Below are 41,071 nucleotides of genomic sequence, written 5' to 3'. Positions count from 1 at the left end.
CGGACGGGCGGGATCAGGCCAGGCCGAGCTCGCCCTCGAACGCGCCGGCCTCGAGGCGCTGCTTGATCGCGCCGAGGAAGCGGGCGGCGTCGGCGCCGTCCACGATCCGGTGGTCGTAGGAGAGCGCCAGGTAGATCATCGAGCGCGGCGCGATGACCTCACCGAGGTTCGGGTCGTTGATCACCACGGCCCGCTTCACGACCGCACCCGTGCCGAGGATGCCGGAGTTCGGCTGGAAGATGATCGGGGTGTCGAACAGGGCACCCACGCTGCCGGTGTTGGTCAGCGTGAACGTGGCCCCGGCCAGCTCGTCCGGCGTCACCTTGTTGTTGCGGGTGCGGTCGGCCAGGTCGGCGATCTTCCGGGCCATGCCGGCCAGGTTGAGGTCACCGGCGTCACGCACGGTCGCCACCAGCAGGCCGCGCTCGGTGTCGACCGCGATGCCCAGGTGCTCGGCCGCCGGGTAGGTGACAGTGCCCTCGTCCATGTTGAGCACCGAGTTGAGCTGCGGGTACTGCTGCAGGGCCTCGACGGCGGCGACCGCGAAGAACGGCAGGAACGTCAGCTTCACGCCGTGCCGGGCCTGGAAGTCGTTCTTGGCCCGCTGGCGCAGCTGCGCGATCTTCGTGACGTCGACCTCGATGACCTGCGTCAGCTGGGCCGCGACCTGCAGCGACTCCACCATCCGCTGGGCGATCACCTTGCGCAGGCGGGTCAGCTTCTCGGTGCGCCCGCGCAGCGGCGAGGGCTGCGCCGGAGCCTTCGGAGCGGCCGCGGCCGCCGGGGCGGCGGCGGGTGCGGCGGCCGGCGCCGGAGCGGCGGCGGCGGCCTTCTTGGCCTCGGCCGCGTCGAGGATGTCCTGCTTGCGGATCCGGCCACCGACCCCGGTGCCCTCGACGCTGCCCAGGTCGATGCCGTGCTCGGCGGCGAGCTTGCGCACCAGCGGCGTCACGTAGGCGCCCTGGCCGTTGTCGGCCGCGGTGCCGGAGCTCTCCGGGGCCCGCGACGAGGCCGGAGCGGGCGCGGAGGCGGGCGCGGCGTCCTGCGGCGGCGTCGACTCGACGGCGGCGCGGGCCGGCTCCTCGCTCTCCTCGGCCGGCGGGTTCTGCGGCTGGGCCGCCTGGGGCTCGGGCTTCGGCTCGGACTTGGGCTCCGGCTCGGGCGCCTCGGCCTTCGGCGCGGGCTGCGAGGGCTCGGACTTCGCCGGCGCGGAGTCGGCCGAACCGATCACGCCGAGCTCGCCGCCCACCTCGACGGTGGCGTCCTCGTCCGCGGTGATCGAGAGCAACGTGCCGGCGACCGGCGACGGGATCTCGGTGTCGACCTTGTCGGTGGAGACCTCGAGCAGCGGCTCGTCCACCGCCACGGAGTCGCCCACCTGCTTGAGCCAGCGGGTGACCGTGCCCTCGGTGACCGACTCGCCCAGCGCGGGCATCTTCACCGAAGTGCCTTCGCCGCCACCGCTCGGCGCGGCCTCGGCCTGCGGCGCGGGCGCGTCCTCGTCGGCGTCGGTGGACGGGGCCTCGGCGACCGGAGCCTCCTCGGGCTCCTCGGCGGCGGGCTCCTCAGCCGGGGCCGGCGCGCTGGACCCGGCGTCCTCACCGGCGTCACCGATGACGCCGAGCTCGCCGCCGACCTCGACGGTGGCGTCCTCGTCGGCGGTGATCGAGAGCAGGGTGCCGGCGACCGGCGACGGGATCTCGGTGTCGACCTTGTCGGTGGAGACCTCGAGCAGCGGCTCGTCGACGGCGACCGTGTCACCGACCTGCTTGAGCCAACGGGTCACGGTGCCCTCGGTGACCGACTCGCCGAGTGCGGGCATCGATACGGAAGTCGGCATGGTCTGTGCGGCTCCTCAAACTATTTGATCGTTGGCACGGGTGCGTCACCCGTGTACGTGCAATGGCTTCCCCGCAAGCGCGAGGTGAGCCTCACCGAGCGCTTCGGACTGAGTGGGATGTGGATGCAGGAGCGGCGCGACATCCTCGGGAAATGCCTCCCAGTTGTAGATCAGCTGGGCCTCGGCGACCAGTTCACCCATCCGGCTGCCGACCAGATGGACACCGAGAACCGGACCGTCCTTGGCGCGCAACACGGTTACCGCGCCGGAGGCCCGCAGAATCGTAGCCTTGCCGTTGCCGGCGAGGTCGTACTGGACTTCGTCGATGTCGTACCCCCGGGCGCGGGCTTCAGCCGTGGTCAACCCGACCGAGGCCACCTCCGGCTCGGAGTACGTCACGCGGGGCACGCCCGCGTAGTCGATCGGCACCACCGGAAGGCCGGCCACCCGCTCGGCCACCAGGATGCCCTCGGCGAACCCGACGTGCGCGAGCTGCGGGGTGGCGATCAGGTCGCCGACCGCGGAGATCGTCGGCACGCTCGTCGAGCACAGCGGGTCGACGACGACGTGGCCGCGCTCCAGCGGAACGCCGACCTCCTCGTAGCCCAGGCCGGCCGAGACCGGCGCGCGGCCCACCGCGACCAGCAGCACGTCGGCGTCGAGCACGGAGTCGTCGGAGAGCTGCACCCGCACCCCGGCGCCGGTGTGCTCGACCGACGCGAACCGCACCCCGGTGCGGAAGCCGATGCCCCGGCGGCGGAACGCCCGCTCGAGCCGGGCGGAGGAGGTCTCCTCCTCGGCCGGCAGCAGCCGGGGGAGCGCCTCGACGATCGTCACGTCGACGCCGAGCGAGCGCCAGGCGCTGGCGAACTCCACCCCGATCACGCCGCCGCCGAGCACCACCGCGCGGGCGGGCAGCTGCTCGAGCCGGAGCGCGTGGTCGCTGGTGAGCACGCGGGTGCCGTCGATCGTCAGGCCCGGGAGCGTGCTCGGCGCCGAACCGGTGGCCAGCACGACGTGCCGGCCCTCGAACGTCTCGCCGTCGACCTCGACCGTCGTCGGCGAGGTCAGGCGGCCGCGGCCGGTGACCACGGTGACGCCGCGGCCGTTCACCAGGCCGGTGAGGCCGCGGTACATCTTGTTCACCACGCCGTCCTGGTAGGCCAGCACGGCGGCGAGGTCGATGCCGCCGAACTCGGCCCGCACCCCGAAGCGCGCGGCCTCGCGGGTGGTGTCGGCCACCTCGCCGGCGTGCAGGAGGGCCTTGGTGGGGATGCAGCCGCGGTGCAGGCAGGTGCCGCCGAGCTTGTCCTGCTCGATCAGCACCACCGACAGGCCCAGCTCGGCGGCCCGGAGCGCGCAGGAGTAACCGCCGCTGCCCCCGCCGAGGACGACGAGGTCGTGCGCTGGCCCTCCGCCCACCATTTCTCCCGTGGCTCCCGAGCTTTTGACTCTTGGCCCCAATCCTGTCACTACGCGATACCGACCCGCTCCTCGGGGCGCGTTACCTCCGCAGGTCGTGCGGGTTAACTACACTCGAGGGCCAGGGAGGTGCCCCCGTGAGTTTCTTACGACGGAAGAAAACCCGGCCGGGGACGCCGCGCGGTGCGCAGCGTGAGGACATCGCGCACCTGGAGGAGTTCGCCAGGACCCGGCGCGGGGTGGAGGCGTACGTCGAACCGCAGACCAACGTGACCGCGATGACGGTGATCCTCATCGCGACCGACGGTGAGTGGACCCGGCGGCGCATCGGCAGCCCGGACGACGCCCGCAAACTGGGCCAACGCCTGAGCATGCCGGTCTACGACGTGGCCGCCACCGGCTATCCGGCGCGCATGCGCGAGTGGTCGCGTAAGAGGGCGGCCCGCCCAGAACAAGCCTGACCGGCGCGCGCGAGGTCTTGAGTATCACTTGTACGCGGCGACCTCGCGCGCGACTGCCGGGCCTGCCCTGGGCGGGCTCCAGGTTCCAGCCGAGCGCTCACCCGTTCCGGGCGATGTCCTCGACGACCTCGACGAGGGTGCGGAGGGGGACTCCGGTGGCGCCCTTCGGGGTGTAGCCGTGCGGGGTCTTCGTGTTGTACGACGGGCCCGCGATGTCGATGTGCGCCCACTCGATCCCGTCCGGCACGAACCGGGACAGGAACGAGCCGCCCTGGAGCATGTGACCGGCCCGGTCGAACCCGGCGTTGATCTGCGTCACGTCGGCGATCGCCGAGTCCATCCCCGAGCGCACCTCGTCGGGCAGCGGCATCGGCCACATCGGCTCGCCGGTGCGCGCTCCGGCGTCCTTGATGCGCGCCAGCAGCTCGGTGGAGCCCATCAGCCCGGAGATCCGCTCGCCGAGCGACACGACCTGACCACCGGTGAGTGTCGAGGTCTCCAGCAGGTAGTCCGGCTCGTCCTCGACGGCACGCGTGATCGCGTCGGCCAGGATCATGCGGCCCTCGGCGTCGGTGTTGAGCACTTCGACCTTCTTGCCGCCGTACATCGTCACGACGTCACCGGGCCGGTACGCCGACCCGGAGGGCATGTTCTCGGCCATCGGCACGTACGCGGTGACCTTCACGGCCGGCTGCAGCCGCGCGATCGCGGTCATCGCGGCCACCACGCACGCCGCACCGGACATGTCGCTCTTCATGTCCTGCATGTTCTGCGCCGGCTTGATCGAGATGCCGCCGGTGTCGAACGTGATGCCCTTGCCGACCAGCGCGACGTGCTTGTCGTACGCGGCGGGCGTGTACGAGATGCGGACGAGCTGCGGACCCGCCTCCGAGCCCAGCCCGACGGCGAGGATGCCGCCGTACCCGCCGGCCTTCAGCGCGTCGGTGTCGAGGACCTCGACCTCCAGGTCGGCGTCGGCCGCCGCCTCGGCCGCCTGCGCGGCGAACGCCGGCGGACGCAGGTCGTTGGGCGGGGTGTTGATCCAGTTCCGGGCCGTGCGGACCGCGTCGGCGACGGCCTTGACCCGGTCGGTCTCGCCCTGCAGCTCGATCTCGCCGCGCCCGGTCGCGTCCGCCAGCAGCACGATCTCGCGGACCGGCGGACGGTAGCTCGGCGGGAGCTCGCTCTTGTAGCCGACGAAGTCGTACGCGCCGAGCACGGCGCCCTCGAGCACCGGCCGGGTGAGCGACGGGTCGCTGTCGACGAGAGCCAGCCCCACCCGCTCGGCGCCGGTGAGCGCGCGGATCGCCGCGCCGGCCGCGCGCCGGTAGTTCTCGTGCGGGTCGGTGGCGCCGGGCTTCGGCTCGACCGGGCCGAGCCCGACCGCGGCCACGACCGGTGCGGTGGTGGCGCCGAGCGTCGCGACCTTCACGACCTCGCCGGCGACGCCGTTCGCGCCCAGGCGCGCGAGCACGTCGAGCAGGCGTCCGCCGAGCGCGGCGTCGACGGCCGCCGCCCCGGGGCCGAGACTCAGCTGCTCGCCGTCGCGATGGACGCCGATGACCACGGCGTCGACCTCGGCGTCGACGGCGCCGGCGGCGGACACGGTCAGGACAGCTGCCTCGGTGGGTCGCGTCATTCTCGCTCGCTCCTGGGTCCAGGTTGGGTGCCCCGCGATGCTACGGCGCGACACCCGGGCCGACTGCGATCGACCCTGACGGTACGTTCGCCAGCATGACCAGCAGCGACCCGAGTAGCCATCTCGCCGCGCCCGAATCGTCCCTGCGCCGCTCGCCGTTGCACGACCGGCACGTCGCGCTCGGCGCCAAGTTCGCCGAGTTCGGCGGCTGGGAGATGCCGCTCCAGTACTCCGGCGTCATCGACGAGCACACGGCGGTGCGTACCGGCGTGGGCGTGTTCGACGTCTCGCACCTCGGCAAGGCGCTCGTCGCCGGGCCGGGCGCCGCGGACTTCGTGAACGCGACCCTCAGCAACGACCTGGGACGGATCGGACCGGGCAAAGCGCAGTACACGCTCTGCTGCGACGAGTCCGGTGGCGTCGTCGACGACCTGATCGCGTACTACTTCGCCGACGACCGGGTGTTCCTGGTGCCGAACGCGGCGAACACCGGCGAGGTCGTCCGGCGGCTGACCGCCGCGGCGCCGAGCACCGTCCAGGTCACCGACCAGCACGCCGACTACGCCGTGCTCGCGGTGCAGGGCCCCCGCTCGGCCGAGCTGCTGGCGGCGATCGGGCTGCCGGCCGACCACGACTACATGGGGTTCGTCGAGGCCGAGCACGAGGGCGTGCCGGTGATCGTCTGCCGCACCGGCTACACCGGTGAACACGGGTACGAGCTGCTGCCGAAGGCGGAGTTCGCCGAACCGCTGTGGGACGCCCTGCTCGGCGCGGGGGAGGCGCTGGGTGTGCGCCCCGCCGGGCTGGGCGCGCGGGACACGCTCCGCACCGAGATGGGGTACCCGCTGCACGGGCAGGACCTGTCGCTGGAGATCAGCCCGCTGCAGGCCCGCAGCGGCTGGGCGGTCGGCTGGAAGAAGCCGGCGTTCTGGGGCCGCGACGCCCTGGTGGCGGAGAAGGAAGCCGGGCCGGCGCGTCGGCTGGCCGGCGTGGAGTCGCTCGACCGGGGGATCCCGCGCGTCGGAATGGCCGTGCTCGACGCCGACGGCGCCCGGATCGGCACCGTGACGAGTGGCACGTTCTCGCCGACCCGGAAAGTGGGGATCGGGCTCGCCCTGCTCGACACCGCCGCCGGGGTGGCGGTGGGCGACGAGGTGACGATGGACGTGCGTGGGCGCCGCTCGCGGGTGCGGGTGGTGGATCCGCCGTTCGTGCCGTCGCACGTGAGGTGACCTGGGGTGTTCGAATGCTCACGTTCGCGGGCGCGATGATGTGTGTTCGCTGGGGGATCATCGGGTAGGTCGTCTGGGGCCGCGTCGGACGTGCGTGCCGACGTAGCCTGAATCTCCGAGACCACCGACCTCGACCTGTCGAAGGCGCATGACTGAGCCGAACATTCCCGCCCGTCCCGATCCACTCAGCCGTGAGAACGCTCCGGACGTGAGCTCCGCGTCCGCGTCGTCGTCCTCGTCGACTCCCGGCGGGGCCAGACGCGGTGACGCGGAGCCGTCGGCGGCGTCGGGCGCTCCCGCGCTCGAGGAGCCGACGACCCGGGGGATCGACTCGCTCGACCTCCCGCCGTTGCCGCCGCTCGCGTCGTCGGACTCGGCGCCGGTGGGGCACTCGCTGAAGACGCCCGGTGCGGCGTCTCCGGCGGCGACCCCCACGGCCGACGAGCCGCTCCCGAGCGCCGCTCCCTCGGCGAAGCCCGTCTCCCCGGCGAAGCCCGCATCCGAGGATCCGGCCCCCGCGACGCCGCCGACCGGAGCGAAACCGGCGCCGCTTCCCGGCGTGCGCACCGGGAACGGTGTCCGGCCGGGCACGGTCGGGTCGGCGTCGGTGCCGGCCTTCGGCGACTCGGGGTTCCGCGCCGCGGCCGCCGCCTCCACCGGCGGCGCCCTCTCGACGGGCTACCGCACCTACCCGGCGCACACGACCCCCACGACCACCGGGCGTCCGACGCCCGCGTCCGAGGTCCCGCCGGCGCTCCGCGGCCCGGAGAAACCCGACGAGGGCGACACGAAGGACGAGAAGAAGGGCTTCCTCGGCATCTCCGGGGGCCAGGTCATCGCCGGTGCGATGGCGGCGTCCACCTCGGCCGTCGCGGCCTCGTACCTCGGCGTGGCCGGCACCGTGCTCGGCGCCGGGCTCGGCAGCGTCATCGCGACCGTGAGCACCGCCGTCTACCAGAAGTCGATCCAGCGCTCGAGCAAAGTGCTGCAGACCGTCGTCACGACGTCGGTCGGCGGCCAGCAGGTGCCGGTCGACGAGGTCCTGCACGAGGGCCGGGACTCCTCGACGGTCGCGCCCGACCCGAGCCTGCCCGGCGTCGAACAGGTCGGGCGCGGCCTCCCGGACCCCAACCGTGCCGAGACCCACGTGATGGGTGCGGTCCCCGACGAAGCGACCCGCCCGTTCGGCGTCCCGCCGCTGCAGCCGGGGCCGCTCTACGGCTCGGCCTCGGTGCCGCCACCGTCCCGGCCGGGTGACTCCGGCACCGTCTACGGCGGCCCGGCCTGGTACTCCGAGCTGCCGTGGAAACGCATCGCGCTGACCAGCGCCGCTCTGTTCGTCCTGGTGATGGGCGTCATCACCACGATCGAGGTGATCGAGGGACGCACCGTGGCCGACGCCGTGAACGGTCGGCAGGGTGACGGCACCACGCTCAACCACGTGGTCACCGGCGGCGGTGACAACACTGCGCCGACGACCTCGCCCACCCCGTCGGAGAGCGGGAGCCCCTCCGAGAGCGCGACCACGAGCGAGTCGCCGAGCGAGTCGGTCTCGCCGTCGACCGAGGGCAGCGAATCGCCGAGCGGCGAGCCGTCCGCCCCGTCGGACCCGACCCAGTCGGAGGCTCCGAACGACGACCAGTCGTCGCCGGAGCCGAACCCGATCCAGACCCAGGGCACCGACCAGTCGTCCCCGGCGCCGGTCGCGCCGATGACCGACGCGGCCACGACCGTCCCCAGCGCCAGTCCGCTGGTCTGACCACCGCGGAAGCGCCCGCCCGGTTCGTCCGGGCGGGCGTTCAGCGTGTCAGGGGCAGGGACACCGACCAGGGCTGGATCACCAGCACCACCAGCGCGGCGGTGGTGGCCACCTCGCAGGCGGCGCCGAGTACGTCGCCGGTGACGCCGCCGAAACGGCGGACGCAGTGGCGGACGAGCGCCCAGGCGACCACGAGCCCGGCCACCACGGCGAGCGGGCCGCGCCAGAGCGTGGGACCGCCGACGCCGGTCGCGACGGCCGCGGTGACGACCACGACGCCGGTCGTCAGCGCCAGCGCGACCGGCGAGACCGTGCCGGCCACGAGCGCCCCGAGCCCGTTCGGCCGGGCCGGCGGAACACCGGCGCGGCAGGCCCAGGTGACCGCGGCGCGGCCGGTCGCCGAGCCCACCGCCGGGAGCAGGAGCAGCGGCAGCACCGCGCGGGCGTCGGTGACCGCAGCCAGGCACGCCACCTGGGCGACGCCGACGAGGATCAGCGTGACCACGCCGAACGGGCCGATGTCGGGGGCCTTCATGATCGCGAGCGCGCGCTGCGGTTCGCCGTAGGAGCCGAGCCCGTCGGCGGTGTCGGCGAGCCCGTCGAGGTGCAGGCCGCGGGTGGCGAGCGCCAGCGTGCCGACGCCGAGCACGCCCGCCGCGAGCGGAGGGATGCCGACGAGCGTCGCGATCAGCAGGACGACGCCGGCGGTGAGGCCCACGGACGCGCCGACCAGCGGCGCGAGGAGCATCGCGCGGCCCGCGGTGCCCCGGTCCATCCGGCCGGCCCGGACCGGGACGACGGTGAGCAGTGAGAACGCGAGCCGTCCGGCGTCACCCACCGTGTTCGGCGACGTCGGGTGCGCGGGTGCCGGCGTCGTACCCGCCGACCCCACCGATCTCGTCGCCCGGATCGACCGTCACCTCGACCTCCTCCGGGCTCTCCACCACCGGCTGCGGGGCGGCCCGGACGAGCTCCATCGCGGCGGTGAGCACCGGCAGCGCGAGCAGCGCGCCGGTGCCGTCGCCGAGGCGGACCCCGAGGTTCACGGCCGGCTCGAGCCCCAGGAAGGAGAACGCCTGCTTCTCCCCGGCGCGGCCGGACGCGTGCGGCGCGCACCACCAGCGCGGCGCCTCGAACGCGAGTGCGCGTGCGACCAGCGCGGCAGCCGCCACCCCGACCCCGTCGAGCAGCGCCGGTGTGCGCCGCGCCGCGGTGCGAACCAGGAACCCGGCCGCGGCGGCCAGATCGGCGCCGCCGCCGATCGCGAGCAGGCGCCGGGTGGCGAGGGTGGCCGCGGCCTGGGAGACCCGGCGCATGCCGTCGCGGATCGCGGCGCAGCGTTCGATCCAGAGCGCGTCGGGCATGTGCGCGTCGTAACCGAGCGCGCGGACCGGCTCCACCACGCACAGCGAACCGATGACGACGGTGGCCGGCACCAGCGCCGATTCGGTGAGGACGACCGGGATCACCAGGTCGGCGCCGGAGTCGATCTCCTCGTCGGCCACCCGGGCGCCGAGGTCGAGCGCGGCGTCGACCTCGGCGGGCGTCAGCGGGTCCTCGCGGTTCAGCGCCGGGCTGCCGTTGCGTACCCGGCGGGCCGAGACGTCGCCGGGCAGCCGATCGCCGGCCAGCCCGGCGTCGACCAGGCGGACCGAGACGTCGGCGCGGTGGGCCAGCAGCGCCAGCGCGCCCTCGCCGGCCAGCAACGCCCTGGCCTCGGCCGCGCCGTCGGTGACGCCGTGGTCGGCGGCGAAGGCGACCAGGCGGATCCGGCGGAACGGCGTCTCCACCGACCGCACCGACCCCACCCAGTGCGCGAGGCCGGACAGTTGGCCGGTGGCCGTGCCCCACCCGGCCAGCCGGGCCTGGGCCGCCTCACCGGCGGCCCAGTCGGGCGCCACGGGCGTGAGGCTCTCCAGCAACGAAGATTCCGGCGGTGGCGCGCCGTCGGCGTCCGGATCAGTCACGTCAGGAGGCTATCCGCCCCGTCCGGCAACCGGAGTGCCCGCCCGGCCACGATCAGCACCGCGTGTTCGCAGAGCGCGGCCAGCCGCTGGTTCAGCGTGCCCTGCGCGTCGACGAAAACGCGCCCGGAGCGGGTGGCCGGCACGATCGTCCACCCCACCTCCGGGCTGACCAGCACCAGCTCGGCCGGGCACGCGGCGACGGCGGAGAGCAGCGCGGAGACGTCGGGGGCGATCGCGCCCCACGGGTCGTCCGCATCCCACGCCGACGCCGCGTCGAACGCGCCGACCAGCCAACTGCCGACGTCGTCGACGAGCGCCGCCGCGCCGGGCGGCAGCGCGGCCAGCGCGGCGGGCAGCGCGGCCGGGCCGCCGCCCACCTCCACGGTCACCCACGAACCCGAACGGCGTTCCCGGTGCGCGCGGACGCGGGCCGCCCAGTCGGCGTCGCCGGGCCGGTCCGGAGCGGTCGCCAGGTAGCTCACCGGCCCGGCGACGCGCGCGGCCAGGCGTTCGGCCCACGCGGACTTACCGGAACGGATCCCTCCCAGTACCAGCGTGCGCATCGAGGAGTCCTTGTAGGTTCGGGGAATGACATGGCAGTGGCGGTACGCGGGCAGCAGTGACCAGGGTCAGGTCTCCGAGGAGTTCCCCAGCCAGTCCGACGCCGAGAGCTGGCTCGGCGAACAGTGGCGTGAGCTCCTGGCCACCGGCGTCGACGAGGTCACCCTCGAAGAGAACGGCCGCGTCGAGTACGCGATGCCCTTGACGGCCGAGTAGCGCTCAGGGCCGGGTACGGGGGGAGCGGGTCAGGCCCGGGTCCCGCTCCACCACCGGGTCGAGGGCGTCGTCGATCGCCTTCAGGAGGTCGGCGTCGAGCCGGACACCGGACGCCGCGACGTTCTCGGTGACCTGCTCGGGCCGGGAAGCGCCGATGATCGCCGCGGACACGTTCGGGTTCTGCAGCACCCAGGCCACCGCCAGCTGGGCCGGGGTCAGCCCGGCCTGGTCGGCCAGCGGCGCCAGCTGCTGCACGCGGGTCAGCACGTCGTCGCGGAGGAAACGCTTGACGAAGTCCGCGCCGCCCTTCTCGTCGGTCGCCCGCGAGCCGGCCGGTGCCGGCTGACCCGGCTTGTACTTGCCGGTGAGCACGCCCTGCGCGATCGGTGAGAACACGATCTGACCGAGACCGGCCTCCACGCTGGCCGGGATGACCTCGGTCTCGATGACCCGCCAGAGCATGCTGTACTGCGGCTGGTTGGAGACCAGCGGGACACGCAGCTCCCGGGCCAGGTCGGCGGCGCGGGCGATCTCCTCGGCGCGCCACTCGGAGACACCGATGTAGAGCGCCTTGCCCGCCCGCACGACGTCGGCGAACGCCAGCATCGTCTCCTCGAGCGGGGTCTCGTAGTCGTACCGGTGGGCCTGGTACAGGTCCACGTAGTCGGTCTTCAGGCGGCGCAGTGACCCGTCGATGCCCTCGAAGATGTGCTTGCGGGAGAGCCCGCGCGCGTTGCGGCCCCGGCCGACCGGGAAGTAGACCTTCGTGAACAGCTCGTAGTCCGCGCGCCGCACGCCCTCCAGCGCCGCGGCGAGCACCGTCTCGGCGCGGGTACCGGCGTACACGTCCGCCGTGTCGAACGTCGTCACGCCCGCGTCGAGCGCGGTGCGGACGCACGCGATCGCGGCGTCCTGCTCGACCTGCGAGCCGTGGGTGATCCAGTTGCCGTAGGCGATCTCGGAGATGTAGAGCCCGGAACGACCGAGTGTGCGGAATTCCATGAACCCGACCGTAGTACTACTCTGGACGTTCGCCGGCCGGCGGCGGGCACCGATCGGGGTGCGCGGCGTGGTGGCTCATCCGAGCACATCACCCGAGGGGAGCCAGCTGCGGTGCCGGCGTTCGTCGCCCTGATCAGGGCCGGTTTTCGACGTCATTCCACGTATCGGCGGGCCATGCTCGCGTCCGCGTTCACGAACTCGGTCTTCGGGTTCCTCAAGACCTACGTGCTGCTGGCCGTGGCCGCCAACGGCGCCGTCGCCGGGTACGACGCCGCGGCGCTCGCGATGTTCGCGTGGGCCGGCCAGGGGCTGATCGGCGTCGTCCAGGTGTTCCAGTGGAACGAGTTGGCCGACCGCATCCGCACCGGTGACATCGTCGCCGACCTGCTGCGTCCGGTGGATCCGCTGGTGTCGTTCCTCGCGGTGGACCTCGGCCGCGCGCTCCACGCGCTGGCCGTGCGGCTCACCGTGCCGCTCGCGGTCGGTGCCCTCTTCTTCCCGCTGCGCTGGCCGGAGCACCCGATCACCTGGCTCGCCGTGGTGGCCTCGGTGGTGTTCGCCACCGTGACGAGCTTCGCGACCCGCTACCTGATCAACCTGCTGGCGTTCTGGTGGCTGGACGCCCGTGGGCCGGGCACGTTGTGGCTGGTCGGCGGCACGTTGTTCACCGGGTTGGCGGTGCCGATCCCGTTCTTCCCGGAGTGGGCGCAGGCCGTGCTGTGGTGCACGCCGTTCCCGTGGATGCTGCAGGCACCGCTGGACGTGCTGCTGGAGCGGGGCAGCGCGGTCACGCTCGTCGCCGGTGGTGCCCTCGCCGCCGGGCTGACGCTCGCGGCGGCGGCGTCGGCTCAGCGGGTGGCCGTGCGCCGGCTGGTGGTGCAGGGTGGCTGAGAACGCGTACGCCAAGCTGCTGGCCGCCCAGATCCGCGGTCAGCTGCAGTACCGGCTCTCGTTCACGTTCGACCTGGTCCTCAACGCCGGGATCACGACGATCGACGTGCTGGTGCTGCTCGCCGTGTTCCGGGTGACGCCGAGCCTGGCCGGGTTCGGCATCGGCGCGGTGCTGCTCATGACCGGCCTGGCCCAGCTGGCGTTCCAACTCGCGGACGTCGCCGTCGGCAACCTCGAGCGGGTGCCGCAGTACCTGCGCACCGGGCTGCTCGACGCGGTCCTGCTCCGGCCGCTCTCCACGTTCGGGCAGCTGGTCGTGCTCGACTTCTCGATCCGGCGGGCCGGCCGGATCGTGCAGGGACTGTGCACCTACGGGGTCGCGCTCCGGGTGGCCGACATCGAGTGGACGCCGGCGCGCGTGCTGCTCGCGGCCGTCGCCCCGCTCGCCGGAGCGGTCAGTTACGCAGCGATCTTCACGGCCGGCGCCGCGACGATGTTCTGGCTGGTGGACGGAGGAGAAGTGGTGAACGCGGTGACGTACGGAGGCCGCGATTTCGCGAGCTATCCGACCGCGATGTACGGCGCGTGGTTCGGCAAGCTGTTCGGGTTCGCGCTCGGGCTGGCCTCGGTCGGGTACCTGCCCGCGCTCGCGCTGCTGGGGCGCACCGACCCGCTGGGCACCCCGGCCTGGTCGCACTGGGCCGCGCCCGCGGTCAGCGTCGTGTGGGCGTTCGCGGCGGCCGGGATCTGGCGCGTCGGCGTCCGCCACTACCAGAGCACCGGCTCATGAGCGTCGTCGCCGCGGACGGGCTCCGCAAGGACTTCACGGTGTGGGCGAAGGCCGGCCGCTTCCGGCGGGAGCGCCGCACGGTGAGTGCCGTGGACGGCGTCGACCTGCGGATCGAGCCCGGCGAGATGGTCGGCTACCTCGGTCCGAACGGCGCCGGGAAATCCACCACGCTCAAAATGCTCACCGGCATCCTGACGCCGTCGAGCGGAACCGTGCGCGTGTGCGGTCTCGACCCGGTACCCGAGCGGGCCCGGCTGGCCCGCCGCATCGGAGCGGTGTTCGGGCAGCGCAGCCAGCTGTGGTGGGATCTGCCGCTGGCCGAGTCGTTCACGCTGCTCCGGTCGGTGTACCGCGTGCCCCCCACCGACCACGCGAAGCGGCTGGCGGAGTGCCGCGACCTGCTCGACCTGGACGAGTTCCTGGCCACGCCGGTCCGCCAGCTCTCGCTGGGCCAGCGGATGCGCGGCGAGCTCACGGCCGCCCTGCTGCACGACCCCGAACTGCTGTTCCTCGACGAGCCGACGATCGGCCTGGACGTCGTCAGCAAGGAAGCGGTGCGCGGTTTCCTGGCCGAGCTGAACCAGCGGTACGGCACGACGCTGGTGCTCACCACGCACGACCTGGCCGACATCGAGCGGCTCTGCGGGCGTCTCGTCGTCGTGGACCACGGCCGGGTGGTGCACGACGGCACGCTCGCGGCCCTGCACGAGCGCTACGGCTCCCGCCGCCGGCTCGTCGTCGAACTCGACGAGCCGCACGAGCGGCTGGACGTGCCCGGGGCCACCACCGAGTCCGTGGAGGCCGACGGGCGACGCCAGACGCTCGTGCTGGACGGCCCGCTCCCGGCCGTGGTGGCCGCCGTCGCCGCGGCGGCCCCGCTACGGGACCTGAAAGTGGTCGAGCCCGCGATCGAGGAGGTGATTACTAGACTTTTTCGCCGATCTTGACCTGCGGGCCCGGGGTGCGCATGCGGCGGAACTGCACCGAGCGCATCACGCCGTAGAACGTCAGGCCGCCGAGCTTGTCGGGCGCGTTCGGGAACCGTTCGCGCACGTTCTTGCGGATCAGGCGCGAGATCAGGAACACGTCGGCCAGGATCGCCACGATCAGCAGCAGCCAGAGGATGTTGGCCCCGAACCGCACCGCCGACGGCCACTGCGGCTGCGAGAACAGCAGCACGGCCAGCGCGCCGATCAGGAAGTACGACCCGACGTTGCGCCGGGCGTCGACCAGGTCGCGCACGAGCCGCCGCACCGGGCCCTTGTCCCGCGGGCTGAGGTACTTCTCCTCGCCCCGGCGCATGCCCTCGTACGCCCGGGAGCGCTCCTCGCGCATCTTGGCGCGCATGGCCTTCTTGTCCGTCGGCGTGGCGGCGGCCGTCACGTTGCGGGGCCGGCTGTTCGCGGTGCGCTTCGGCGTCGGCCGGCCCTTACCGGGGGTGTAAGCCTTGCCCGTGGGCTCGGACACCGGCTCGACCGTCTCCGGGACTTCGTCGGAAACGGGCGTGGACTTACGACGGAGAAGGCTCACCTGACCAGCGTATCGGCCCGGTCAGCCGATCACCCCGGCAGCGCCAGCATCTGGTCGAGCGCAACTCGGGCGAAGTGGGCGGTTTCGGAATCGACGGTGATCTGGTTGACGACCTCGCCGCGCGCCAGCGACTCCAGCGACCACACCAGGTGCGGCAGGTCGATTCGGTTCATCGTCGAGCAGAAGCACACCGTGCGGTCGAGGAACACGATCGTCTTGTCCGGGTGCGCGAGCGCGAGGCGGCGCACCAGGTTCAGCTCGGTGCCGATCGCCCACGACGAACCGGCCGGCGCGGCGTCGAGCATCTTGATGATGTACTCGGTCGAGCCGACATGATCGGCCGCCGTCACGACCTCGTGGCGGCACTCCGGGTGCACCAGCACGTTGACGCCGGGGATCCGGTCGCGCACGTCGAGCACCGAGTCGAGGCTGAACCGGCCGTGCACCGAGCAGTGGCCCTTCCAGAGGATCATCGTCGCGTCGCGCAGTTGCTGGGGCGTGAGGCCGCCGCCGGGCTTGTGCGGGTCGAACAGCACGCAGTCGTCGAGGCTCTGCCCGAGCTCCAGCACCGCGGTGTTGCGGCCGAGGTGCTGGTCGGGCAGGAACAGCACCTTCTCGCCCTGGGTGAAGGCCCAGTCCAACGCCTTCTTCGCGTTCGACGACGTGCAGATCGTGCCGCCGTGGCGACCGGTGAAGCCCTTGATCGCGGCGGAGGAGTTCATGTAGCTGACCGGCACCGTGGCGTCGGCGACCCCGGCGTCCGTCAGCACCTCCCACGCCTCGTCGACCTGCTGATCGGTGGCCATGTCGGCCATCGAGCAGCCGGCCGCCAGGTCGGGCAGGATCACGCGCTGGCCGGGGCCGGTGAGGATGTCGGCCGACTCGGCCATGAAGTGCACACCGCAGAAGACGATGTACTCGGCGTCCGGACGCGCGGCGGCGTCGCGGGCGAGCTTGAACGAGTCGCCGGTGACGTCGGCGAACTGGATGACCTCGTCGCGCTGGTAGTGGTGGCCGAGTACGAACGCGCGGTCACCGAGCTTCTCGCGGGCGACGTGGGCCCGCTCGACGAGACCCGGGTCGGACGCGGCCGGAAGGTCCCCCGGGCAGTCCACCCCGCGCTCGGACTCGGGGTCGGTGCCCCGGCCGAGCAGGAGCAACGCGGCGGCGGTGGGGGAGGGCTCCGCGAATCCCTGAGCGGTCAGGGCCGGAAGCCCGAGGTCGGTGCTCACGTTCACTCCGATCGACGCGTATTACCGCGGGGTTAATCATCGTGTCATGTGGTCGCGTTTCGGCCAGTGGTGCTGATCACTTTGAGCACAACCTCGTGAGCGGGTTTTCCGGCACCATGTGGCGCATGCGCGTACTCGTGGCTCCGGACAGTTTTGGCGGGACGTTGTCGGCCGGCGAGGCGGCGGCCGCGATCGCGGCCGGGTGGGCCCGGGAGGCGCCCGACGACACCGTCGTCACGCGTCCGCTGTCCGACGGCGGCCCGGGGCTGGTCGAGGTGATTCGCGCCACGCTCGGCGGCACGCTGGTGCCGGTGAGGGCGCGTGGTCCGCGCATGGAGGAGCTCGACGCCTCGTTCCTGCTGCTCGACGACGTGGCCTACCTCGAGTGCGCGACGGTGGCCGGGCTCCAGCTCGTACCCGCGCCCGAACGCGACCCGAAGGTCACCACCACCTACGGGCTCGGGCTGCTGCTCGCCGCCGCGGTCGAGGCCGGCGCCCGCACCGCGGTGATCGGGCTCGGTGGCAGCGTCACCAACGACGGGGGAGCGGGGCTGCTGGCCGCGCTCGGAGCCGGGCCGGTCGGGGTGTCCGGCACCGCGCTGCCGCCCGGCGGCGCGGCGCTGCGCGTCTGCGAGGGCCTGGCCGGCGTCCCGGCGCTGCGCGGCGTGCAGATCGTGGCCGCGACCGACGTCGACAACCCGCTGACCGGCATTCACGGCGCGTCGGCGGTGTACGGGCCGCAGAAGGGCGCGTCCGACAACGACGTCCAGATCCTGGACGCCGCGCTGGCGCACTGGGCCACGGTGCTGGAGCGTGACCTGCCGGGATGCCCCGTGGACGTGGGGAACCTGCCCGGCGCCGGCGCGGCCGGTGGCCTCGGGGTGGCCCTGCTCGCGCTCGGCGGCCGGCGCGAGGCCGGGATCGGGCTGGTGCGGCGGCTGATCGGCTTCGACGCCGCGGTCGCGGAGGCCGACCTAGTGATCACCGGCGAAGGATCGTTCGACTACCAGTCGCTGCGCGGGAAGGTCGTCGCCGGGGTCGCCTCGGCCGCGGCCGAGCACGGCGCGCCGTGCGTCGTACTGGCCGGGCGGGTGGCGGTGGGACGCCAGGAGGCCGCGGCCGCCCACGTCGACGAGGCGCGATCGCTGGTCGAACACGCCGGGCTGGAGCGCGCGATGGGTTCGGCCGCCGAGGTCCTGAGCGATTTGGCGGCCCGCACCGCACGGGACTGGAGTCGGCCCCGATCAGTTCGCTGAATCTTGTGCAACCATGGGAATGGACGCCGGGACCCCTTCGGTTGTCCCGGTAGTTGACCAGCGACACAACGGGAGCGATTGTGACCGTCTCCGACACCCACGAGCACGCCCCGACCAGCGACGGGGTCGTCCTCACCGACGGCGCCGCCAGCAAGGTCAAGGCCCTGCTCGACCAGGAGGGCCGGGACGACCTGCGCCTGCGCATCGCCGTCCAGCCCGGTGGCTGCTCGGGCCTCCGGTACCAGCTTTTCTTCGACGAGCGCTCGCTCGACGGTGACACGATCCTCGACTTCAGTGGCGTCGAGGTGGCGGTCGACCGGATGAGCAAGCCCTACCTGGGCGGCGCGACGATCGACTTCGTCGACACGATCGAGAAGCAGGGCTTCACGATCGACAACCCGAACGCGACCGGGTCCTGCGCCTGCGGCGACTCGTTCCACTGAGTATTTAGCTTTTCGCAACGGCGCTCACCAGTGGTGGGCGCCGTTTCGCGTGCATTAGGCTGTTCGCCGTTTGCGTTCTCCGGGTAATCCCGGTGCCCTCGTGCTGTTAACCCCGGATGGAGACCACCCCGGATGAAAATCGCCGTCACCGGGTCGATCGCGACCGACCATTTGATGCACTTCCCGGGCCGGTTCGCCACCCAGCTGATGCCCGACCAGCTCGACCGGGTCTCCCTGTCGTTCCTGGTGGACGACCTGGTCGTCCGACGGGGCGGCGTCGCCGCCAACATCGCGTTCGGGATGGGTCAGCTCGGCCTGCGCGGCATCCTCGTCGGCGCGGTCGGCAACGACTTCGCCGACTACCGCTCCTGGCTCGAGCGCCACGGCGTCGACTGCGACTCCGTGCACGTCTCCGAGTACGCGCACACGTCCCGGTTCGTCTGCACCACCGACGACGACATGTGCCAGATCGCGTCGTTCTACGCGGGCGCGATGAGTGAGGCCCGCAACATCGAGCTCGGCCCGATCGACACCCGCGTCGGCGGGCTCGACCTGGTGCTGATCGGCGCCAACGACCCGGAGGCGATGGTTCGCCACACCGCCGAGTGCCGGCAGCGGGGCCTGCGGTTCGCCGCCGACCCGTCGCAGCAGCTCGCCCGCATGACCGGGGAGCAGACCCGCCAGCTCATCGACGGGGCCGCGTTCCTGTTCACCAACGAGTACGAGAAGACGCTCCTGGAGAACAAGACCGGCTACTCGGCGGACGAGCTGCTCGACCGGGTCGAGATCCGGGTCACCACGCTCGGCAAGGACGGCGTCGAGATCGTCGGCCGGGGCATCGAGCGGATCCACGTGGAGTGCGCCACCGAGGCGGTGAAGGCCGACCCGACCGGCGTCGGCGACGGCTTCCGGGCCGGGTTCCTCACCGCGCTGTCCTGGGGGCTGGACCTGCGCCGGGCGGCCGAGGTGGGCAACCTGCTGGCCACGTACGTGCTCGAGACCGTCGGTACGCAGGAGTACTCGGTCGACACGACCGAGTTCGTCAAGCGCCTGGGCGACGACTACGGCGACCGCGCCGCCGAAGAGGTCGCCGCGCACCTCGCGAGCTAGACCAGTCTGCGGACGTCGTGTGCGGTGCCCTCGGTGCCTAGGTACCCGTGGGACTTCATGCGACACCAGGCCGGGATGTCGTTCCGGGCGGCGGGGTCGTCGGCGAGTACGCGGACGACCCCGCCCACCGGCACCTCGGAAATGCGCCGGGCCAGCTGGATCACCGGCAGCGGGCAGCGCATCCCCAGGCAGTCCAGCGTGAGATCGGGTGTCACAGCCCGGTCACCCCGGCGGTGGCTCGCAACTCGGCGACGATCGCCGGGAGCTCGGTGAGGAACCGCTCCACCTCCGCCTCGGTGGTGCCGGAGTGCAGCGACACCCGCACGTTGCCGTGCGACAGCACCCCCATCGCCTCCAGCACGTGCGAGGGGGAGAGCGTCGAGGACGTGCACGACGACCCGGACGACACCGCGAACCCCCGGGCGTCCAGCGCGTGCAGCAGCGCCTCCCCGTCGACGTACAGGCACGAGAACGTGACCAGGTTCGGCAACCGGTCCACCGGGTCACCCACCACGTCGACGTCGGGCACGGTGGCCGCCACCCGCTCCCGGATGCGATCGATCAGCGGGCTCAACCGCGCGGCCTCGGCCCCGGCCTCCGCGTGCGCCGCGCGCAGTGAGGCGGCGGCCGCGACGATCGCCGGCAGGTTCGACGCCCCGGGAAAGCGCCCGCGTTCCCGCTCGTCCGCGGGATAGGGCGAGGTCCAGCGCGTGCCGGTACGCACCACCAGCACGCCCACCCCGGCCGGGCCACCCCACTTGCGCGCGCTCCCGGTCAGCAACGACCAGCCGCTCGGCACCGGAGCACGGCCCAGCGTCTGGGCGGCGTCCACGTACAGCGGAACCCCCGCCGCCGCGCACGCCGCCGCCACCTCGGCGACCGGTTGCACGGTGCCGACCTCGTGGTTCGCGCTCATCAACGCGGCCAGCGCGACGCCCGGCGCGGCGAGCGCATCGGCGAAGGCCGACGTGGACACCCGCCCGGCCCGGTCCACTCCCACCGGTACGGCCGTACCGTGCGGCCCGGCGGTGTGCCGGACGGCGGCGTGCAGGACGGCGGAGTGTTCCACTGCGGAGTGGACGAACACGGAGCCGGCGCGGCGCCGCCCGGCCAGGCCACCGAGCACGGCCAGGTGTGCGGCCACCGACCCGTTCGCGCAGAACGTGACCTCGTCCGATCGCGCACCGACCACCTCGGCGACCACTGCCCTCGCGGCGTCGAGCAGCTGCCCGGCCCGCCGGGACTCGGTGTACAGACGGGCCGGATCGGCCCACCCGTCGTCGAGTGCGGCGGCGAAGGCCTGTTTGGCCACGGGGTGGAGGGGCACCGCAGTGGCAGCGTCGAAGTACGTCCGTATTGGTGGTACTTGCTGGTCGGACACGATTCGAAACGCTACCCCCGGCGCGTCGCCGACCCCTGCGGGTCCGCGTCACGGGGGTCCAGTAGTCTACGTTCGGTCGAAGGGATTGAGACCCGACTCAAGCAGGTCGTCGGGCGCCGATGAGGAGGGCGACTGGTGGGGGCAAACCCGTCAGCGAGTGCCGAACGTCGTGGTCGGCGTTCTCGCGCCGGGCGCATCGCCGCTGTCACCGGCATTGCCGGGTCGATGGCGCTGCTGCTGTCCGGCTGCTCCACCGAGGAAGTGCTCCGGTTCGGGTGGCCCAAGGGCATCACCCCGCAGGCCGAGCAGATGATGGACCTCTGGACCGGCTCGGTCATCGCCGCGCTCGCCGTCGGTGTGTTCGTCTGGGGCCTGATCTTCTGGGCGGTCATCCGCTACCGCAAGAAGAGCGACGAACTGCCGGTGCAGACGCGGTTCAACCTGCCGATCGAGATCCTGTACACGGCGGTCCCGTTCCTGATCATCGCGGTGCTCTTCTACTACACCGCGATCGTCCAGACGTACGTGGACAAGCAGAAGGCCAACCCGGACGTCACGGTCTCGGTCGTCGCCTTCAAGTGGAACTGGCAGTTCCTCTACCCCGAGGAGCTCGACACCGAGCGGCAGCCGATCGGCACCGTCGGGTCCACCGAGGAGATCCCGGTCCTGGTCGTGCCGACCGGTCAGCGGATCCGGTTCGTCGAGACCTCGAACGACGTCATCCACTCGTTCTGGGTGCCCGCGCTGCTGTTCAAGCGTGACGTGGTCCCGGGTCGGACGAACTCGTTCGAAGCGACGATCAACCCCGGTGAAGAGGGCGCGTACGTCGGCCGGTGCGCCGAGCTCTGCGGCACCTACCACGCGAACATGAACTTCGAGCTCCGTGCGGTGACGCCGGAGAAGTTCGACCAGTTCATCGAGGCGAAGAAGACCGGGGCGTCGACCCACGACGCGCTGCAGCAGATCGGTGAGTCGCCCGTCGCCACCACGACGACGCCGTTCAACACCGACCGCACCGCGCGTACGCCGAGCTAGGAGAAGCGGCTATGAAGAGCGAATCCAGGATCTTCAACCTGCTCGCCCTGTTCCTGTTCGCGATGGCGGCGGTGTACGGCGTCTGGACGTCGAAGATCGACGAGGGCACCGAGTGGGTCGGCGTCGTCGCGCTGATCCTGTCGGGTCTGCTGTGCGGCATGTGTGGCCAGTTCTTCTCGCTGGTGGCGCGGCGCATCGAGGCCCGCCCCGAGGACCGGTCGGACGCGGAGATCTCCGAAGGCGCCGGCGACCTGGGGTTCTTCAGCCCGGGTAGCTACTGGCCGTTCGGCATCGCGGTCGCGGCGTCGATCGCCGGGCTCGGCGTGGCCTACTGGTTCCCGTGGCTGATCGCCCTCGGCGTCATCGCGGTCCTGTTCGCCGTCACGGGTCTGCTGTTCGAGTACTACACCCGCACGGGCGAGCACTGAGGGCGGCCCGCCCAGAACGACGCTGACAGGCGAGCGCGAGCCCTTGAGTATCAGCTATACGAGGCGGTCTCGCGCTCGACTGCCAGCGCCGCCCTGGGCGGGCTCCAGGTCAGAACAGAAGCCGACCCCCTACGGGGGGTCGGCTTCGCTGTTTCACGCAGCGTGTTGGGCGGCCCAGGCCAACTCGGCGGCGGAGCGGACCACGGCCTGCTGGTCGGGGGTCAGGTAGGGCTCGACCACCGGCGCCAGCTGGGCGTAGAGGCCCAGGGCGGCCCGGCAGGAGTCGGGGAGCTGCTCGCCACGCAGCCCCAGGGCCGCGTCCTGCGAACGGCGCCAGGACGGCCCCATCGCGTCGGCGACCAGGTCGAACAGCCGGTGCTCGCTGTCGTAGAGGATGCGGTGGTGCACGGCGGCGACCACGGGTAACCGGGTGGCGAGGCGGTTGCGCGTCACGGCGGCGGAGGTGCGCCGCCCCGCGGCCAGCGACCCCACCAGGCGCTGCACGACCTCGGCCCGCCCGGTCATCTGGCCCGCGATCCAGGCCCGGCGGGGCCCCTCGATGTCCGACCAGCGCCACGCCCCGGCCTCGGCGACGAGCTCGTTCGCCCGGCCCTCGGAGTCGTGCAGGATCACCGCTCCGCGCCACCCGGGAACCGTGCTGCCGGCGAGCTTCGGATCGGCGAACGAGCCCCGCACGGCGTCGGCGGTGCGCCAGGACACCGACATGAGCAGCCCGCCGAGCTGGCGGTGGGTGTACTCCGGCCCGCTCCCGAGGGCCACCAGATCGACGTCACTGTGTTCGTGGGCGTCGCCTCGGCTCTGGCTACCGAGCAGCACGACGCCGGAGGTTCCGGCAGCAACCAGGTCTGCGACTGTCGCCGCCACCGCGGCGGCAACCCGCGGGGGGAGAGGGGGCGGCACGGGCTAAGTGTCCCATCGGGTCCGGTCTGACGGAACGTTTCGTCAGCATTTCTTCACGCACTGTTGTCTCGTGGCCGTGTGCTGTTCGCACGCGGCTCACCTGCGGCAACGGTAGACCGAGCCGCTCCGTGCGGGGGAGGCGTGCAAACGTTGTGTTGGTCACGCGCGGGGCGGTCAGCCCTGGGTGGCGACGGCGATCCAGCGGTCCAGTGCGGTGCTCGCGGAGCCGGAGTCGATCGCCGCTGCGGCCTTCTCCAGACCGGCACGCAGCGACGCTTCCAGGCCCCCGGAGAACCCGTCGAACGCCGCGATGCCCGCGGCGGCGTTGAGCACCACCGCGTCGCGGACCGGGCCGCGCTCACCGGCCAGTACCGAGCGGGCCACCTTCGCGTTGAACGCCGCGTCGGCGCCCCGGAGATCCTCCCGGGCGGCCCGCGGAACGCCGAGGTCGGCCGCGTCCAGCACGGTCTCGGTGACCGAGCCGTCCGCGACCACCCAGAGCCGGGTGGGCGCGGTGGTGGTGAACTCGTCCAGGCCGTCCTCGCCGCGCATCACGACCGCGGAGGCGCCGCGCTGCGCGAAGACCTCGGCCATCACCGGGGCCATCCGCAGGTTCGCGCAGCCCACCGCGCTGGCCCGTACCCGGCCCGGGTTGGTGAGCGGACCGAGGAAGTTGAAGAACGTCGGGACGCCCATCTCCTTCCGCGGGACGCCCGCGTGACGCATGCCGGGGTGGTAGATCGGCGCGAAGCAGAACGCGATGCCGGCCTCACGGACGCACACCGACGCCAGCTCGGGCGTCATCGAGATCGGGACGCCGAGGTATTCGAGCAGGTCAGCGGCGCCGGTGCTGCTGGAGGCCGCGCGGTTGCCGTGCTTCACGACCGGGATGCCGGCCCCGGCGACCACGATCGCGGCCATCGTCGAGATGTTGACGGTGTGCGCCTGGTCCCCGCCGGTACCGACGATGTCGACCGCGTCCGGTGAGACGTCGATCGGCGTCGCGGCCGCGAGCATGCCCGCGACCAGGCCGCCGATCTCCGCCGCGGTCTCACCCTTGGCGCGCAGCGCCATCGCGAACGCGGCGATCTGCACGGGGGTGGCGTCCCCGGCCATGATCTGGCTCATCGCCCAGGTGGTCTGCTCGGGGGTGAGTGCTTCCCGGGCCAGCAGCGTGTTGAGGAGTACGGGCCAATTCATCGGGCGGGGACGCCCAGCTGGGTGCGCAGCACGTCGGCCACCGTGGTCGCGGCGGCCACCGGGTCGAGCGGGTGGGAGAGCACCGCGTCGGCCTCGGACCAGGTCGCGAGCCAGCGGTCGACCTTGCGCGCCAGCACGAGACAGACCGGCGGGCAGTCGTCGATCTCGTGCTTGAGCTGACGGGCGATGCCCATGCCGCCGGTCGGCCACGCCTCGGCGTCGAGCAGCAGCAGGTCGAGCCCGCCGGCGTCGGTCAGCCGGACGACCTCGTCACCCGTGCTCGCCTCGACCCAGGTGATCGGACCGATGTCGGCCGCGGGACGGCGCCCGACGGCCATCCGGATCCGCTCCCGGACGGCCGCGTCGTCGCTGTAGACGAGAACGGTGGCGGGCGAGGCGTTCGTCATAGTGGGGCTCCCGACGGGCGACGGCTGCGGGGACGTTGTGAGCGGATCCTAGCGCTGGTCGGTGGCCGGCCTGCCCGCCAGCCGGGCGAGGTGCGCGTTGTACGCCTCCAGCGCGTTGTCCTCACCGGTGGTGCGGTCGAGCTGGCGGTCGATGCGTGCCGCCGTGCGTTCGTCCGAGCGGATCCACTGGGTGACGAACGCGGCCAGCATCAACAGGCTGATCAGGTCGCCGGAGGCCCAGAGCAGGCCGCCGCCGACCTGCTGGTCGGTGGCCGGGGACACCCAGCTCAGGTTGAGGCCCTCGTAGTACGAGGTGGCGATGCGCCCGGCCATCTGCATGATGATCACGCCGAGCACCGCGTGCAGCGGCATCGAGATGATCATCATCAGCGCCCGCGCGGGGTAGGGCCACCGGCCCGGCAGCGGGTCGAGGCCGATCAGCGGCCAGAAGAACAGCGACCCGACGACCATGAAGTGCACGTGCGTGAACTCGTGCAGCCAGGTGCTGGTCAGCGTCGCCGGGTACCAGCCGGAGAGGTACAGCGCGTACGGCGTCGCGATGAAGAACGTGAACGCGATCAGCGGGTGGCTGATCAGCTTGAAGTAGCGGCTGTGCAGGAACCCGAGCAGCCAGCTCTTCGGTTTCGGGGGCAGCGTGCGCAGGGCCAGCGTCACCGGTGCGCCGAGCGCCATCAGGATCGGCGCCACCATGCTCAGCAGCATGTGCTGCACCATGTGCGCGCTGAAGAGCGTGTCGTCGTAGGTGCCCAGACCGGACAGCGTCGCCACCGCGACGATGCCCAGCCCGCCGGGGACGAACGCGAGTGTTCGTCCGATCGGCCAGCGGTCGCCGCGGGCGCGCAGCTTGTGGACGCCGTAGAGATACAGACCGGCGGCCACGACGAGCGCGATCGCCATCCACTGGTCGAGGTTGGCGGCAGTGAACAGCGTTGCCGGAGTGAACGGCGCTAGCTCGGAGCTGGCCGAAATGCTGGTCAGAGCAGTGGGGGCCGACACGTCCTCCACCTTAGGCCGGAATCTACGACACGACGTAGGCACCCGGTGCGTGCGCTGGGATTCGTGCGGGACATAATGCTCCCGTGACGACGGCCACGACCAGTATCGAGAAGAGCCAGATCCACTCGCTGACGCGCCCGAACATGGTCAGCGTCGGAACGATCGTGTGGCTCTCCAGCGAGCTCATGTTCTTCGCGGCTCTGTTCGCGATGTACTTCTCGATCCGAGCTTCCGGCCCGGGTCAGCGTCTCTGGGCGGAAGAGACAGAGAAGCTCAACGTCCCGTACGCGTTGGTGTTCACGACGATCCTGGTGCTGTCCTCGGTGACGTGCCAGATCGGGGTGTTCCGCGCCGAGGTCGGTGACGTCTACGGGCTGCGGCGCTGGTTCGCGCTGACGTTCGTGATGGGGCTGATCTTCGTGCTCGGCCAGGCGTACGAGTACCAGCACCTGGTGCACGAGGGCGTGACGATCCCGGCCAACGGCTACGGGACGATGTTCTACCTGACCACCGGGTTCCACGGTCTCCACGTGATCGGCGGCTTGATCGCCTTCCTGTTGATGATGGGCCGCAGCACGCTCGGCCCGTTCACGCCGGCCCAGGCCACCAGCGCGATCGTCGTCTCGTACTACTGGCACTTCGTCGACGTCGTGTGGATCGGCCTGTTCGCGACGATCTACTTCGTCCAATGACCCCGTCAGTCACGACTGTTTCTCCGAACGACAAGGTGGATCAATGACCGCCTCCGACGCCGCCCGTAGGCGCGGCCGGAACCGCAATCGAGCTGGGCGCCTGGGTCGCGCCGTCATGCTCGTGGTGGCGCTCGGTCTGATCGGCGGCGCGTACGCCACGTTCGCGCCGACCGGGCAGGCCGACGAGACCTCCAGCTCGATCGCGGTCCGCGAAGGGCAGAAGCTCTACAACGAGAGCTGCATCACCTGCCACGGGCAGAACGCCCAGGGCGTCAAGGACCGTGGCCCCAGCCTGATCGGCGTCGGTTCCGCATCGGTCGAGTTCCAGGTCTCCACCGGACGCATGCCGGCGGCGCGCCAGGAAGCGCAGATCCAGCGCAAGCAGCCGGCCTTCAACGACGAGCAGACCGACCAGCTCGCCGCGTACATCCAGTCCATCGGTGGCGGCCCGCAGATCCCGGACGGTGACCTGCGCGGCGACGAGGCGCTCGGTGGCGAGCTGTTCCGCGTGAACTGCTCCTCCTGCCACGCGTTCTCGTCCAACGGTGGTGCTCTCTCCTCCGGCAAGTACGCGCCGTCGCTGGAGCCCTCGAGCGACCGGGACATCTACGCGGCCATGCTGACCGGCCCGCAGAACATGCCGGTCTTCGGCGACAACCAGCTCACGCCGGACGAGAAGAAGGCGATCATCGCCTACGTCCAGACGCAGAAGACGGACGCCGACCCGGGTGGCTGGGGAATCGGCCGCACCGGCCCCGTGCCGGAGATGGTCGTGATTTTCGCGATTGGCATCGTGGTGTGTCTCTTCGGGGCGCTGTGGATTGCGGGTAAGTCATGAGTGACTCTCACGGGAGCGGCACCGAGGTCGAATTCGACCCGACCGACCCGAAGCACAACCAGTTCGACCTGGTGCGTGAAGGTGCCCGGCGGGACGGCGTCGAGATCGTCCACTACCAGCCGCGGTTCGCGGTCGCCGGCACGAAGCGCGAGAAGCGCATCGAACGCACGATCGCGTTCCTGCTCGCGCTGACCGGCCTCTCCGCGCTGGCGTTCATCGTCATCTACGTGGCCTGGCCGTACGAGTACGAGCAGGGCTACCACGCGGACAAGCTGTACACGCCGCTGCTGGGCTTCACGATGGGCGTGGCGCTGTTCTCGCTGGGCGCCGCGATCATCGTCTGGGTCAAGAAGTTGATGCCGGAAGAGGTCTCGGTCCAGGACCGGCACGACAACAACCCGAATCTCGACGAGCGTGCGCTGACCGCCGCGACGATCATGAACATGGTCGACGAGACCGGCATCAAGCGCCGTCCGCTGCTCAAGGGCGCGCTCGCGCTCGGGGCGGCGCCGCTGGGCATCATGGCGATCATGCCGCTCGGCGCCCTGATCAAGGACCCGCACCCGGACGGCGAGACCTCGCCGCTCTGGACCACCGGGTTCAAGGAGGGCGTCCGGCTGGTCCGCGACGACGGCACCCCGATCCGCCCCGGCGAGGTCTCGGCCGGCGGTCTGGAGACGGTGTTCCCGGGTATCCCGCACGGCACCGGCCTCAAGTACGCCGACTCGCCGACCCTGCTCATCCACCTCCGTGAGGAGGACGCGGCCGAGTTCAAGCCGCGTAAGGGCTACGAGAACGCGCACTACGGCAACTACTTCGCCTACTCGAAGATCTGCACCCACGCCGGTTGCCCGGCGAGCCTCTTCGAGCAGCAGACGAACCGGCTGCTGTGCCCGTGCCACCAGTCGCAGTTCGACGTCAAGGACAGCTGCCGGCCGATTTTCGGTCCCGCCACCAGGCGACTTCCGCAGCTTCCTATTACCGTGGATGAAGAGGGCTACTTCGTCGCTCAGAGCGACTTCAGGGAAGCCGTCGGACCGGCCTTCTGGGAGCGTCCGTAATGCCTTTGCTGCCGAAGATCAAACCCGCGGCCGTCGGAACTTGGGCTGACGACCGGCTGGAAGCGTCGACGCCGATGCGTCGCGTGTTCAACAAGGTTTTCCCCGACCACTGGTCGTTCATGCTGGGCGAGATCGCGCTGTACTCGTTCGTCGTCCTGCTGCTGAGCGGCACGTTCCTGACGCTGTTCTTCACCCCGTCGCCGCAGGAGGTCGTCTACGACGGCGTCTACACGCGGCTGCAGGGCGTGGAGATGTCGAAGGCGTACGACTCGGCGCTGAACATCTCGTTCGAGGTCCGGGGCGGTCTGGTCATGCGCCAGATCCACCACTGGTCCGCGCTGATGTTCGTCGCGGCGATGCTCGTCCACATGTTCCGCACGTTCTTCACCGGTGCGTTCCGCCGCCCGCGTGAGCTGAACTGGGTCATCGGCGTGACGCTGTTCGTCCTGGGCATGTTCGAGGGCTTCCTCGGCTACTCGCTCCCGGACGACGCGCTCTCCGGCACGGGCCTGCGCATCGCGTCCGCGATCATCTACTCGATCCCGGTCGTCGGTACGTGGGTGTCCTTCGCGCTGTTCGGCGGGGAGTTCCCGGGTGAGTTCATCCTGGAGCGCTTCTACATCATCCACGTGCTGATCCTGCCCGCCGCGATCCTCGGTCTGATCGCCGCGCACATGGGTCTGCTCGTCAAGCAGAAGCACACCCAGTTCCCCGGCCCGGGCCGCACCGAGCAGAACGTGGTCGGCCACCGGATGTTCCCCGGGTTCGCGGCCAAGGCCGGCGGCTTCTTCATGCTGGTGTTCGGCGTCATCGCCGGCCTCGGCGGCCTGGTGCAGATCAACCCGATCTGGCTGTTCGGCCCGTACGAGGCGGCGGTCGTCTCCGCCGGTTCGCAGCCCGACTTCTACATGATGTGGCTCGACGGCGCCGTGCGGTTGATGCCCGCCTGGGAGTTCCGCAGCTTCGGCTACACGATCCCCGCGATGTTCTGGCCTTCCGTGGTGCTCGCCGGCGTGATGTTCACGCTCGCCGGTGCGTATCCCTGGCTGGAGCAGAAGTACGGCAAGGACCGATCCCATCACAACCTGCTCCAGCGGCCGCGCGACGCGCCTGCCCGCACCGGCCTGGGCATGATGGCGATCAGCTTCTTCATCGTGCTGCTGCTCTCGGGCGGCAACGACATCATCGCCGACAAGTTCGACATCAGCCTCAACGCGACCACGTGGGCGGGCCGGATCGGTCTGTTCGTCGTCCCGCCGATCGCGTACTTCATCACCTACCGCATCTGCCTCGGTCTGCAGCAGCACGACCGTGAGGTGCTGGCACACGGTGTGGAGAGCGGCATGATCCGGCGCCTGCCGTCGGGCCAGTTCATCGAGGTGCACCAGCCGCTGGGCGAGGCCGACGAGCACGGCCACACGCACCTGGAGTACGTCGGCGCCGCGGTGCCGAAGAAGATGAACAAGCTGGGTGCCGGTGGGCGCGCGGTGCGGGGCTTCTTCATCCCGGTCGAGCGGCCGCAGGAGGTCGAGAAGACCGCGGTCGGGGCGGGCACCGACGGCAAGAAGCCGTCGGAGCTGAGCGGAGCTTCAGCTTCGGACTCCGGCAACTACTGACGCTTGACCACGAGGCCCCGCCGATCGCCGATCGGCGGGGCCTCGTGCTGTCCGCAGAGCGGTGCCGTTTGTGGGGCGCTGGTGTCCGTGGGGCACTGGTGTCCGTGGGGCGCTGGTGTCTTGCGGGGTCCGGCGTGTGCGGGGCTGACATGTACGCGGCTGGCGTATGCGGGCCGTGGTGATGCGCACTCAGGCGGGCGTGCGCGTGCGCGTGGCAGTGGGCTGCAGTGTGCAGGGTTGGCGTGCGCGGAGGCGTGCGTGCGTGCGAAGGCTGGCAGGTGCGGGCTGGGCACGGGGCGAACATCATTCGCAGCTGCTGTCATGCGTGCGGCTGGGCTGCGGGACGCCGTCACACTAAGGGCTGATGGACGCGTGGGATGCGAAAGGGCGGCCGCGCGCGGAGCCGGCGTGCGCGTGGGCTGCTGTGTACGCGGGCTGTCGTGCGTCGAGGCCGGCGTGAGGTAGTCGTGGGTCTGGCGTTGTTGTGCGCAGAGTCCTTCCAGATGTGCGGTTGAGAGGCGCGGGCGCGGTTACGCGAGGCGCTGTTGTGCGCCCGAGACTGGAGTGCACGGAGGCCAACGTGAGACTGTCGTGCTTACGGTGTTGTCGTGCGCCGTGCTGTTGAGGTACGCGGGCGCGGCTAGGCGACGAGCTGTTGTGTCCGTGGGGCTGGCGTGTGCCTGAAGTCGGCGTGCTCGCGTGGGCTGCTGTGCGAGGGCTGGCGTGAGGTAGTCCTGGATGGGGTTCTGTCGTGTGTCGGGCGTGAGGCGCGCGGACGCGGTTACCCGAGGAACTTTCGTGCCTGTAGGGCTGAGGTGTGCGACTCCACCTGCCGCGCGCGTGGAGTCGGCGAGTGCGGTGGGCTGCTCTGTGTGCCAGGGCTGGCGGGGACGGAAGCGGCGTGGAGCCGTCGTAGGTAGGGCGCCGTTGCGCAGGCTCCTGCCATGCGTGAGGTGGGCGCGGGTGCTGTCACGCTAGACGGTGTCAGGCGTAGAGCTGGCATGCGCGCATGGGCTGTGCAAGGCCTGGAGTGCGGCGTGCGCGGAGGACGGCGTGCGCGGAGGACGGCGTGCGCGGAGGAGGGCGTGGGTTGTTGTGCGTGCGGTGTTGTCCTGCGCACGCGTGCTGCGTTCGGGGAGGTTGAGGCGCGCGCGGGCTGTCGCGCGAGGGGATGTCGGGCTCGTGAGGCTGCGGTTCGCCGGACTTCTACGCGTGGATCCGGCGTTTGTGCGGAGCCGGTCTGCGCGGGCGGGCGTGTGCGCGGGGCTGCCGTGCGCGGGACGCTCGCCCGCTTTTCGGGCCTATCCACGGCTGGGTAGGCCCGAGTAGTTGTCGTAGGCCCGAGTACTTGCGGTGGGTCGGGACTTCGCATGGGGCGCCTGGGTGCTATGTGTCCGCGGGGTACGTGAGCGGCCATGTGCGAGCGCGAGCGTTTGAGCACAGGATTTGAGCGCTGCGTGGTCATGCGGAGCGTTGGGCGTAGGAGTGGCCCCGCGGAGCGTTTGAGCGTAGGAATGGCCGCGCGGAGCGTTTGAGCGCGGGAGTAGCCGCGCGGGTTGTTGGCGCTGCACGTCGGCGCGGAGTGTCCGCGTGTGTGCGGCCGCGCGTTCCAGGAGCGCTGTGCGTCCGTGCGGAGTATTGAGCGTCAAGTGCCGCGCGGGCCGTGAGCGCTCTTCGGGTGCGTGGGGCGGGCCGAGTGGGTCAGTCGGCGTCTTCGAGGCCGATGGAGAAGGCGGCGTCCAGGTCGTGGCGCGAGTAGGCGCGGAAGGCGATGTGCGTCTCGGTGTCGACGATGCCCGGCACCTTGCTGATGCGCCCGGCGATGACCTCGGCGATGTCGTCGAACTGATGCACCCGCACGATCGCGATCAGGTCGACGTTGCCCGCGGTGGAGTACACCTCACTGACGCCGGGCAGATCGGCGAGGGTCTGGGCGACCTCGGGGATCGAGTCGGTCTCGCAGCTGATCATCACGATCGACGTGATCACGGTGGACGCTCCTCGGACTCCTCCGCGGTCCGTCCCGCGGTGCGGCCAGCCTAACCACCGCGACTCAGACGGAGACGGAGAGGCCACCTCCAGCACGAACGACGTCGGTGAGGTCCTCGCCCTTCTCCACACGGGCACCGGGCCAGACCACGCACCGAGTGATACGGCCCTCGACCACCGCTCCCGCACCGACGACCGACTCGTTGACCTCCCCGGTGACGATCGCGCTCGGATCGACCCCGAGGAGGTTCCCGACGTCGGCGGTGCGGGCGTGGAGGTTCGCGGCCAGGTAGTCGGCGGGCGTGCCGCAGTCGACGAACGTGCCGGTGAACGGGGTCAGCTCCAGGTGGCCGGCGGCCCAGGCGGCGCGCCAGACGACCTCGTAGAGCCCGGTCGGTTCGGGGCGCAAGACGGCCGCCTCGGCGGCGGGCAGCAGCGAGACCCCGGCGAACCGCCACCGGTCGAAATCACGTCGACGATCGCCGGCGTCGACGACCAGCAGCCGTGGCTGCTCGCCGGACCAGTCCCCGAGGAAGGCCCCGGGAAGCGCCCCGGCGAGATACGCGTCGGCGTTCACGACCAGCACGTCCCGACCGGCGACCCACTCACGCAGAGCACCGATGGCCCCCGCGGTGCCGAGCGCCTCCGGCTGCTCGACCGAGCTGGTCGCCCGCCCGGCCACCGCGGCGACCACCTGCTCGGCGTGGTGATGAGCGTTCACGGCGACTCGATCGGGCCCGGCGAGCCCGTGTTCGGCCAGCCGATCGAGCGCACGATCGAGCAGCGTGATGGTGCCGACCGGGCACAGCGCCTTGGGACGTATCTCGGTGAGCGGGCGCAACCGGGTGCCCGCTCCGGCGGCCAGCACGACCGCACAGAGCCCGCGCTCGCTCACGAACTTTCCTTCTCCGCGGGAACGGTGGGCGAGTCGGCCCGGGTGGTGGCTTCGGGATCACCGAAGGCCTCGCCGGGCTCCGCGAGCACAGCGTCCGTACGCTCGGCCCCTCCGTCGAGCACCGCCCCCATGACCGTCGCCGGCGCCGACATAGCCCCCGGAGAACCGACCTGCCTCACCGCTCCCACAGCAGCACCGTTCCGCTCCGAGGGTTCAGCGTCGGCCGCCGACTCGCTGGCCTTCGTCAGGTCATCCGCGCGGGACCCGGGCTCGGCCACCGACTCGTCCTGCCCGGCGACCGAAGCAGAGCTCGCGTCCGGCGCGTCAGCCGGGTCAGGACGAGACCCGGCCGCCGGGAGCGCCTCCGGGGCCGGGGACGGAGCGTCGGGGGCCGCGTCGGGCGACACCAGCCCGGCCCGGCCCAACAGACGGAACGTGGGCCCGGTCAGCGGCGGCAGGGCCTCCAGCGTGAACCAACGCGCCTCACCGATCTCCACCTCGTCGACGGTCAGCACGATGTCGTCCGCGTCCACCGTGGCGGTGAAGATCAGATCGACCTGCTGCACCCACGGATTGACGTGGGCGTTCGGCACGATCGGGGTCACCGTGTCGGGATCCAGCGACACCCCGATCTCCTCACGCACTTCCCGTACCGCGGCGTCGCGTGGGTGTTCGCGCCGGTCGAGGAGGCCACCCGGAAGCGACCACCCGGTGGCGGGTGGCTGGCGTACCAGCAGCAGGCGGTCGTCATGGTCGCGGAGGAGCACCACCGAGCCGAGGGTGTAGTTCGGCGTGGCCAGCCGGACCACGTTGCGGCGCACTCGCAGCGGGAGGCGCCGGAACACCCCGATCGCCGTGCGGTGTGCCGCCGCCCGGACCGTGCGGAATCGACTCGGGTTCGCGGACGCCATGAGTCGACAGGTTAGAGCGCCCCGGTGCGGTCATCGTGACGGGCACCGCCGGTCGGGCTTCCGGACGCAGGCGGCGCCGGTCACCGAAGGGGTCGGCGCTGTGCCGCCCGGCCTCGATGCGGCTGAGCAACTCGGCCCAGCGCCCGGCGCCGCGGGCCGGCGAGGACCAGACCGTGTCGACCTTCACCAACCTCGTCTCCGGACGCTCCACCCAGGCCAGCACCCGCTCGATCTCCTCCAGGTGGAGGCCTTCGGACGCCGGATCGCGCTCCACGGTTTCGGCGGACGCCACCAGCTGGTCGACGACCGGCATCGGCGGCACACCGCGCGCGGCCCGGCCGGCCGCGGCCAGCCGCCCGTGACGCACGACCGAGATCTCCCAGCCGCCGCTCCCGTCGGCGCGGGCGGCGACCAGCTCGGGCACGTCGCTGATGGCCCGGGTGCGCTGCGACCGGATGACCGCGCGCAGGAGCGTCGACAACCGGTTTCTGGCTACCGCGGCCTCCTCGTAGCGCTGCCGGTCCGCCAGCGACTCGATCCGGCGCAGCAACCGCTCGACCAATCGCGACGGGTCGCCCTGGACCGCCTCCCGGAACGCGGTGGCGTGGCGCCCGTACGCCTCGACCGAGACGCGGTGCTCGCACGGCGCCTCGCACTTGCGGATCTCCGCGAGCGCGCAGGCGGGGCTGGTCTTGCGCGTCGACAGCACGCCACCGCACTGGCGCAGCGGCAGCACCTCGTACACCGCGGTGGCGGCGGCCTCGGCCGAGCGGCGGGACGAGAACGGTCCGAGGTACGCGGTGCCGTCGTCACGGGCCTGGCGCACCACCGACAGCCGGGGGTAGGCGTCGGTGGTGAGCCGGAGCCACAGCCGCCGCTCGGGATGCTTGGAACGCCGGTTGTACGGCGGCTTGTGCGCCGCGATCAGGCGGAGCTCGCGGACCTCGGCCTCGAGCGAGTGCGCGCACACGATGGCCTCGATGCGTTCGGCCGCGTTGATCATCTCGGCCATCCGCGACCGCTGCTCCGACGAGACGAAGTACTGCCGGACCCGCGAGCGCAGGTCTTTGCTGGTGCCCACGTAGAGCGGCCGGTCACGTGCGTCGCGGAAGAGGTAGACGCCCGGCGCGTTCGGCACGCCGACCGCCAGGTGCCGCTTGCGACGCTGGGCCTCCGACACCTGCGTGGTGAACGTCTCGAGCTCTTCCAAGGTCTGGATGCCGAGGTTGCCCAGCCGCTCCATCAGGCTGTGCAGAACGTGCACAGTGGCCTGCGCGTCGGCCAGCGCGCGGTGCACCGGCGTGGTGGGGGAGCGGAAGAACGCCGCGAGCGTGCTGAGTTTGCAGTTGCGCACCTCGTCGCGGCTGAGTGCCCGGCGGGCCAGCACGGCGGTGTCGACCTTCCGGAACCCCGGCCACACCATGCCGTGGGCCTCGCAGGCGGCCTTCAGATGGCTCAGGTCGAACGGCGCGTTGTGCGCGACCAGCACGGAGCCGCGCGCGAACTCCAGAAAGGCCGGCAGCACCTCGGGAATCGGTGGCGCCGCCGCCACCATCGCGTCGGTGATGCCGGTGAGCACGGTGATGAACGGCGGAATGCCGATCCCCGGATCGACGAGGGTCTGGAACTCGCCGAGCACCTCGCCGCCGCGCACCTTGACCGCACCGATCTCGGTGATGGCCGAACCGCCGGGAGCGCCGCCGGTGGTCTCGAGGTCGACCACGACGAACGTGGTCTCCCGCAGGGGCTGGCCGAGTTCGTCGAACGTCGACTGAACCCAGCCCTTGGGGGTTGTGGTCGACGAGCCGTGCTGTTGCATGGGCTGACCGTAGGGGGAGGGTGGGACAAAAACTCGACCGAGCCAGGTTCACCTGGTCAGACGTGGTCCGTCGTGCGGCCGTCGGCGACCAGGAGTGGAAGACTGGAACCATGTCCACCTTGCGGCCACTGTGACCGGCGATCACCACAGAGAGGACGGCGTCACCGACGCCGCGATCGGTGCTGCCCGGAGCGAGGTCGAACCGACCCTGCCGGACGCGGTCCGGGCCCGCGTGACGGCGCTCGCCGTCGACCTCTTCCCGTCGCTCGGCCCCGACGTCCTGCCCGCGGCGCTGCGCCGGTTCGCGCAGTTCACCCCGGCCCGGAGGGCCCGGCTGGCCGGTCCGACCGTGGTGGCGCAACTCGCGGCCGACGCCGAGTTCCGCGAGCGGCTGGCCGAGCGGGCCGTCGAGGAGGCCGGGCCGCTGGGAGCCGCGGTGGCCGCGGGCACACCGCCCGGCGCCGCCGACCCGGTCGAGGTCGCCGCGCTCGCCTACCTGGCCCGCCCGCCGCACTGGACGACGCTCGTCGAGTCGGCGTCCGCGACCGTGGTGGCCGCGGCCGAATCCGAACAGGTGCTGGCGGCCTCCCGGCAGATCGAACGCCTCACCGAGCAGCTCGAGCGGGCCAGGGCCAACACCAAGGCCGACACCGACAAGCTGCGCTCCGACCTGGCCACCGTCCGGGCCGAGGCCGATGAGCTGCGGGTACGGGTCCGCGAGCTCACCAAGGCACTGCGTGATTCCGAGCAGGACGTCCGCCGGCTCACCGACGCGGTGTCCACCGAGAAAGGCCGGGTCGCGGCCGCGTCGAGTGCTTCCGACGCCGAGATCCGCCGGCTCCGCGGCCGGCTCACCGACGCCGAGCGCGAGCTGGAGGCGGCCAAGTCGTCCAGCCGGGCCGGCCGGGTCACCGACGACATGCGGCTCTGGCTGCTGCTGGAGACGCTCGGCAACGCCGCTCAGGGGCTCCGTCGCGAGCTCGCGCTCGGCCCCCCTGGTGCGTTCCCCGGTGACGTGATCGCGGCCGACGTGGAGGCCACCGCGGGCACCAGGACGAAAGCCGGCAGCCAGCTCTGGGCGGCCGACGATCCGGCCCGGCTCGACCAGTTGCTCGCGCTGCCCCGCGTCCACCTGGTGATCGACGGCTACAACGTGACCAAGACCGGGTTCCCCGAGGCCGCGCTCGAGCAGCAGCGCACCCGCCTGGTGGCGAGCCTGGCCGGGCTCGCCGCGCAGACCAACGCCGAGATCACGGTCGTGTTCGACGGGGCGGGCCGGCTCGTGATCGCGCCGGGGAGCCCGCGTGGGGTGCGGGTCATTTTCAGCCCGCCGGGGCAGACCGCCGACGAGGTGATCCGGCGGCTGGTGCGTACCGAGCCGCAGGGGCGGCCGGTCGTGGTCGTGTCGTCGGACAAGGAAGTGGCCGACGGGATCCGGCGCGCCGGCGCCTATGCGGTGCCCTCCGTGGTGTTGGTGAAGCGTCTCGACCGGGCTTGACTCGGTTTTGTCGTACCCCCTGCCTACCGTGCGTGGTGGAAGGAACAGACGCACGGAAGGAGGCGACGACGATGCTCATCGATTGCGACGCGTGTGGTGTCCGTGGCTCAGGCTGCGCCGACTGCGTGATCACCGCGCTGGTCGGTGCCCCGCCGCCCGGTGTCGAACTGACCGAGATGCCGAACGGCGTCGAACTCGACGACGTGGAGGAGAACGCTCTGCGGGCCCTGGTCTCCGCGGGCCTCGACCCCGAATTCTTGTCGATCACCGCGAACGAGCCCGCCCACGATCTGCGCCACCACACCGATTGGCTGGGAGGCGGCCACACCGACCGCCAGGCGGGCTGACCGAACGGGCCGATCCGGGAGGCCAGCTGGGCTTGGCCGTGGTGCCAGGGGGCGCCGTGGGGGGCCGGGCGGGCCGCCGCCGGGAGGTCGGCTGGGGCGCGGCGGGCAGGTCGGCTGGGGCGCCGTCGGGAAGCCGAGCGGGCTGCTGTCGGGAGGCCGGTGGGTCGCTGCGGGGTGGCCGGCAGGCAGCCGCAGGCAGGCCAGTGTGGCCGGCCCCGGGAGGCGAGCGAACCACTACCGAGAGGTCAGCTGGACCACCGCTGGGAGGCTGGCCCGACTCAGCCGGGCGGCGATAGAAGGCCGGCAGGCCGCGTCTGGAGGCCGGCAGGCCCCGTCCGGAGGCTGGCCGGACCACCAGCGGGAGGCCGCGGCACCACGCCGACAGAGCAACCGGAACCCCGCCGACAGAGCAACCGGCACCCCGCCGACAGAGCAACCGGCACCCCGCCGACCCACCAGCTCGCACCCCCCGACAGATCAGCCGGCGCACCAACTCCCACCCCGGCCGAACGGCACCGCACAACCCCCGGCCGTCCAGCAGCGGGCGGCTGGGATGATCGACGGGTGTCGAGCCGAGTCGTCGCCCTGATCGCTTTCCTGGTCCTCGGCGCCGCCGTGCTCCTGGTAGCCGGGCTCCTGACCCCCTGGCGCACCGTCCCCGCCGGAGACACCCACTCACCGGCCGCCGAAAAAAACGTCAACGAAAAAGTCCCCGCCGACGCGTCCACCGACTTCACCGAGGCCGAGATCAGTCGCGGCAGTGCCTTCCGCGCCGCGCTGCGGCCCTGGTCGCTGGCCCGCCTCGCGCTCGGGCTCGTCCTCGCGCTGGTCCTGGGCCTCACCCCGCTCGGTGCCCGGCTGATCGGCGCGGTCGCCCGCCCGCTCGGCGGCGCCTGGTGGGTCGAGGCGCTGCTCGGCGGCGTCGTGCTCGGCCTGGTGGCCACGCTGGTCACGCTGCCGCTCGCGGCCCGGTCGGAGGTGCTGCTGCGCCGCTACGGCCTGTCCACGCAGAACTGGGGCGGCTGGCTGGCCGACCAGGCCAAGGGCTGGGCGATCTCCGCGGTGCTGACCGCCGTCCTCACGCTGGTGTTGTACGCGCTGGTGCGGGCCACGCCGAACTGGTGGTGGACGTGGGCCGCGGCCGGCGCCGCCGCGTTCGTGTTCGCGGCCTCGTTCGCGTTCCCGGTGCTCATCGAGCCGCTGTTCAACAAGTTCACCCCGATGCCCGACTCGGCGTTGCGGACGAGCCTCGTCCAGCTCGCCGAGCGCGACCGGGAACCGGTGAAGGATGTCCTGATCGCGGACGCGTCGCGGCGCACCACCGCGCTCAACGCGTACGTGTCGGGCTACGGCGCTAGCCGCCGGATCGTCGTCTACGACACGCTGCTCGAGCAGGTGCCGCCCGAGCAGGTCGAGTCGGTCGTGGCGCACGAGCTCGGCCACGCCGTCGACGGCGACGTGGTCACCGGCACGGTGCTGGGGGCGCTCGGCGCGGCGGCGGCGGTGTGCGGGCTGGCCGTGCTCGGCGGCTCCACGGCCCTGCTGCGCCGGGCCGGCGTGGAAAGCCTCACCGACCCGCGTTCGCTCGCGCTGCTGCTGGCGATCGTGGCGCTGGCCGGGGCGTTCGCGACCCCGGTGCAGGGCCTGGTGTCACGCAAGATCGAGGCGCGCGCCGACGAGCACGCGCTGGCCCTCACCCGGGATCCGGAGGCGTTCGTGGCGATGCAACGCGGGCTGGCTTTGCAGAACCGCGCCGACCTGCGTCCGAACCGGTTCTTCCAGTTCTGGTTCGGCACCCATCCCACCACAGTGGAACGCATCGCGGCCGCGCGCGCGTTCGCGGCCCGCGAGAACCTCCCGATCCCGGCGCCGACCCGATGACGGCCGGAAAGGCCCCGATGAAGACGCTGCTGGTCACCAACGACTTCCCGCCCCGTCCCGGCGGGATCCAGACGTTCGTCCACCAGCTCGCGGTGCGCCAGCCCCCGGGCGACCTCGTCGTCTACGCCTCACGCTGGAGAGGCGCCGAGGAGTTCGACGCCGAGCAACCGTTCCCGGTCGTCCGGCACCCCACGTCGTTGCTGGTGCCGACGCCGGCGGCCGCGAAGCGCATCGTCCGGGTCGCGCGGGAGCACGGCTGCGAGACGGTCTGGTACGGCGCCGCCGCACCGCTCGGTCTGCTCGCGCACACGCTCACCAAGCGGGCCGGCATCACGCGCCAGGTCGCCCAGACCCACGGCCACGAGGCGGGCTGGGCGCAGCTGCCCGCCGCGCGCCAGCTGCTCACCCGCATCGCCGACGGCGTCGACGTCATCACGTACCTGGGCGCCTACACGCGGGGCAAGCTCGAGGGCCCGGTCAAGAACAAGGCCGAGCTCGTGCACCTGCCGCCGGGCGTCGACACGAGCATGTTCCATCCCGGCGTGGACGGGTCCGCGGTGCGGGAACGCTACGGGCTCACCGACCGCCCCACGATCGTCTGCGTTTCCCGCCTGGTGCCGCGCAAAGGCCAGGACGAGCTGATCCGGGCCCTCCCCGCGATCCGGAGGACGATCCCGGACGCGGCGCTGCTGCTCGTCAGCGGTGGCCCCTACCGGGCGACGCTGGAGAAGCTGGTCGCCGAGCGCGGGCTGCAGAACGACGTGACGTTCACGGGCTCGGTGCCCTGGGAGGAGCTCCCGGCGCACTACGCGGCCGGTGACGTGTTCGCGATGCCGTGCCGTACCCGGCGCAAGGGGCTGGACGTCGAGGGCCTGGGGATCGTGTACCTGGAGGCGTCGGCCACCGGTCTGCCGGTCGTCGCCGGTGACTCCGGGGGTGCTCCGGACGCCGTGCTCGAGGGCGAGACCGGCTACGTGGTCAGCGATCGGGAGACGCTCGTCGCCCGCACGGTCGAGCTGCTCGGAAACCCCGACAAGGCACGCACCATGGGCAAGGCCGGCCGCGCGTGGGTCGAGCGTGACTGGCAGTGGGACGACCTCGCGGCCCGGATGACCACGCTGCTGACGTGATCGAGCCGCTCTCCCCGTCGCAACGGGGAGAGCGGCTCGGACGTTCACAGACCGGGTGTGTTCGGAGCTTCCAGGAGGCCGAGACGCAGCGCCGTCATCAGCGCCTGCGCGCGGTTTCCCGCCCCGAGCTTCTCGTACAGCTTCGAGATGTGTGTCTTCGCGGTGGACTCGCTGACGTAGAGCTGCTTCGCGATGCCCGCGACGCTCATCCCGTCGGCCAGCAGCCGCAGCACCTGGCTCTCTCGCGGCGACAGGTGCGGACCGCTCGGCGTGAGCCGCCGTTTCATCGCGCTGGCCAGGTCGGACGCGGTGAACGCGTTGGGCGAGGAGGCGGCGTGACGCGCGGACGCGACCACCTCGTCGGCGGGAGCGTTCTTCGGCACGAACGCCGAGGCGCCCGCCTCGAGCGCGCCGAACAGCTGGTCGTCACCGGCGTACATGGTGAGGACCACGATGCCGATGTCGGCGCGCGACGAACGGAGTGCCTTGGTGGCTTCCAGCCCGCTGCCGTCGGGCAGTCGCAGATCCATGATCACGACGTCGGGTTTGAGTTCGGCGGCTTTGCGGAGTGCGTCGGCGACCGACCCCGCCTCCCCGACGACCTCGAAGCCCGGGTCGCGCTCGAACGCGTGGCGGAGCCCTTGCCGAATCAAG

40 protein-coding genes (1 of these 40 cut by a window edge) are annotated in these 41,071 nt (G+C 71.8%); 20 read left to right on the top strand and 20 right to left on the bottom strand.

What is annotated here, in order from left to right:
- Positions 1–13 precede the first annotated feature (13 nt).
- Both sucB and lpdA read right to left on the bottom strand, forming a co-directional pair.
- Positions 14–1,840, bottom strand: coding sequence for a 2-oxoglutarate dehydrogenase, E2 component, dihydrolipoamide succinyltransferase (gene sucB, locus ABD437_RS16200; protein WP_344649671.1), 1,827 nt, complete (start codon positions 1,838–1,840; stop codon positions 14–16).
- 45 nt (positions 1,841–1,885) lie between these two features.
- A complete protein-coding gene (gene lpdA / locus ABD437_RS16195; RefSeq protein WP_425558161.1) occupies positions 1,886–3,265 on the bottom strand; it encodes a dihydrolipoyl dehydrogenase in 1,380 nt (459 codons plus the stop codon).
- A 134-nt stretch (positions 3,266–3,399) separates the two neighbouring features.
- Here lpdA and ABD437_RS16190 point away from each other — a divergent pair, with 134 nt between their 5' ends.
- Positions 3,400–3,723, top strand: a complete 324-nt coding sequence (locus ABD437_RS16190; RefSeq protein ID WP_344649669.1) for a hypothetical protein — start codon at positions 3,400–3,402, stop codon at positions 3,721–3,723.
- A gap of 97 nt (positions 3,724–3,820) precedes the next feature.
- Here the strand turns inward: ABD437_RS16190 and ABD437_RS16185 are convergent, their stop codons facing one another.
- Complete coding sequence (locus ABD437_RS16185; protein WP_344649668.1) at positions 3,821–5,362, bottom strand: leucyl aminopeptidase; 1,542 nt, start codon at positions 5,360–5,362, stop codon at positions 3,821–3,823.
- 95 nt (positions 5,363–5,457) lie between these two features.
- Here ABD437_RS16185 and gcvT point away from each other — a divergent pair, with 95 nt between their 5' ends.
- Complete coding sequence (gcvT, locus tag ABD437_RS16180; RefSeq protein ID WP_344649667.1) at positions 5,458–6,594, top strand: glycine cleavage system aminomethyltransferase GcvT; 1,137 nt, start codon at positions 5,458–5,460, stop codon at positions 6,592–6,594.
- A 208-nt stretch (positions 6,595–6,802) separates the two neighbouring features.
- Entirely contained in the window at positions 6,803–8,353 is a 1,551-nt protein-coding gene (locus tag ABD437_RS16175) for a hypothetical protein (RefSeq protein WP_344649666.1), read from the top strand.
- A gap of 40 nt (positions 8,354–8,393) precedes the next feature.
- Here ABD437_RS16175 and ABD437_RS16170 read toward each other — a convergent pair whose 3' ends face one another.
- Genes ABD437_RS16170 through ABD437_RS16160 form a run of 3 tightly spaced genes read right to left on the bottom strand, consistent with a single transcriptional unit; the run spans position 8,394 to position 10,883 of the window.
- Positions 8,394–9,191 carry an adenosylcobinamide-GDP ribazoletransferase gene (locus ABD437_RS16170; RefSeq protein ID WP_344649665.1) on the bottom strand — a complete coding sequence of 266 codons (798 nt, stop codon included), beginning with the start codon at positions 9,189–9,191 and terminating at the stop codon, positions 8,394–8,396.
- The gene (locus tag ABD437_RS16165) at positions 9,184–10,320 is read right to left on the bottom strand and encodes a nicotinate-nucleotide--dimethylbenzimidazole phosphoribosyltransferase (RefSeq protein ID WP_344649664.1); all 1,137 of its coding nucleotides are present in this window, start codon (positions 10,318–10,320) and stop codon (positions 9,184–9,186) included. Before ABD437_RS16165 ends, ABD437_RS16170 begins: the two co-directional genes overlap by 8 nt.
- Positions 10,317–10,883 carry a bifunctional adenosylcobinamide kinase/adenosylcobinamide-phosphate guanylyltransferase gene (locus tag ABD437_RS16160; protein ID WP_344649663.1) on the bottom strand — a complete coding sequence of 189 codons (567 nt, stop codon included), beginning with the start codon at positions 10,881–10,883 and terminating at the stop codon, positions 10,317–10,319. Before ABD437_RS16160 ends, ABD437_RS16165 begins: the two co-directional genes overlap by 4 nt.
- A gap of 25 nt (positions 10,884–10,908) precedes the next feature.
- Between ABD437_RS16160 and ABD437_RS16155 the strand changes: the two genes are divergently transcribed.
- Positions 10,909–11,097, top strand: a complete 189-nt coding sequence (locus tag ABD437_RS16155; protein ID WP_344649662.1) for a hypothetical protein — start codon at positions 10,909–10,911, stop codon at positions 11,095–11,097.
- Positions 11,098–11,100: 3 nt separating this feature from the next.
- Here ABD437_RS16155 and ABD437_RS16150 read toward each other — a convergent pair whose 3' ends face one another.
- Entirely contained in the window at positions 11,101–12,099 is a 999-nt protein-coding gene (locus ABD437_RS16150; RefSeq protein WP_344649661.1) for an aldo/keto reductase family protein, read from the bottom strand.
- A gap of 174 nt (positions 12,100–12,273) precedes the next feature.
- Between ABD437_RS16150 and ABD437_RS16145 the strand changes: the two genes are divergently transcribed.
- The 3 genes from ABD437_RS16145 to ABD437_RS16135 are packed head-to-tail and all read left to right on the top strand — an operon-like array spanning position 12,274 to position 14,727.
- On the top strand, positions 12,274–12,990 hold the full coding sequence (locus tag ABD437_RS16145; protein ID WP_344649660.1) for an ABC transporter permease: 717 nt from the start codon (positions 12,274–12,276) through the stop codon (positions 12,988–12,990).
- A complete protein-coding gene (locus ABD437_RS16140; protein WP_344649659.1) occupies positions 12,983–13,780 on the top strand; it encodes an ABC transporter permease in 798 nt (265 codons plus the stop codon). Before ABD437_RS16145 ends, ABD437_RS16140 begins: the two co-directional genes overlap by 8 nt.
- Entirely contained in the window at positions 13,777–14,727 is a 951-nt protein-coding gene (locus ABD437_RS16135; RefSeq protein WP_344649658.1) for an ABC transporter ATP-binding protein, read from the top strand. The genes ABD437_RS16140 and ABD437_RS16135 overlap by 4 nt, the downstream gene beginning before the upstream one ends.
- Here the strand turns inward: ABD437_RS16135 and ABD437_RS16130 are convergent.
- On the bottom strand, positions 14,705–15,247 hold the full coding sequence (locus ABD437_RS16130) for a DUF3043 domain-containing protein (protein ID WP_344649657.1): 543 nt from the start codon (positions 15,245–15,247) through the stop codon (positions 14,705–14,707). The two genes, ABD437_RS16135 and ABD437_RS16130, sit on opposite strands and share 23 nt — an antisense overlap.
- Positions 15,248–15,339: 92 nt before the next feature.
- A complete protein-coding gene (gene nadA / locus ABD437_RS16125; protein ID WP_344649656.1) occupies positions 15,340–16,542 on the bottom strand; it encodes a quinolinate synthase NadA in 1,203 nt (400 codons plus the stop codon).
- A 125-nt stretch (positions 16,543–16,667) separates the two neighbouring features.
- Here nadA and ABD437_RS16120 point away from each other — a divergent pair, with 125 nt between their 5' ends.
- The 3 genes from ABD437_RS16120 (at position 16,668) to ABD437_RS16110 (ending at position 19,351) form a co-directional block, all read left to right on the top strand.
- Positions 16,668–17,798, top strand: a complete 1,131-nt coding sequence (locus ABD437_RS16120; RefSeq protein WP_344649655.1) for a glycerate kinase family protein — start codon at positions 16,668–16,670, stop codon at positions 17,796–17,798.
- An 80-nt stretch (positions 17,799–17,878) separates the two neighbouring features.
- Positions 17,879–18,241: a HesB/IscA family protein gene (locus tag ABD437_RS16115; protein WP_344649654.1), complete on the top strand. Its 363-nt coding sequence runs from the start codon at positions 17,879–17,881 to the stop codon at positions 18,239–18,241.
- Between the two features lie 132 nt (positions 18,242–18,373).
- Positions 18,374–19,351 (top strand): carbohydrate kinase family protein, encoded by a 978-nt coding sequence (locus ABD437_RS16110; protein ID WP_344649653.1) that lies wholly within the window; start codon positions 18,374–18,376, stop codon positions 19,349–19,351.
- Here ABD437_RS16110 and ABD437_RS16105 read toward each other — a convergent pair.
- Entirely contained in the window at positions 19,348–19,566 is a 219-nt protein-coding gene (locus ABD437_RS16105) for a sulfurtransferase TusA family protein (protein ID WP_344649652.1), read from the bottom strand. The genes ABD437_RS16110 and ABD437_RS16105 overlap by 4 nt on opposite strands.
- A complete protein-coding gene (locus ABD437_RS16100; RefSeq protein ID WP_344649651.1) occupies positions 19,563–20,732 on the bottom strand; it encodes a cysteine desulfurase family protein in 1,170 nt (389 codons plus the stop codon). The genes ABD437_RS16105 and ABD437_RS16100 overlap by 4 nt, the downstream gene beginning before the upstream one ends.
- A gap of 135 nt (positions 20,733–20,867) precedes the next feature.
- Between ABD437_RS16100 and ctaC the strand changes: the two genes are divergently transcribed.
- Both ctaC and ABD437_RS16090 read left to right on the top strand, forming a co-directional pair.
- Entirely contained in the window at positions 20,868–21,767 is a 900-nt protein-coding gene (ctaC, locus tag ABD437_RS16095) for an aa3-type cytochrome oxidase subunit II (RefSeq protein WP_486304006.1), read from the top strand.
- A gap of 11 nt (positions 21,768–21,778) precedes the next feature.
- On the top strand, positions 21,779–22,195 hold the full coding sequence (locus tag ABD437_RS16090) for a cytochrome c oxidase subunit 4 (RefSeq protein ID WP_344649649.1): 417 nt from the start codon (positions 21,779–21,781) through the stop codon (positions 22,193–22,195).
- A gap of 153 nt (positions 22,196–22,348) precedes the next feature.
- Here ABD437_RS16090 and ABD437_RS16085 read toward each other — a convergent pair whose 3' ends face one another.
- The 4 genes from ABD437_RS16085 to ABD437_RS16070 form a co-directional block, all read right to left on the bottom strand.
- Positions 22,349–23,032, bottom strand: coding sequence for a nucleotidyltransferase domain-containing protein (locus ABD437_RS16085; protein WP_344649648.1), 684 nt, complete (start codon positions 23,030–23,032; stop codon positions 22,349–22,351).
- Positions 23,033–23,290: 258 nt separating this feature from the next.
- Positions 23,291–24,316, bottom strand: a complete 1,026-nt coding sequence (trpD, locus tag ABD437_RS16080; protein ID WP_344649647.1) for an anthranilate phosphoribosyltransferase — start codon at positions 24,314–24,316, stop codon at positions 23,291–23,293.
- Positions 24,313–24,723: a hypothetical protein gene (locus ABD437_RS16075; RefSeq protein ID WP_344649646.1), complete on the bottom strand. Its 411-nt coding sequence runs from the start codon at positions 24,721–24,723 to the stop codon at positions 24,313–24,315. Before ABD437_RS16075 ends, trpD begins: the two co-directional genes overlap by 4 nt.
- A gap of 48 nt (positions 24,724–24,771) precedes the next feature.
- A complete protein-coding gene (locus ABD437_RS16070; RefSeq protein ID WP_344649645.1) occupies positions 24,772–25,740 on the bottom strand; it encodes a cytochrome c oxidase assembly protein in 969 nt (322 codons plus the stop codon).
- A gap of 143 nt (positions 25,741–25,883) precedes the next feature.
- On the opposite strand from ABD437_RS16070, the gene ctaE reads away from it, so the two are divergent.
- From ctaE to qcrB, 4 genes are read left to right on the top strand one after another with little or no spacing between them, the layout of a single operon-like run.
- Positions 25,884–26,432: an aa3-type cytochrome oxidase subunit III gene (gene ctaE, locus ABD437_RS16065; protein ID WP_425558166.1), complete on the top strand. Its 549-nt coding sequence runs from the start codon at positions 25,884–25,886 to the stop codon at positions 26,430–26,432.
- Positions 26,433–26,475: 43 nt separating this feature from the next.
- On the top strand, positions 26,476–27,270 hold the full coding sequence (gene qcrC / locus ABD437_RS16060; RefSeq protein WP_344649643.1) for a cytochrome bc1 complex diheme cytochrome c subunit: 795 nt from the start codon (positions 26,476–26,478) through the stop codon (positions 27,268–27,270).
- Positions 27,267–28,331 carry a cytochrome bc1 complex Rieske iron-sulfur subunit gene (qcrA, locus tag ABD437_RS16055; protein ID WP_344649642.1) on the top strand — a complete coding sequence of 355 codons (1,065 nt, stop codon included), beginning with the start codon at positions 27,267–27,269 and terminating at the stop codon, positions 28,329–28,331. The genes qcrC and qcrA overlap by 4 nt, the downstream gene beginning before the upstream one ends.
- Complete coding sequence (gene qcrB / locus ABD437_RS16050; RefSeq protein ID WP_344649641.1) at positions 28,331–29,947, top strand: cytochrome bc1 complex cytochrome b subunit; 1,617 nt, start codon at positions 28,331–28,333, stop codon at positions 29,945–29,947. The genes qcrA and qcrB overlap by 1 nt, the downstream gene beginning before the upstream one ends.
- A gap of 1,701 nt (positions 29,948–31,648) precedes the next feature.
- Here the strand turns inward: qcrB and ABD437_RS16045 are convergent.
- The 4 genes from ABD437_RS16045 to ABD437_RS16030 form a co-directional block, all read right to left on the bottom strand.
- Positions 31,649–31,936, bottom strand: a complete 288-nt coding sequence (locus ABD437_RS16045) for an Lrp/AsnC family transcriptional regulator (protein WP_344649640.1) — start codon at positions 31,934–31,936, stop codon at positions 31,649–31,651.
- A 64-nt stretch (positions 31,937–32,000) separates the two neighbouring features.
- Positions 32,001–32,831: a sugar phosphate nucleotidyltransferase gene (locus ABD437_RS16040; RefSeq protein WP_344649639.1), complete on the bottom strand. Its 831-nt coding sequence runs from the start codon at positions 32,829–32,831 to the stop codon at positions 32,001–32,003.
- Positions 32,828–33,601, bottom strand: coding sequence for an NUDIX hydrolase (locus ABD437_RS16035; protein ID WP_344649638.1), 774 nt, complete (start codon positions 33,599–33,601; stop codon positions 32,828–32,830). The genes ABD437_RS16040 and ABD437_RS16035 overlap by 4 nt, the downstream gene beginning before the upstream one ends.
- Positions 33,579–35,561 (bottom strand): DEDD exonuclease domain-containing protein, encoded by a 1,983-nt coding sequence (locus ABD437_RS16030; RefSeq protein WP_344649637.1) that lies wholly within the window; start codon positions 35,559–35,561, stop codon positions 33,579–33,581. Before ABD437_RS16030 ends, ABD437_RS16035 begins: the two co-directional genes overlap by 23 nt.
- A 130-nt stretch (positions 35,562–35,691) precedes the next feature.
- On the opposite strand from ABD437_RS16030, the gene ABD437_RS16025 reads away from it, so the two are divergent.
- From ABD437_RS16025 to ABD437_RS16010, 4 genes are all read left to right on the top strand, one after another.
- Positions 35,692–37,059 (top strand): NYN domain-containing protein, encoded by a 1,368-nt coding sequence (locus tag ABD437_RS16025; RefSeq protein WP_344649636.1) that lies wholly within the window; start codon positions 35,692–35,694, stop codon positions 37,057–37,059.
- A gap of 125 nt (positions 37,060–37,184) precedes the next feature.
- A complete protein-coding gene (locus ABD437_RS16020; protein WP_344649635.1) occupies positions 37,185–37,406 on the top strand; it encodes a hypothetical protein in 222 nt (73 codons plus the stop codon).
- Between the two features lie 564 nt (positions 37,407–37,970).
- Positions 37,971–39,287, top strand: coding sequence for a M48 family metallopeptidase (locus ABD437_RS16015; RefSeq protein ID WP_344649634.1), 1,317 nt, complete (start codon positions 37,971–37,973; stop codon positions 39,285–39,287).
- The gene (locus ABD437_RS16010; protein WP_344649633.1) at positions 39,284–40,417 is read left to right on the top strand and encodes a glycosyltransferase family 4 protein; all 1,134 of its coding nucleotides are present in this window, start codon (positions 39,284–39,286) and stop codon (positions 40,415–40,417) included. Before ABD437_RS16015 ends, ABD437_RS16010 begins: the two co-directional genes overlap by 4 nt.
- A 44-nt stretch (positions 40,418–40,461) precedes the next feature.
- Here ABD437_RS16010 and ABD437_RS16005 read toward each other — a convergent pair whose 3' ends face one another.
- Positions 40,462–41,071, bottom strand: partial view of a response regulator transcription factor gene (locus ABD437_RS16005; RefSeq protein WP_051569974.1) — the 3' portion only. 86 nt of this gene lie beyond the right edge of the window; only the last 610 of its 696 coding nucleotides appear in the window; its start codon lies off the right edge, out of view; its stop codon occupies positions 40,462–40,464.

Origin of the sequence: Cryptosporangium japonicum, assembly GCF_039524755.1 — a bacterium.
Classification (GTDB): Bacteria; Actinomycetota; Actinomycetes; order Mycobacteriales; family Cryptosporangiaceae; genus Cryptosporangium; species Cryptosporangium japonicum.
This window is presented reverse-complemented; position numbering and strand designations above follow the sequence as displayed.

Coding starts and splice junctions, on each gene's coding strand:
- sucB (WP_344649671.1), bottom strand. CDS start 1,840: ATGCCGACTTCCGTATCGATGCCCGCACTCGGCGAGTCGGTCACCGAG.
- lpdA (WP_425558161.1), bottom strand. CDS start 3,265: ATGGTGGGCGGAGGGCCAGCGCACGACCTCGTCGTCCTCGGCGGGGGC.
- ABD437_RS16185 (WP_344649668.1), bottom strand. CDS start 5,362: ATGACGCGACCCACCGAGGCAGCTGTCCTGACCGTGTCCGCCGCCGGC.
- gcvT (WP_344649667.1), top strand. CDS start 5,458: ATGACCAGCAGCGACCCGAGTAGCCATCTCGCCGCGCCCGAATCGTCC.
- ABD437_RS16160 (WP_344649663.1), bottom strand. CDS start 10,883: ATGCGCACGCTGGTACTGGGAGGGATCCGTTCCGGTAAGTCCGCGTGG.
- ABD437_RS16155 (WP_344649662.1), top strand. CDS start 10,909: ATGACATGGCAGTGGCGGTACGCGGGCAGCAGTGACCAGGGTCAGGTC.
- ABD437_RS16150 (WP_344649661.1), bottom strand. CDS start 12,099: ATGGAATTCCGCACACTCGGTCGTTCCGGGCTCTACATCTCCGAGATC.
- ABD437_RS16145 (WP_344649660.1), top strand. CDS start 12,274: ATGCTCGCGTCCGCGTTCACGAACTCGGTCTTCGGGTTCCTCAAGACC.
- ABD437_RS16135 (WP_344649658.1), top strand. CDS start 13,777: ATGAGCGTCGTCGCCGCGGACGGGCTCCGCAAGGACTTCACGGTGTGG.
- ABD437_RS16120 (WP_344649655.1), top strand. CDS start 16,668: ATGCGCGTACTCGTGGCTCCGGACAGTTTTGGCGGGACGTTGTCGGCC.
- ABD437_RS16110 (WP_344649653.1), top strand. CDS start 18,374: ATGAAAATCGCCGTCACCGGGTCGATCGCGACCGACCATTTGATGCAC.
- ABD437_RS16090 (WP_344649649.1), top strand. CDS start 21,779: ATGAAGAGCGAATCCAGGATCTTCAACCTGCTCGCCCTGTTCCTGTTC.
- trpD (WP_344649647.1), bottom strand. CDS start 24,316: ATGAATTGGCCCGTACTCCTCAACACGCTGCTGGCCCGGGAAGCACTC.
- ABD437_RS16075 (WP_344649646.1), bottom strand. CDS start 24,723: ATGACGAACGCCTCGCCCGCCACCGTTCTCGTCTACAGCGACGACGCG.
- ctaE (WP_425558166.1), top strand. CDS start 25,884: ATGGTCAGCGTCGGAACGATCGTGTGGCTCTCCAGCGAGCTCATGTTC.
- qcrC (WP_344649643.1), top strand. CDS start 26,476: ATGACCGCCTCCGACGCCGCCCGTAGGCGCGGCCGGAACCGCAATCGA.
- qcrA (WP_344649642.1), top strand. CDS start 27,267: ATGAGTGACTCTCACGGGAGCGGCACCGAGGTCGAATTCGACCCGACC.
- qcrB (WP_344649641.1), top strand. CDS start 28,331: ATGCCTTTGCTGCCGAAGATCAAACCCGCGGCCGTCGGAACTTGGGCT.
- ABD437_RS16030 (WP_344649637.1), bottom strand. CDS start 35,561: ATGCAACAGCACGGCTCGTCGACCACAACCCCCAAGGGCTGGGTTCAG.
- ABD437_RS16010 (WP_344649633.1), top strand. CDS start 39,284: ATGACGGCCGGAAAGGCCCCGATGAAGACGCTGCTGGTCACCAACGAC.